The following is a 56028-nucleotide window of genomic DNA, read 5'->3' on the forward strand; positions in this document are numbered from 1 at the left end:
CCAGCATCGGCTGGACGTCGTAGTGCGCGTACAGCAGCACCGTGGGCGCGTCCGCCGGGCCGGGCAGGAAGCCGTACACCGACTGCGAGCCGTCCGGGGTGTCGAGCAGGGCCACGTCCTGGAAGCCCTCGTCGCGCAGCGCCCCGGCCACCCACGTCGCGGCCGCCTCGCACTCGCTCCTCGGCGCCACCGCCTCGTCCGCCACCGACTGGAACGCCACCAGTTCCGTGAGCTCCGCCTGCGCGCGGGGCATCAGTGAGGCGACGGTCTCGGCGATCGGATTCGCGGTCATGGGCACGCTCCTCGTGGGTGCGACGTTGAAGTACGTGTACGCAAAGTGCACGTGAATGTATGACGAAGGTAGGGCCGATCCTCCCACAGGGTGAGCGCGCCCCACCGCGCCGTAGGATGCGGTCGTCAGCTTGACCACGGGTCGGATCAGGAGCAGAAGCACATCGTGAGCAGCGAGAACGCAGATGCCGGGACGCAGCCGGACGAGCCGCAGGCCTCGTCGGTGTGGGATGTCGTCGTGGTCGGCGCCGGACCCGCGGGGGCCTCGGCGGCCTACGCGGCGGCGGTCGCGGGCCGGCGGGTGCTCCTCCTGGAGAAGGCCGAGCTGCCCCGCTACAAGACGTGCGGCGGCGGCATCATCGGACCTTCGCGGGACGCCCTGCCGCCCGGGTTCGAACTGCCCCTGAAGGACCGCGTGCACGCGGTCACCTTCTCCCTCAACGGCCGGCTGACGCGCACCCGCCGCTCCCGGCAGATGCTCTTCGGCCTGATCAACCGGCCGGAGTTCGACGCCGCGCTGGTCGAGACGGCCCAGAAGGCGGGCGCCGAGCTGCGCACCGGGGTGACCGTCCAGCGCGTCGAGCAGCACGGCTCGGCCGTGCCCGACCGGCGCACGGTGGCGGTCGTGCTGGCCGGTGGCGAGACCGTCCTCGCGCGCGCGGTCGTCGGCGCCGACGGCAGCGCCAGCCGCATAGGCGCCCATGTCGGCGTCAAGCTCGACCAGGTGGACCTCGGCCTGGAGGCGGAGATCCCGGTTCCGGCGACGGTGGCCGAGGACTGGGCGGGCCGGGTGCTCATCGACTGGGGCCCGATCCCCGGGAGTTACGGCTGGGTCTTCCCCAAGGGCGACACGCTCACGGTCGGGGTGATCTCGGCCCGGGGCGAGGGCGCCGGGACCAAGCGGTATCTGGAGGACTTCATCGCCCGGCTCGGCCTGGCCGGCTTCGAGCCCTCGATCTCCTCGGGGCATCTGACCCGCTGCCGCAGCGACGACTCGCCACTGTCGCGCGGCCGGGTCCTGGTGTGCGGGGACGCGGCGGGCCTGCTGGAGCCGTGGACCCGGGAGGGCATCTCGTTCGCGCTGCGCTCGGGACGGCTCGCGGGGGAGTGGGCGGTGCGGATCGCGGAGTCCCCGGACGCCGTGGACGCCCGCCGCCAGGCGCTGAACTACGCCTTCGCCATCAAGGCGGGCCTCGGTGTCGAGATGGGCGTCGGCCGCCGGATGCTGACGCTCTTCGAGAAGCGTCCGACGATGTTCCACGCCGCGATCACCGGCTTCCGCCCGGCCTGGCGGGCATTCGGGGACATCACCCGGGGCTCGTCGACCCTGGCGGGCCTGGTGCGCACCCACCCGATGGCGCGGCGCGCCCTGGACGTGGTGGACCGCCGGGCCCAGGGGAAGGCGGGTGCGCCGGGGGCGAAGGCCGACGCGTCCCGGGACCGCGCAGAGGCGTCCGAGGACAAGGCGGGCACCGCCGAGGACAAGGCGTAACGGGGACCGGCGGGCAGGGCGCGATCTGGCGGACATGGTCCGGGCCGCGCCCCGAAGGCCGCGCCCGGGAAGCCGGTCGCGGGAGGCCCGGCCCGGAAGTCTGCCCCGGACCGCCCCCGGACCGCCGCGCCCCGCTCAGGCCTCGACCGTGATGCGGAAGACCGGGTGGTCGGGCGCGGCGGCGAGCAGCTCGTCGTCGCTCGACTTCGCGGTCACCCCCTGGAAGTACTGGTTCACCTCCCACCCCCAGCGCTCCAGATAGGTGCGCAGGACGGCGGTCTTCTCGCTGTCCGACATCTCCACCGCGGTGAACGCGCGCACCTTGCGGCCCACCCGCAGCTCGCCGCCGCCCGCCGCCCGCATGTTGCGCACCCACTGCGAGTGCCCGCGGGCCGAGATGAGGTACTGCTCGCCCTCGTACGTGTGCGGATTGACCGGCACCCGCTGCATCTGGCCACTCTTGCGGCCGCGCACCGAGAGCTCGGCGGTGCCCGCGAGGCTCATGCCGTGCCGGGCGAGCCAGCCGATGGCGCTGTTCATGCGGACGGTGAAGCGCCCGGCCTTGAAGTAGTACGGCTGGGACGGCTGCGGGGACGGCTGCGAGGACATGGAAGGCATGGACGACATCGGGGACTCCCTGGACTGCTGCTCCGTTTCGAGAGCACCGCTCTCGCTTGAGAGCAGTGTGCACGGAATCGGTGCTCCAAAGCAAGAGCAGTGCTCTCAAAATGATTCGGCGATCGCTGTCCGGATCAGTGCTCTCATCCCAGTGCGCCGCTCTCGGCGATGGCACAATGGCCCCATGACCACTGTCCAGGGCGCCCGAGCCCGCGCGCGTACCGAGATCACCGCCGCCATCAAGGACGAGGCGAGGAAACAGCTCGCCGCCGAAGGCGCCGCGAAGCTGTCGCTGCGTGCCGTCGCCCGTGAGCTCGGCATGGTCTCCTCCGCCCTCTACCGCTACTTCCCGAGCCGCGACGACCTGCTCACCGCGCTGATCGTGGACGCCTACGACGCCGTGGGCGAGGCCGCCGAGCGGGCATGCGCGCAGGCCGCGCCCGCCGAGGCCCCCGCCGAGCGCTGGGTCGCCGTCTGCCGGGCCGTGCGCAGCTGGGCGCTGGCCCACCCGCACGAGTACGCGCTCATCTACGGCTCGCCCGTCCCCGGCTACACCGCGCCCCAGGCCACCATCGCCCCCGCCTCGCGCGTCGCGGTGGTGCTCATCGGGATCGTGCGCGACGCCCACCAGGCCCGGGGCATCGCCGTCCCCAGGCTCGCCCCCGCACTGCGCGCCGAGGGCGAGCGGATGGTGGCCGAGTTCGCGCCCGGGCTGCCCCCGGCGGTCGGACCCGCGCTGGTCGCCGCCTGGGCGCAGCTCTTCGGCCTGATCTCGTTCGAGCTGTTCGGCCAGTTCCACCGCGTCGTCGAGGAGCGCGACGCCTTCTTCGCGCACGCGGCCGCGGGGCTCGCCTCCTCGGTCGGCCTGGTACTCCCCGGGGAGTAGCCGTGATCACCACGTCGGGCTGACGCCCGGGCGCCGTGCCCGGGGCTAGCGTGGCCGGTATGGAAGAGCAGCCGGGGCGCCTCGGCCACCGCGAGAGCCGCCCCCGGGCGCGGCACGAGTCGCTGCCGCCATGGGTGCGGACGTGGGTCCAGGGGCCGGGCGGCGGCGCGGACCCGGGCGCCCGCTCGCGGCTGCCGTGGCCGTCCACCCTCGTGCTGACCGCGTTCGTACTGGGCGGCTCCACCTTCGCCGCGCACAACCAGGGCGGGCGTGCCTCCCTCGACCTGTTCGCCCGGCTGCTGCTGGTGGCGAGCTGCGCGGTGCTGCTGCCGCGCCACCGCCGCCCGGTGCTCGCCGTGTTCGGCTCGGCGGGCGCCGCCATGGTCTACCTCGGCGCCGGATACCCGTACGGGCCGATCTTCCTCGCGGTGGCCGTCGGCTGCTTCGCGGCGATCGTCGCCGGACACCGCCGGGCCGCCTGGGCGGCGGTCGGAATGCTCTGGCTCGGCCATGTCCTGGTCGCCCACTGGCTCTACCGCTGGCTGCCCCCGAGCGGCGACCGGCCCGCGCCCTGGGGGCAGGAACTCGCCGTCGCCGCCTGGGTACTGGCGATCGTGGCGATCGCCGAGCTCATCCGCGTACGCCGGGAGCAGTGGGCCAGGGCCGGGGCCGAGCGGGCCGCCGCCGACCGGCGGCGCGCCGACGAGGAGCGGCTGCGGATCGCGCGGGAGCTGCACGACGTGCTGGCGCACAGCATCTCCGTCATCAACGTCCAGGCGGGCGTGGGCCTGGCGCTGCTCGACTCCGACCCGGAGCAGGCGCGTACCGCGCTGAGCACCATCAAGTCCGCCAGCAAGGAGGCGCTGGGCGAGGTGCGCCAGGTCCTCGACACCCTGCGCGCCCCCGGGGACGCGCCCCGCTCGCCCGCGCCGGGGCTGGACCGGCTGCCCGAGCTCGTCGAACAGGCCGCGACCGCCGGGCTCACCGTCGAGACCACGACCACCGGCGAGCCCCGGCCGCTGCCGCCCGGTGCCGACCTCGCCGCCTTCCGTATCGTCCAGGAGGCGCTCACCAACGTGGTGCGCCACTCCGGCTCCCGTACCGCGCGCGTGGCGCTCGACCACGCGCCCGGCCTGCTCGAACTGCGTGTCGACGACGACGGACCGGCCGGCGCCGGGGACGCCGGCGGCAGCGGGAACGGTCTGATCGGCATGCGGGAGCGGGCCGCCGCGCTCGGTGGCACCATCGAGGCGGGCCCGCGCCCCGACGGCGGCTTCCGGGTGGTCGCCCGGCTCCCGCTCACCCGTACCGCACCCGCCGCCCCGAGGGAGACCCCGTGATCCGCGTACTGCTCGCCGACGACCAGCTGCTCGTCCGGGCCGGTTTCCGCGCGCTCCTCGACGCCCAGCCGGACATCGAGGTCGCGGGCGAGGCCGCCGACGGCGAGGAGGCGGTGCGCCTGGTGCGCGAACTGCGGCCGGACGTGGTTCTGATGGACATCCGCATGCCCCTGCTCGACGGGCTCGCCGCCACCCGCCGCATCACCGGCGACGCGGAGCTGGACGGGGTGCGGGTGGTGATGCTCACCACCTTCGAGCTGGACGAGTACGTCTTCGAGGCGATCCGCGCCGGAGCCTGCGGCTTCCTGGTCAAGGACACCGAGCCGGAGGAGCTGCTGCGGGCGGTACGCGCGGTGGTGGACGGGGACGCGCTGCTCTCGCCGGGGGTGACCCGACGGCTGATCGCCGAGTTCGCCGCCCGCTCCAAGGAGCCGGCCGCCGTGGAGAGCCTGGGCGAACTCACCGAGCGGGAGCGGGAGGTGATGGCCCTGGTCGGGATCGGGCTCTCCAACGAGGAGATCGCCCGCCGCCTGGTCGTCAGCCCGCTCACCGCCAAGACCCACGTCAGCCGCACGATGGTCAAGCTGGGCGCCCGCGACCGGGCCCAACTGGTGGTGCTGGCCTATGAGTCGGGCCTGGTCCGGCCCGGCTGGCTGGGCTGACGCCGGGGCTGGTCCCCCGCGTACGAGAAGCGCCACAGGGTGTGTACGCACCGGGCGACGAAGGCGAGCACGGCGGCGGCCGCCCCGCCGAGCAGCAGCAGTCCGCGTGCGGGATGGTGCAGTTCGAAGAGGAAGACGGGGGCGGCGACCGCGCCGAAGGCGAGCAGGGCGGCCAGCGAGGCGGTCACCACGGCGTACACGATCTCCACGGTGATGGCGTCGCGTTCGCCCTGGTTCCGGTTGCCCATGGGAGCAGTCTCCCCACAGATGCGGCCGACGGGCAAGAAGCACCCGTCGGCCGCACCCTCCCCCGTGGCGGCGTCAGTCGCGGACGGCGACCTTCGCGGGCTCCGGTGCGGCGGCCGCGTCCTGGGCCGATCCCGCGACGACCAGCGTCTGCCGGTCGGGCTTGGTGCGCAGTCCGGTCAGGGTGATGAGGAGACCGGCGAGCGCGATGCCGGTGACCACCATCAGACCCGGCCGGAAGCTGTCGAGCAGGTCCTGCGGCGAGTCCCCCCGGTCACCCGCGGTGATCACGGCCGTCACCACGGCCAGGAAGATCGCGCCGCCCACCTGGATCGAGGTGTTGAGCAGACCCGAGACCATGCCCTGCTCGCTGTCGTCCACGCCGTTGGTGGCCTGGATGTTGAGCGAGGGGAAGACCAGCGCGCAGGCCGCGCCGAGCAGCAGCATCGACGGCAGGATGACCGCCGCGTACTGCGGGGTCAGGCTGATGCGCAGGAACAGGGCGTACGACAGGACCAGGGCCGAGAAGCCGACGGCGATGATCCTCGGGGTGCCGAAGCGGTCCACGATCGAGCCGATCCCCACCGAGGAGAGCGCGACGAGCACACCGGCGGGCAGGAACGCCAGCGCGGTCTGGAGCGCGGTCCACTGGAGCACCGACTGCATGTACTGGGTGACCATGAACTGGAAGCCGACGTACGAGCCGAAGAAGGCGGCGGCGCCCAGCTGGGTGCGGACCTGGGTGCCGGAGCGGAGCACACCGAGCCGGATGAGCGGGCTCGCGGTGCGCTGCTCGATCTTCACGAAAGCGGTGAGCAGCACGGCGACCGCGAGGAAGGACAGCAGCGTACGGGCGGAGGCCCAGCCGGCCTCGGGTGCCTGGACGACGGTGTAGACGAGGAGCAGCATCGAGCCGGTTCCGGTGATGGCGCCGGGCACGTCGTAGTGGCGCTTGCCCTCACTGCGGGGGCTGCGCGGGATCAGCTTGAGGCCCGCGACCAGGGCGATTACGGCGACCGGCGCCGGGAGCAGCATGGTCCAGCGCCAGCTGAGCTCGGTGAGCAGACCGGACAGGACCAGGCCCATGGAGAAGCCGGTGGCGGCGCAGGTGGTGTAGATGGAGAGGGCGCGGTTGCGCTGCGGGCCCTCCTTGAAGGTGGTGGTGATGATCGAGAGTCCGGCGGGCGCGGTGAACGCGGCGCTGAGGCCCTTGATGAAGCGGCTGGCGATCAGCAGCGGCCCGGAGTCGACGAGTCCGCCGAGCAGCGAGGCCAGCGCGAAGACGCCGAGCGCGATGAGGAACACCTGGCGGCGGCCGAGCAGGTCGGCCGCGCGGCCGCCCAGGAGCAGCAGCCCGCCGTAGCCGAGGATGTAGCCGCTGACGATCCACTGGAGCGTCGAGGTGGAGAGGTCCAGGTCGGTCGCGATCGAGGGCAGCGCGACGCCGACCATGGAGACGTCGAGCGCGTCCAGGAACATCGCGGCGCAGAGCACCAGCAGGGTGCCCCACAGCCGCGGGCTCCAACGCTCTTGAGTGGACTGGACGTTGAGCGGAGAGGTCATGCGGAGCAGACTACATGCACATGCATCGAGTGCAAGTGCATTTAATTACGGTGCAACAAAGAGCGTCATCTCTGCTAACGTGCGGTCATGGCGGCCAAGAAGTCCGAGCGCATGCTCGTGGACGAGTGGCGCGGCATCCTCGCGGTGCACGCGCGCACGACGTGCGAGCTCGATCGCGAGCTGCACCAGTACGGCATCGGAGCGAGCGACTTCGAGGTGCTCGACGTGCTCGTGGAAGGCTGTGCGGAGGACGGCGGGACGGCGTTCCGCGTCCAGGACCTCGCCTCCCGCGTCCATCTCAGCCAGAGCGCCCTCTCCCGCCTGATCGGCAGGCTGGAGAAGGAGGGCCTGGTCACGCGCGGAATGTGCAGCGAGGACCGGCGGGGCGTGCGGGTCGCGATCACGGACCAGGGCCGGGCGCGCCACGCCGACGTACGCCCGCTCCAGCGCGCGGTGCTCGCCAGGATGCTCGCGGACCGGCCCTCGTGACGTAGGTGGTACGCCGACGGGGTCACGGCGGCCGGCGCCATGACCCCGTACGCCGAGGTGCTATGCCCAGGTGACGGCGGACTTCTCGCGCCACAGCGCGGCGAGCGAGGCGTCGCCCGCGAGGGCGACCGAGTCGAGCGGCAGCCGGTTCCAGAGGGTCAGATACAGCTCGTACGCCGAGCCGCTCAGCTCGCAGTCGGCGGGGCCGTCGTTGTCCCGGACGGTACGCGGGACCCCGTCCGACAGATGCACGGTCCACACCGCGTCCGTGTCCGTCGTCCGTACGCGAAGGGTGCGCGGGGCCGCCGTGCGCACCCGGCTCTTCTCCCGCCCGTGGAAGGCGAGCAGCAGCTCGTCGATGCCGTCGACGGCGAACTCCGGCTCCGCCACGGTGAAGGCGCCGCCCCCGGCCGACTCGGCGTCCGCCCGGTGGACGGCGGTCTCGTGCGCCTGGCGCCGGGCCCAGAACGCCAGCGGCGAGGGCGCGGGCATGAACTGCCAGCACTCCAGGTCCTTCGGCGCCCCGGTCAGGGCGTCGACCAGCGCCCGGTGGCCCTGGCGGAACCAGCCGAGGAGCTCCTCGCCGTCCAGGTCGGGCTCCGCACCGCTGGGCCGGAAGGAGGTGTGGCCCTCGGTGAGGTACGCGGCCGCCCAGCGGTGCACCGTCCCGGTGTGCCGCAGCAGGTCCCGGACCCGCCAGTCGGGGCAGGTGGGAACGGGGGCGCCGGTACCGGCCGCGCCGGCGGCGTCGGCCAGCAACCGGCCCTCGCGGTCAAGGGTGTTGATGAGGTCAGCGGTATCCATGTCGGGATTCTGCCAGGGGGGTGACGGAGGAGGCGGGCGGGTCCGTGGTGCGGTCACACGCGCGTACGGCGCCGCCCTGGTGGCCGTCGTCCAGGGTGAGCGGCGCTCACGCGCCCGCCGTGGCGTGCCGCGAGCCGTACGCGATCAGGGCGGCCGCCGCCGACAGCGCGGCCACCGTCGTCAGGGCGACGGGCAGGGAGGACCACTGGGCCAGGAAACCGATCGCGGGCGGGCCCAGGAGCATGCCGCCGTAGCCCAGCGTGGAGGCGGCGGCAACACCGCCGGGTCCGGCCAGCGCGCCCGCGCGGGCCACCGCGACCGGGAAGATGTTGGCCAGGCCCAGACCCATCACCGCGAAACCGGCGAGCGCGAGCCACACCGTCGGCGCGAGCGCGCCGAGCAGCATCCCGGCCGTGGCCGTCGTACCGCCCGCGACCAGGGCGCGGGTCTGGCCCAAGCGCTCCAGCAGGAACGTTCCGGTGAGCCGGCCGGCCGTCATGGCCAGGGCGAACAGGGAGTAGCCGATGGCCGCGACGCCGGGTGTCGCGTCCAGGTCCTGCTCCAGGTGGAGCGCGCCCCAGTCGGCCATGGCGCCTTCCCCGTACGCCGTGCACAGCGCGATCACGCCGAACAGGAGCACCAGGCGGCGGGCCCGGCCGTCGAGGCGGCGCCCCTGGGCGTGCGGGGTCGCGGTGTGCGCCGGGGCGGGGTGGCGCAGCAGGACGGGGCCCGCGAGGGCGGTCACCAGCAGGCCGAAGCCGGTCAGCGCGAGCAGGTGCGCGGTGGGGGAGAGGCTTCCCGCGACCAGCGCGCCGACGCCCGCGCCGAGCATTCCGCCGAGGCTGAACGCGGCGTGGAAACTGGACATCACCGGGCGCCGCAGAGCCGCGACCAGATCGACGGCCGCGCTGTTCATGGCCACGTTGATCCCGCCGTACGCGGCACCGAAGAGCAGCAGCACCGCGCCCAGCGACAGGGCGGAACGGGTCTGCGGCGGCAGCGCGATGGCCAGCGCCATCAGCGCGGCGCAGGCCACGGTCACGGGGTGGCTGCCGAAGCGCCGGCAGAGCCGGCCGGTGAGCACCATCGTCACCACGGCGCCCGCCGAGACGCCGAGCAGGGCGAGGCCGAGGTCACCGGCCGAGGCGCCGGTCTGCTGCTTGATGGCCGGGATGCGGACCACCCAGCCGGCGAAGAGGAATCCGTCGAGGGCGAAGAACACGGTCAGGGCGGTGCGGAGGCGGAGGAGGGAGGGCGCGGTGGTGTGCGCGCCGGATCCCGCCGGGAGGGCCGTCCGTACTTTGTTTAGTAGCGGCACAAACTCAGGATAGGGGTCGGCGGGCCGTAGGGACAAGCCGCCGCCGACTCCGTTGTCGGCCTTCGCGACGACCGGCGGGTGAGCGCCGAGTGAACGGGGGCGGCCGCCGGAGGGAATGCCTCCGTCCTGGATCATGGGAGACTCGCCCCCATGAACGGCAAGGCGACGCACACCAAGACGAGGCTGGACAGAGGCCGTGGGGCACTCGGCCCCGCGCTCGAACTGGTCCACACGGGCCGCGCCCCGACCCGCGCCGTCCTCACCGCCGAGCTGGGCGTCACCCGGGCCACCGCCGGAGCCGTCGCCGCCGAACTCGAAGCGCTCGGCCTCATCCAGGTCGACTCCCGCCCCGGGGCCGCCGCCGGTTCCCAGGGCCGTCCCTCGCACCGCCTCGCGGTCAACGACTCCGGCCCCGTCGCCCTCGCCGCCCAGGTGCACGCAGACGGCTTCCGCGCCGCGCTGGTGGGCCTCGGCGGCCGTACGGTCGCCACCGCGCCCGGCTGCGTCACCGTCTCCGCCGACCCCGCGCAGGTGCTCGGCGAGGTCGTGGAGGCGGGCGCCGAACTGCTGCGCGGCAGCGGGCTGCGCTGCGTCGGCGCCGGCCTGGCCGTGCCGTCGGCGGTCGCCGAGCCGGACGGCACCGCGCTCAACCCGCTGCACCTGGCCTGGCCCGCGGGCGCCCCGGTGCGCGAGATCTTCGCCGAGCAGGTACGGGCGGCGGGCATCGAGGGCCCCGCCTTCACCGGCAACGACGTCAACCTCGCCGCCCTGGCCGAGCACCGGCACGGCGCCGGGCGCGGCGCCCAGCACCTGCTGTGCGTGGCCACCGGGCACCGGGGCGTCGGTGGCGCGCTCGTCCTCGACGGCCGTCTGCACACCGGGAGTTCGGGCCTCGCCCTGGAGGTCGGCCACCTCACCGTCAACCCCGAGGGGCGTCCCTGCTACTGCGGCGGCCGGGGCTGCCTCGACGTGGAGACCGACCCGCTCGCCTTCCTGGTGGCGGCGGGCCGCGACCCGGGCCCCGAGGTCTCGCTCCTGGAGCAGTCCCGCGAGCTGCTGCGCACCGAGTACGACGACGTGTCCGTGCGCGGCGCCGCCGAGGAGCTCGTCGACCGCCTCGGCCTCGGGCTCGCCGGACTCGTCAACATCCTCAACCCGGACCGGATCATCCTCGGCGGACTGCACAAGGCCCTCCTGGAGGCCGACCCGGACCGGCTGCGGGCCGTCGTGGCCGACCGCAGCCTGTGGGGCCGCAGCGGTGGCGTGCCCATCCTGGCGTGCTCGCTCGACCACAACAGCCTGGTGGGCGCGGCGGAGTTGGCCTGGCAGCCGGTACTGGACGATCCGCTGGGGGCGCTGGGATGAGGCCGCGCTGACTCCACGGCCGTCCGGCCGCGAGCCGCCAGGGGGACCGGTCGCAGCAGTTCGCCCCCGCAGCCATCACGTCCGCAGCGCGAACGCCCCCGCCGGGTTCCCCACCAGCACCCGCTCCACCAGCTCCTCGCCCAGCTCGAGCGCCAGCCGGGGCCGCACCCTGCGCAGCAGATACGGCATCCCCGGAGTGTCCGGGGTCACCGTGTCCCCGCCCAGCAGCAGCCGGTCCCCGAACCCCGCGTCGGCCAGTGCCCTCATCGCCTCCGGCATCCGCCAGTCCGTGGCGTGGTTGGCCCGGGACGGCCCGTCGAAGCCCAGATAGGCGCCCTCGGCGGCGGCCTGCCGGTGGACGGCGGAGTCGGGGGAGCGGTTGAGGTGGCCGAGGATCACCCGGTCCGGCGCCACCCCCGTCTCCCCGCAGAGCAGGTCGAGTACGTCCAGGGCCCCGGTCCCCAGCTCCAGGTGCACGGCGATCGCCGCGCCCGTGCGGTGATGGGCCTCGGCGGCCGCGCGCATGGTGAGCCGGGCGTGCGCGTCGAGCCCGTGGAAGCCGCCCGCGACCTTGATCAGCCCGGCCCGTACGCCCCCGGCGCCCGCCACGCCCTCGGTGATCTCGCGCACGAACAGCTCGGCGAGCGAGTCGCGTACGGAACCGAGCAGTTCGGGCGAGTAGTGGACCGCCTGGTGCAGCCCGGTGGCCGCCACGATCCGGACCCCCGACCGCCGCGAGAGCGCGGCGAGCAGGTCCGCCCGGCGGCCCATCCCGTACGGCGTCCACTGCACCACCGTGCCGCCGCCGAGCTCGCGGAAGGCGGCGAGCCGGGCCGCCGCGTCCTCGGCGTCGTCGAGCTCCTGGCCCGGCAGCAGCGGGCTGCGGATGAAGAGGTGGTCGTGGGCGTCCACCACACCCAGCCGGTCGGCCGGAACGTCGCCGCCGACGGTACGGACGACGGCGCTCACCAGTGCCGTCCCCGGGTGAGCTCGCCGCGCTCGGGCGCCGACAGGTGCAGCACCCGGAAGTGGTCGCCCGGCGCCTGCGGGGCCTCCTGCTCCCAGAGCGTGAAGCGCAGCAGCTCCCAGCGGCGCGGGTCCACCGCGAGCGCGCTCACCACCGTCCCCGGCCCGGACGTCCGCTCCAGCTGCTCGGCCACGAAGTCGGCGGGCCGTATCCCGTGCGGCACCGGCAGCCGCTCGCGCGTCGCGGCGAGCGGCGTGGCCCCGGCCGCCGTCCCTTCCTCGTACGAGAGGCCCATCCAGTGCTGGACCTCCGGGCGGCCGAAGTCGTCGACGATGCCCTGGAAGCCCGCGCCCCAGAGGAAGGCGTTCATGCCCTCGGGCGTGTTCCAGAGGTAGAAGGGCGCATAGGCGTTCACCGGCGACCCGGCGCCGCGCTCGCGGATCAGATACGCCTTGAGGCCGAGGCCCGGGAAGGCGTCCAGGAGGTGGCCCCGGGTGGCGACCCGGGTGCGGATGATGTCCATGTCGTAGTCGGCGGGCAGGGTGATCTCGTACTGCAAGGCGTGCACGGCGTACTCCTCAGGAGGTGGCGGACGGGTAGGCGTCGGCGCCGACATGGCGGTCCCAGTCGACCGAGGTGCCGTCCTGGGCGGCCTCGACGACCGCGAGATGGGTCATGAAGGTGTGCGGCCCGGCGCCGTGCCAGTGCCATTCGTCCGGCTCGATCCAGACGGTGTCGCCCGCCCGGATCGGCTCGACGGGTCCGCCCCGGCGCTGTACCAGGCCCTCGCCCTCGGTCACGTGCAGGACCTGGCCGTGCGGATGGCGGTGCCAGGCGGTGCGGGCGCCGGGGGTGAAGTGGACGCTGAACATCCGCAGTCGGGACGGGGACGGGGGCGCGGCGATCTCGTCGAGCCAGACCGTGCCCGTGAAGTGCTCGGCCGGGCCCCGCACACTGGCGGGCCGCTGACGGGTGACATGCATGGGTGGCGCTCCTCGGGCAGGCTCTCAGGGGTTGCGGGGCGCGAGCAGGGCGAGCAGGCCGCGGACGCCCGCGTCGAAGGCGGCGGGCGAGCCGGCGGCGCGCGCCAGGACATAGCCGCCCTGGACGGTCGCGACCACCGTCGCCGCGATCTCCTCGGGCACCACGGGAGCGCTGAACTCACCCGCGTCCAGGCCCTCTTGGACGATCTCGGCGAGCCGTCCGCGCAGCCAGTCGATCGTCTCGGTGACGGGCGCGCGCAGCTCCTCGCTGGCGATGACGTCCGGGTCCATGGTCAGCCGGCCCACCGGGCAGCCGCGCAGGACGTCGCGCTCGCGCAGCAGATAGCCGCGGAGTCGTTCGTACGCGGTGCCCTCGCCCCCGAAGGAGGCCTCGGCGCTCGCGCGCAGCTCCTCGGCGGTGCGCCGGATGGCGGCGAGCGCCAGGTCCGGCTTGCCCGCGAAGTGGTGGTACATGCTGCCCTGGCCCGCGCCCGCCTGCTGCTGGATCGCCTTGGGGCTGGTGCCGACGTAGCCCCGCTCCCACAGCAGCTCCCGGGTGGCCTCGATCAGACGCTCTGGGGTGCTCATGATCCCTACTGTACATACTAGTAGGTACACAATCCAGAGCAGCCGTGCGCGCCCGGTCTACTCCCCGTGGGGTACGCCGGATGCCGCTGGCCGTACGACGACCCGGGCCACCCCTCGGAGGCAGTCTCGAAAGCACCACGAGACAGCACCACGAGACCACCCTCGACCGAGGAGCTGAGCACCATGAACACGCTGGCCTACGACGGACCCGGACCCTGGATCCTCTTCTTCCCGCTGATCTGGGCGGCCGTGATCCTCACGGTCGTGACCGTGCTGCGCCGCACCGTGTGGCGCGGTCGGCGCGGCCCCTGGCGCCCGCCCTTCGACGAGCCCCGCTCCTACGGTGAGCGCCCCTCGCTGGACGCGCGCTCACCCCTCGCCGTGCTCGGCCGGCGCTTCGCCGCCGGGGAGATCGATGAGGACGAGTACTGGCGCCGGCTCTCCGTCCTGGACGAGGAGTTCGGCCGCCGCAAGGACGGTGCGGCATGACCGCCGCACCGCGTCCCACGGCCACCGCCGCCGGGGTCGTCGACACCGTCGGCCCGCGCGACCGACTGCGCCACCGGCCCGCCGAGTTCTCCGGCGCCCGGCGGCAACGCGTCGCCGCGGCAAGGGCGTTCGCCGCAGAGTGAGGGGCGGTGACCGCCACGAGGGCCCCGCTCCGCCCTCCCGCCCGGTCAGCCCGCCGCGGGCAGCCGGGCGGGCGTGCGCGGATGGCCGCCCCGTGCCTCGGTACGCACCAGGGCGGGCCGCTTGCGCAGACACGGGCCGGTCGCCTTGGACCCGTACGCCGGGCGGGCCGGCAGCGCCACCGGGGTCGGCGCGGGGAGCGTGAACCACACGGTCTTGCCCGAGGCGCCCTGCGGGCGCACCCCCCAGCTCTCGCTGACCGCCGCGATCATCGCGAGGCCGCGGCCGTTGGTGGCGAAGGGGTCGGTGCTGCGCACCGTGGGCATCCGGGGGTCGTGGTCGTGCACCGACACCGTGAGCCGGTCGCGCAGCAGCTCGATCTCCACGGTGCAGAGCTTGTCCGGCTGGGCGTGCCGGTGGACGTTGGTCAGCAACTCGGTGACGCCCAGCGCCGCCTCGTCTATCAGAGGATCGAGATGCCAGTAACGCAACTGTGCTGAAACGATTCTGCGGACCTGTCCGATCCGCGACGGCAGGGCTTGGAGCTCCACCGTGCAATGCCTGCTCGACTGGCTGATCACGGCTGCGACTCCCCGATTGAGGTCCGGAAGAAGCTTGTCTGTCCGACGGGCTGGATCGCAGCGTGACCGCCGGTAAACCCTGAGTGATGTGAGACCAGGGTGGCGCAGGGGTCGGCGCTCCGCAACTCGCGCCCCACCAGCCCCCTCAGCCGCGCGGTTCCCCGGCCGGGCGCACCGCCTGGAGGAAGCGCTGGGCGAGCTCCGCGCCGCGTGGCCGGCCGCTCTGCTGGCCCATGGTGAGCCGGTAGCGGTGGCCGTTGAGCCTGGCCACGGTCCGGTCCGCCTTGGCCGCCCACGGCAGCAGCGGCTTGCCCGCGCTCACCGCGCGCAGCGGCGCGCTGTCGATCTCGCGCCCGCTGCTGGTGAGCAGGGCGAGCCGGCCGTCCTTGATCAGGACTTGTCCCGCCCTGGTCAGTGAACGCGTCCAGCGTTCGATCCGCACACCCCTGGCGCTGAACTCGGGCTCGGTCATGGCCGCTGTGCCCCCTTCGTACCGTTCCTGCTGGGCAGTCTGCACAACGATGGCCGTACGCACCAGGGCGCGCGGAGGATCGGCCGTCACCCGCCGCCGTGCGCCCCTTCACCGGTGTCCCACAAGCCACCCCTATGGATCCCCAAAGGGAATGTTTGTGCAGGTGAGGGCGGTATTGTCAAGTGAGGGAGCCGAGCGTTTCCCGTCAACTTCGACGAACCCGTTTCACGACCTTCCCCGCCCGGGCGCCCCGCCCTCCGGGGGCCGCCAGACTTGGAGGAGTGGCATGGAGACCATCGACGTGGACCGCAGCGACGCGGCCTACCGGGCGTGGCTGAAGGACGCCGTGCGCAAGGTCCAGGCCGACGCCAACCGCTCCGCCGACACACATCTGCTGCGCTTCCCGCTGCCCGAGCGGTGGGGCATCGACCTGTACCTCAAGGACGAGTCCACCCACCCCACCGGCAGCCTCAAGCACCGGCTCGCCCGCTCGCTCTTCCTGTACGGGCTGTGCAACGGCTGGATCCGGCCCGGCAAGCCGGTCATCGAGGCGTCCAGCGGCTCGACCGCGGTGTCCGAGGCGTACTTCGCCGGGCTCGTGGGGGTGCCGTTCATCGCCGTGATGCCCCGCACCACCAGCGCCGAGAAGATCCGGCTGATCGAGTTCCACGGCGGCCAGTGCCACTTCGTGGACGACTCGCGCAAGATGTACGAGGAGGCCGCGGCCCTCGCGCTGGAGACCGGCGGCCACTACATGGACCAGTTCACCTACGCGGAGCGGGCCACCGACTGGCGCGGCAACAACAACATCGCCGAATCGATCTACCAGCAGCTGAGACTGGAGCGCTACCCGGAGCCCGCGTGGATCGTCGCCACCGCCGGGACCGGCGGCACCTCGGCCACCATCGCCCGCTATGTGCACTACATGCAGTACGACACCCGCATCTGCGTCCCGGACCCGGAGAACTCCTGTTTCTTCGACGGCTGGACCCGTGGCGACGCGCTCGCCAGCAGCGACTGCGGCTCGCGCATCGAGGGCATCGGGCGGCCCCGGATGGAGCCGAGCTTCCTGCCCGGCGCCATCGACCGGATGATGAAGGTCCCGGACGCGGCGAGCGTCGCGGCCGTACGCGCCCTGGAAGGAACCATCGGCCGCAAGGCGGGCGGCTCCACCGGCACCGGTCTGTGGTCCGCGCTGAAGATCGTCTCCGAGATGGTGGCCGCCGGGCGCACCGGCAGTGTGGTCACCCTGCTGTGCGACCCGGGCGACCGCTACCTCGACAAGTACTACTCGGATGCCTGGCTGGCCGAACAGGGCCTGGACATCGCGCCGTACACGACGGCGATCACCACCTTCCTGGCCACGGGAGTGTGGCCGGAGTAGGACGGTCGCGGCCGGGCCGCGCGGCCGGAAGCGGCCAGTCGGGGGCGGGACCGGGCCGCTCAGGTGTGTGAGGCCGCCGCCGGCCGGGGCCTCGCCGTTGCGCTCCAGGGCCTGGCCTCGTGGGGCGCGCGGGAAGGCGGCGAAAGGCCCCAGGGCTAGGAGGCCGCTGCCAGTCGGCGGTCGAGGGTCCTCACCGCGTCGCGGAAGGCCCGGCCGAAGCCCGGCCGGCCCAGCCGCAGCGCGAACCGCAGCGGTGCGCCGGCCGAGGCCGCGAAGGTCCACTGCACCCGGGTGCCCCGGCCGGCCGGGGTGAGCCGCCACTCCTCCAACAGGGCGTGCAGGCCGGGCGCGTTGGTGACGTCGACCCGGTAGGCGTAGCGCGCGCCTGGCTCGGCGGCCATCACCGTCTCCTCGAACCGGGTGCCGCCGCGCAGCCGGACCTCCCGGCCGCCTTCGGTGGCCCGCGCGTGGCTCACCGCCGAGAACCACCGGGGCCAGGCCTCCGTCTCGACGGCCAGCGCGCGGTAGAGGGCGTCCGCCGGAGCGGCCGCGTCGGCGGCGAAGACCAGGCGCAGCGGAGCGGTCTCGACGAAGTCGAGCTCCACGGGACGGAGTCGGCGAGCCATCGGGCCGCACCTCCAGTGATCGGTGTGGACGGGCACGAGCGAGCGGCAGCGAGCCCGCACACCTTAACTGGCGGTCCGTCAGATGTCTTCGGCCAAGGCCGCGTCCGCCTCCGAACGCGCCTCGGCGGCCCCGGCCGCGTCGTCGTCGCCCGCCACCAGCAGCCCCGGCAGATGCTCGGCCATCTCCTCGCGGGCCGCGTCGGAGAGCCCCGAGTCCGTCACCAGCGTGTGCACCTCGTCCAGCGAGGCGAACGAACTCAGCCCCACCGTCCCCCACTTGGTGTGGTCCGCGACCACCACGACCCGCCGCGCGGACCGCACGAACCGGCGGTTGGTCTCCGCCTCCGCCAGGTTCGGGGTGGAGAGCCCCGCCTCCACCGAGATGCCGTGCACCCCGAGGAAGAGCACATCGAAGTGGAGCGAGCGGATCGCCTGGTCCGCGACCGGCCCCACCAGCGAGTCCGACGGGGTGCGCACCCCGCCGGTGAGCACCACGGTCGCCGCCCCCGGCCGGTTGCCGGTGGCGCCCGCGGCCCGCTGCGCCGCGTGGAAGACGTCCGCGACCCGCACCGAGTTGGTCACCACCGTCAGATCCGGGACGTCGAGGAGCTGGTGCGCCAGCGCGTACGTCGTCGTACCACCGGAGAGCGCGATGGCGCTGCCCGGCACGGCCATCGCGGCCGCCGCGCGCGCGATGTCCTCCTTGGCGCTCAGCTCCAGGCCCGACTTGGCCTCGAAGCCGGGCTCGTGCGTGGAGGCCTCGACCACCGGCACCGCCCCGCCGTGCACCTTCTCGATCACGCCCTGGCGGGCCAGCGCGTCCAGGTCCCGGCGGACCGTCATGTCCGAGACGTTGAGCTTCCGGGTGAGCTCGTTGACCCGGACCCCGCCGCGCCGTCTGACCTCGTCGAGGATCAGGGCGCGACGCTGCTCCGCGAGCAGGTTCTGGTTGTCGCTCACTGCCGGGTCGGTCCTTCCGCGTCGCCGTACATGTCGTCGCCGTACATCCGAATCCTGTCACGGGGAGATTCCGTGAGGACACCGCACCGGGGCCCCCGATCCGAGATCCTGGAGAACCCGCACGCCACCGCCCCCACGCCGAGGTCCACCGGCCCCCGCACGACGCCCGACCCGCACGGTCCGCGATCCGCACGACGGCCCCCGCCGTCCCCCGCCGCCGATCCTCCCACGAGAGCGAGTCACAGAAGTGCCCCGTGCCACACCTGCCGCCGACGACGCCGGGCCCGCGCTCGAACTGCTCGTCCACGGGGTCGGTGGCGCCACCCCGCAGTCCATGCTCGACGACCCGCGCACGGTCCGGATCACCGGCGACGAGACCGCCGCCGTCTTCCGCCGCACCGAGGACGCCGACGCCGAGGAGCACCCCGAGCGCTACCGCGACAAACCGGTGCCCGAGGCCTACTGCTGGGCCAACCTCACCTCCGGCAACGGCGCCCGCGCCCTGTGGCTGCTGCTCCTGCCGTTCATGGTGGTCAACCTCGCGCACTGGATGCGCCCGCCCGCCCGGGAGTCCGCCCGCGCGGTGCGGCTGTACGGGGTCCTGGTGCGGCTCGTCGCCCTCAGCCTGACCGTGCTGCTCACCGCCACCGCCTGCGAGGTCGCGCTCGATCTGGCCGCCTGGCAGTGCGCGGGCACCGCGGACTGCGCCGCCGGGAAGTCCTGGCTCGGCTTCCTCTCGCCCGAGCGGCACGGCTGGTGGAGCCCGCCCGGGCGCCGTCTGGCACTGGCCGCGCTGGTGCCCGCCGCCCTGACCGGACTGCTCTGGTACCTGTCCAACCGGACCTGGAGCGCGTACGAGTCGCAGCAGCCGCTCGGCGCCGCGGGAGACGACGACGAGCCGGACGCGCCCGCCCTGAGCCGACCCGGCTTCTGGTACGGGCGCCGCCTTGTCGCCCGGCTGCGCGCCGCGCACACGGCCGCCGCCTTCCTCACCGTCGCCGCGGCCGTCACCACTGCCGCCGCCCGGCACGACCGGGCCGCCGCGAACACCGCGCTGGACGTCCTGGGCCGGCTGCTGACGGCGGCTCTCCTCGTCGGCGCGGCCGTCGTGGTGGCTGTGGTGTGCGGCCGCGGCCGCAGCGAGTCGCGCCTGGACGAGCACCTGGACCGGGCCGTCATCGCGCTGCTGCCCGCCGCCGCCCTCGGCCTGCTCGCCCTGTCGATGGTGTACGCCTGCTGGGACCGGCCCGGCTGGGCCTCGCACTCCACGCTCCCGGGCGACCGCACCTTCGGGGTCATCGCCCTCGCCCAGGGCGTCCTGGTCGTCCTGCTCGCCGGGGTCGCGCTCCTGCTGCGGCGCCGCGCGCACGACTCCCGTACCGCTCTGTCGGGCCTCGGCGGCCCCGCCGTCGCGCTCCTCGCGTGCGCGCTCGGCGGAGTGATGACCGGCGGGGTCGCCCAGCGGGTGGCGGACTGGCTGGACGGGCCCGGCACGCCGGGCGCGGCCCGCGACGTCCTCGCGGGCCCGCCGCCGCTGCTCACCTGGCAGGCCTCGGTGATCCCGGCCCTGCTCGCCCTCCTCGTCCCGGCCGTCGTCCACTTCGCGTTGCGCACCTGGCGCACCGCGCGCGCCGAGGAGGCGGGGCTGCTCGCGGACTACCCGGGCGAACTCCCGGACACCGCCCGCTCCCGGCGCATCGCCACCGCCCGCGCGATGGCCTCGCTCACGGACCGCACGCCCACCTTCCTGGGACTCGTCGGAGCCGCCACCCTGCTGCTGGGCGCGGGCGCGCTCGCGGGCTCCTGGGCCACCGGGCAGGTCCCCGGGCGGGCGGCGGACGACGCGCCGGGCGCGGTCGCCTCGGCCGCCGACACCGCCCAGGCACTCGGCTCCTGGCTCACCGGACTCGGCTTCGTGCTCTTCGTCACCTGGGGGCGGCGGGCCTACAAGGACGCCGCCGCCCGGCGCACCATCGGCATCCTGTGGGACGTGGGCACCTTCTGGCCGCGCGCCGCCCACCCGTTCGCGCCGCCCTGCTACGCCGAGCGGGCCGTGCCCGACCTCGCCTGGCGGATGAACACCTGGACCGCGCGCACCGGCGGCCGGCTGGTCATCTCCGGCCACTCCCAGGGCAGCGTCCTCGCGGCCGCCGCCGTCTGGCAGCTCCCGGCCCGCACCCGCCGCAGCGTCGCCCTGCTCACCTACGGCTCGCCCCTGGAGCGCCTGTACGGGCGCTGGTTCCCCGCGTACTTCGGCCGCCCGGAGCTGACCGCCCTCCACCATCAGCTGCACTGCTGGCGCAATCTGTGGCGGCCCACCGACCCGATCGGCGGTCCGGTGCTGCCCGGCACCACCGTGGACCGGGGCCCGCTCCTCGACCCGCTCGCCTTCGGCCGGACGAAACGGCAGCCGCTGCCCGCCCCGATCCTGGGCCACTCCGACTACCAGGCCGACCCGGTCTTCGCCGAGGAGCGCACCGCCCTGCTCGACGAACTGACACCGGCGCTGCCGCAGCAGCGTTGACAGGCAGTCAACAAGCGCTGTCGTCAGGGCAGTTCGGGCAGATCGTCGGCGTAGAGCAGACTCAGGTCGTCCGGGCTCGCGTCGGCGAACTGGGCGACCCGCCCCGCGTGCCGCTCCACCATCGACTCGAACGTCTGGCGCGCGGTGCGGCCGTTGCCGAACGCCGGGCCCTTGGGCAGCGCCGTGAAGTACTTCAGGAGCGCCTCGGCGGTCCCGCCGCCCAGCCGGTACTCGTGCTCCTCCGCCTGCTGCTCCACGATCCGCAGCAACTCGTCCGGGTCGTAGTCGCTGAAGGTGATGGTCCGGGAGAAACGGGACGCCACCCCGGGGTTGACGCGGAGGAAGCGCTCCATCTCCGCCGTGTACCCCGCGACGATCACCACCACCGCCTCGCGGTGGTCCTCCATCAGCTTGACCAGGGTGTCGATCGCCTCCCGGCCGAAGTCCCGGCCGGAGTCCTCGGGCGACAGCGCGTACGCCTCGTCGATGAACAGCACTCCGCCGCGCGCCCGGTCGAACGCCTCCTGGGTGCGGATCGCGGTCGAGCCGATGTGCTCGCCCACCAGGTCCACCCGGGACACCTCCACGAGGTGCCCGCGCTCCAGGACCCCGAGCGAGGCCAGGATCTCCCCGTAGAGCCGGGCCACCGTGGTCTTGCCGGTGCCGGGGGAGCCGGTGAAGACCAGATGGCGGCGGACCGAGGCGGCCTTGAGACCGGCCCGCTGCCGCTTGCGACCCACCTCGATCATGTCGGTGAGCGCCCGCACCTCGCGCTTGACGCTCTCCAGGCCCACCAGCGCGTCGAGTTCCCCCAGCACGTCCTGTGAGGAGCGGGCGGGCTCGACCGCGGGCTCCGGAGCCTTGGGAGGGTGCTGCCCGGGGACCGTGGAGAGCAGGCCCATCGTCTGCGTGGCGGTCTGCACGGCGGGCGGCTCGGCCGGCCCGGGGCGCACCCCGCTCTCGTCGCTGGTGCAGTCCTGCGAGACCGGCCCGTCCTCGCCGAACTCGTACCCCCCGCGCGCGCAGCGCTCCGTACGGCAGCGGGTCAGCGTCGTACGGCAGCCGTCCACCACATGGAAGCCGTAGCCCCCGCTGCCGGTCACCCGGCAGCCGTGGAAGGTGCCCCGGCCCTCCGCCGAGACGTAGAACCCGGCCTCGGCGGGCGCCGTGACCGTACAGCGCTCGATCCGGGGGTCGGCGCCCTTGGTGACGATCACGCCGGTCTGCGCGGCGTCGATGGTGCAGTTGGCGAGGGTCCCGCCGCTGCCGTGGTCGCGGAACCAGGCACCGGTGGAGACCTCCCTGATCCGGCAGTCGTCGAGCTGCGCGGTGGCGCCGTCGCTCACCGACACCGCGGTGTTGCGCACCTGCGAGATGTCGCTGTCGACGACGTCGGCGCGCGAGCCCCGGTCCAGCACGAACAGCGCGTCCGGCACGTCGTGGACCCGGCACCCCTCCAGGACCGCCGTGGCGCCGTCGCTGACCCACACCGCCGGGTAGTCGCCCGTACTGTCGTGGATCTCGCACTGGTTGGCGTCCACCCGGGTGCCCGGGTCCCACACCGACAGGCCGTTGCGGCCGAAGCTGCGCACCGCCGAGCGGGTCAGCGTCAGCACCGACCGGGAGCGCAGGTCCACCGCGTTCTCCGGGATGTCGTGGATGTCGCAGTCCGCGAGGGTGAGCACCGCGTCCGTGTCGAGGGTGACCCCGTCCGCCGAGGTGCGGTGCACCGTGCACTCGGTGAGGTGGGCGGTGGCGCGCGCGGCGATCTGCACCCCGGCGCCCTTGATCTCGTACACCTCGCAGCCCAGCGCCTCCAGGCCGGAGCCCTCGCCGGTGACCGACAGGCCCGCGCCCGAGGCGTGGTGGACCCGGCAGCGCTCCAGACGGGGGTGGGCGCCCGCGCGGACCGAGACGCCCGACTGGCCGGCCGCGACCACCTCGCACTCCTCGAACAGCCCGCCCGCGCCGTCCAGTACGCCGATGCCGACGCCGCCCGGGTTGTCCACCGTGCACCGGCGGACCGTGGGGCGGGCCGCGCCGCGTACCTCGATGCCCACCGCCGACCGCGTCACCACCCGCAGGTCGCACAGCTCGGGGGCGCCGTCCTCGATCAGCAGGGCGGGCGCCGCCGCGTCCTGCCCCTCCAACTGGAGGTCCTGGACGGTGGCCGAGGCGCGCACGGTCAGCGGGACGCCGTCGACCGGGGCGATCCGCACCGAACCGGCCGAACCCTCCGGGCCGCGCAGGGTCACGGCCCGCCGCAGGACCAGGTTCTCGCGGTAGGTGCCGGGCGCGACCGTGAGGACGTCGCCGTCCGCGGCGGCCTCCAGGGCAGCGGCGAGCGAGGCGTACTCACCGGTGCGGCGGCGCCATCTCGAAGTGCCGGTGTGGGTTACCTGGACCGTGCCCTGAGCCATGGCGCTGCTGTGCCCCCACCTCGTGCGTGCGAACGCTGTACGTGCGACTGATGGTCCACCGTAGCGCGCGCGGGGCCGCTGGGTTGACGGGTCAGCTGCCTGCTCCCGCACGGCCCCAGTCCGGACCGTATCCGGCCCAGGCGCGGTCGAGACGGGCATACCGCCGTCGCATCAGACGCCATACGACCAGCCGCCGTATCCCCTCCACGAGAGCGGCCGCCGCGGTGGCCGCGCCGAGACCGGCGAAGACCGCGTGCGCGTGGGCGGTGGTGGAGTCCAGGGGGCGGCTCGTCCGTATGCCCCGGTCGTCCGTCCACATACGGAAGGTGGAGCCCGCCGGGGCGGCTCGCCTGGGGGCGGCGACCGTGCCGGTGTGGAGCGTGCCGTCGTACGCCGTCCAGTGGGCGACCACCCGGATCCGGCCCTCGCGCGCGCCCACGCCCTCGGCGTCACCCACCCGGTTGCGCTCGTGGGTCTGATGGACCACCACGGCCGTCGTCGCGTGGCGCTCGCGCTGCTCCCGGGTCACCGTGCGCTGTAACGCGCGGTCCGTGACGGCCCCGCACACACCCCCCAGGACGGGCGAGGCCAGCACCACCAGCACCAGGGCCACCAGCGTCACCCATGCCTCCACGAGATCCGTACGACGGCGTAAGGAGTTCTGCCGCCAACGCCACACCCCCACTGCGGATCGCACTGGATCGCACCCCCTTCCGCTTGCGTCCTGGCCCCGCGCGGTCCGCCCTACGCGCGAGCGGGCCCAAGAGAGAGCAACGTCACCCGAGCCCCCTCCCGCACAACGCGTCCGTCCTCCCCACGAGTTCCCGCAGAAGGGCGCCTTACGCGAGAACGCGCAGGGGATCACCGGTGCGGATGACGCCGGGGCTCTCGGGGACGACGTTCTGCCCGAACACGAGCTTGGTGCCGAAGCGGCGGTGGCGGCCCAGGGTGCGCAGCGGCTCGCGGCCGCGCTCGGCGCTCGCCTGGTCGGTGGTGGTGATGACACAGCGCCCGCAGGGCTTGGCGACGCGGAAGACGACGTCGCCGACGGCGATCCGCGACCAGTGGTCCTCGGCCCACGCCTCGGTGCCGTCGATGACCACGTTGGGGCGGAACCGGTTCATCGGCAGCGGCCCCTCGTGCGGACGGTCGCCCTGCGCGATCAGTGCGTTCAGCGCGTCCAGCGAGGCGGTGGTGGCGATCAGGAGCGGGAAGCCGTCGGCGAAGCTCACCGTCTCGCCCGGCAGCGCGAAGTCCGGGTCGATCGGCCGCCGGGTCGCGGGGTCGTCGAGGTGGACCAGGCGGACCTCCGCCCCGAGGTGCTCGCTGAACCACGCGTGCGCGGCCTCGTCCGCCGCTATCGCCTCGACCTTCTTGCCGAAGAGCGTCACCGCGACGGGGCCGATCGGCTCGGGCACGGCGACGGTCAGATCCTCGCGGCCGGGCGCGGACAGCCGGACGGAGCCGTCCGGCAGCGCTCGGGCGGCGGCCAACGCGAGCCGCGCCCGCTCGCGTTGGGTCACGGCCTTCCCGGCGGCGTCGACGACCATCCAGCGGCGGTCACCGAGCGGACCCCAGGGCTCGACCGGCACCTCGTCGAGTCGGTACCCCCCGACCGACTTGACGGGGTAGACGTTGAGCTGGCTCACGGCGGGCTGCGAAGGACTCTCCATGAGCCAATCCTGCCAGCCGCCTCGGACAACCGGTCGAACGCGGGGGAGCGGGGGCCCGGAGGCGCCCGGCTCGGTGACCCCTGCTCAGTATCCCGTGTTCTGGTACGGCTGCTGGTAGCCGTCGTAGGGCGCCGGGGCGGGCGCGGGCCGCGGGGCCGCGGGGCGCATCGCCTCGTAGCCCGTCGGGGCCATCGGGCGCTGCTGCTGGACCTGCGGTCCCGGATAGCCGCGCGGGACCCCGGTCTGCTGCGGGATGTAGGGCGCGGGCGCGCTCTGCAGCGGCACCGGCTGCGGCGCCTGCTGGTAGCCGTACGAGGAGGCGTAGGCGGGCTGCTGGGAGGGGCCGGACGGCAGGGCGGGGAGCGCGGCCGGAAGGGCCGGCAGATAGCTGCTGCCGGTGTCGTACATGGCGGGCACTCGGATCGGGGCGATCTGAGGCGTGCCCCGCTCTGCGACCAGGGAGTCGTAGATGGGGGTGTCCGGGAAGGACGGCGCGGAGTAGTAACCGCCGCCATAGGTGGAGCGGGGGGAGGTCATGGCACATAAGTTAAGCCCACGATGTGGTCGTTGGGGAGTCCGACAAGAAGGGTTGTTTTATGGGTTCGGAGTGACCGCACATCCCTAATGCGAGCGAACATGGGAAAATCGGTCGCGCAGGAGCGTAGGGATCGTGTAAAGAGCGAGCTCGGAGGGGGTTACCGGCGGGTGCCGGAACGTCTGGCGGGGCTTAGGTTGACGGTGCGGAAATCCTCCGGCACCCCGACTCGCGATGGGGGCGAGCATGTCCATGCTTAAAGGGTCCAATGTCCCGGTGCCGGCACCGGCCGTACGCGTCGAATTGGCCTGGCGTTCCGGTCCCGGCGTGCCGGACGCCGACGCCTCGGCCCTGCTGATCGCGGCGGGCACCGGGAAGGTCCGCTCCGACGCGGACTTCGTCTTCTACAACCAGCCGGCCCACTCCTCGGGCGCGGTGCGCCACGAGGGCAAGCGGAGCTCGGCCGAGGGCGTCACCGACACGCTCTTCGTCGACCTCGCGCGCGTGGAGCCCGGCATCGAGCGTGTGGTGCTGGCCGCCTCCGCCGATGGCGGAACGTTTGGCCGCGTGCCCGGGCTGTGCATCCGCCTCCTGGACGCCGCCGGTGGCGCGGAGCTCGCCCGCTTCGACAGCGCGGACGCGACCGTGGAGACGGCGTTCATCCTGGGCGAGCTCTACCGGCGCCAGGGCGCCTGGAAGTTCCGCGCGGTGGGCCAGGGCTACGACTCCGGACTCGAAGGGCTGGCAACCGATTTCGGGATCACCGTCGACCGGCCCGGCGCTGCGGCCCCTCAGCAGGCCCCGGCCCCCCAGCAGGCCCCGGTCCCGGCCCCGGTGGCCGTACCGCCGGGGTCCGCGCCGCCCGCCGCCGCGACCACCGCCCCCGCCACCGCGGCCACCGTCCCCGCCTTCCCGGCGGCGGCTCCGCCGCCGCCCGCCGCGCCGCCCGCGCCCACCCCCGTACGCCTGTCCAAGGTGACGCTGACCAAGGCCGCCCCCACCGTCTCGCTGGCCAAGCAGGGCGGCAGCTCGGGGGCGTTGCGGGTCAACCTGAACTGGCAGATGCGCAAGCAGTTCACCGGCTGGGGCGCCAAGCTCGGCAGAGCCGTCGCCAACCACGCCGACCTCGACCTGGACCTGTGCGCCCTCTACGAGCTCGCGGACGGCCGCAAGGGCGTCGTCCAGGCGCTCGGCAACGCCTTCGGCTCCCTCAGCAGGCCCCCGTACATCCACCTGGACGGCGACGACCGCACCGGCGCCGTCAGCTCCGGCGAGAACCTCACGGTCAACCTCGACCACAAGGACCAGCTCCGCCGGGTGCTGATCTTCGTGACGATCTACGAGGGCGCCCGCAGCTTCGCCGACCTGCACGCCACCGTCACCCTCCAGCCGCAGCACGGCGCGGCGATCGACTTCTCCCTCGACGAGTGCACCGTGCCCTCCACGGTCTGCGCGCTGGCGCTGCTCACCAACAACGGAGGCGACCTCGTCGTCCAGCGCGAGGCCCGCTATCTGGTGCCGGCACGGGGCGTGAGCCCGCAGCGCACGATCGACAAGGAGTACGGCTGGGGCATGAACTGGACGCCCGGCCGCAAGTGACGCGCGCGTGGGCGCGGTTCGGGCCGACGGGGGAGCGGCTGGGTTCCGCCGACGACCGGCGGCGCGGCCCCGCCGGCTCGGCCACGCGGCGGCCTGGCCCGGCCCGGCCCGGCTCACTGGTCCGGCGTGGCCTCCGGGCGCGCATAAGTGCGCCCCTTCCATGCCGCTCCGCGCCCCCGGTAGTGCTGGACGGCCGAGTCGACCGTCATCAGCAGGTAGAGCAGCGCCGTGAACGGCAGCAGCGGGGCGAGCAGCAGCGGCTGGCGGTAGTAGCGCAGCATCGGTACGTACGTCCCGGCCATCACCAGCCAGGCGAGCCCGCCCGCCCAGCCCGCCACGGCGTCGTTCCGCGCCATCCCGGCGAAGAACGCGACCGGGGGCGCGAGATAGATGAGCGCGAGCCCCACGACCGTCCCGATCAGCAGGACGGGACTGTGCCGCAGCTGTGCGTAGGCGCTGCGCGCCACCATGCGCCACAGGTCGGCGAGGCGCGGATAGGGGCGCACGCTGTCGACGCGCTCCGCGAGCCCCAGCCAGATCCGCCCGCCCGAGCGGCTCACCGCGCGCGCCACCGACACGTCGTCGATGACCGCCTGGCGCACCGACTCCGGAACGCGCGCCCGCTCGGCGGCCTCCGTCCGCAGCAGTACGCAGCCCCCGGCGGCGGCCGCCGTGCGCGCCCCCGGGGTGTTGATCCAGCGGAAGGGGTACAGCTGCGCGAAGAAGTAGACGAAGGCCGGGACCACCAGCCGCTCCCAGCCGCTCGCCACCCGCAACCGCGCCATCTGCGACACCAGGTCGAGCCGGTTGGAGCGGGCGGCCGCCACCAACTCCCGCAGGCTGTCCGGCTCATGGGCGATGTCGGCGTCGGTGAGCAGCAGATACTCGGGCTCGCGCGCGCGAGCCAGCGCGATGCCCTGGCGCAGGGCCCACAGCTTCCCGGTCCACCCGGGCTCGGGCTCGCCCGGCCGGACCACGGTCAGCGGCAGCGCGCACTCCTCCCGCGCGGCGAGCGCCCGCGCCAGCTCACCCGTGCCGTCCGAACTCCCGTCGTCGACCAGGAAGATCTCCGCCTCCCCGGGGTAGTCCTGGGCGAGCAGGGTCGGCAGGCTGCGCGGCAGCACCTGCGCCTCGTCCCTGGCCGGTACGACGACGGCCACATACGGCCAGTCCCGCGGGGCCGAACGGGCGGGCAGACGCTGGTCGGTGCGCCAGAAGAAACCCTGTCCGAGCAGCAGCCAGAGCCAGCAGGCCAGGGACACCAAGGCGATCCATGCGAGGGCGCTCATCCGCCGCAGTCTGCACCACCTGGGCCGGTGCGCAAGGGCGGTCGACTATGGTGACCGGGTGAAGATCGCGCTCATGGACTCCGGAATCGGCCTGCTGGCGGCGGCCGCCGCCGTGCGCCGGCTGAGGCCGGACGCCGACCTCGTCCTCTCCTCCGCCCCGGACAGCATGCCGTGGGGACCCCGTACGCCCGAGGACGTCACCGAGCGCGCGCTCGCCGTGGCGCGTGCCGCCGCCGAGCTCCGTCCCGACGCCCTGATCGTGGCCTGCAACACCGCCTCGGTGCGTGCGCTCCCGGCGCTGCGCGCGGCGCTGGAGCCGAGCATCCCGGTGATCGGGACCGTCCCGGCGATCAAGCCGGCCGCCGCCAACGGCGGCCCCGTCGCCATCTGGGCCACCCCCTCCACCACCGGCAGCCCCTACCAGCGCGGACTGATCGGCGAGTTCGCCGATGGCGTGGAGGTCACCGAGGTCCCCTGCCCCGGCCTCGCCGACGCGATCGAGCACGGTGACGAGCCCGCCATCGAGCTGGCCATCGCCGCGGCGGCCGAGCTGACCCCCAAGGACGTAAGGGACGTCGTCCTGGGTTGCACCCATTACGAGCTGGTCGCCGAGCGGGTCCGTGAGGCGGTGCGGCAGCCCGGCGCCTCCGCGCCCGGCCTGTACGCCAGTGCCCCGGCCGTCGCCGCCCAGGCGCTGCGCCGGATCGGCGCGGAGGCCGCCCCCGACGCGGCACCCACCGGCGGTCTGACGGTCCTTCTCAGCGGCCGGACCGGCAACCTCAGCGACATCGCGCTCGGGTACCCGGAAGGCCGTCTGCTACAGAAGGTCACCGTTTCTCGCTGAGCATGACGGCATCGCTCACTGAGAGTGGCGTCACTGTCGGTCCTGTGGATTCTGAGTAGTCTGCTAGGCATGAGGGACTTTCCCCCCGAGCCCCCGGCGCACGACCCCGGTGTACCGGCGCTCGTCCCGCAGCCGGCGATCTGGACCGGTCGCGCGACCAACCGCGTCCAGTGGCTGCTGGCCGCCGCGGGCGCGGCCTGCGTGGCCCTCGGCATCGAGCTGGCCGTCGACTCCAACTGGACGTCCGGCGTCGCCCCGCTGCTCATGTCGGTGATCGGCTGCGTCACGGCCGGGCTCCTGGTGCTCTACGGCACACTCGCCTTCGTCCATGTGGCCGTGAAGGTCGACGACGACTGCCTCGAAGTGCGCTGCGGCCACATCGGCCTGCCGCGCCGCCGCATCTCGCTCGACGACGTGGTGGGCGCCGACTTCGCGCCCCGTGTGACCCCCCGCCAGTGGGGCGGCTGGGGCTACCGCTGGCGCCCGGAGAAGGGCACTGCCGTGGTCGTACGCCGAGGTGAGGGCCTGGTGCTGCGGCTCGGCGACGGCCGTGTCTTCACCGTGACGGTGGACGACGCCGAGGCCGCGGTCCGCGTCATCCGCGACCGGCTGCGCCTGCTCGGCACCGCCAAGCACGCCGAGGCCTGACGCTTTCCGGAGGCGCTCCTTTTTCCGAGTCGCTCCCACTTTGGGGGTGCGCTCCCCCTTCGTGCAGACGTACGAACCCGGGGCCTCCGGTCGGGTCGGCCCGCCCAGTCGGCCCAAACACCTTCACCCACGCGCGCGTGGTTCCGTACCTCCGCCGTCACCCGCTCACACGCACGACATCCACGCCCCGGTCCGCCTCCTGCTGCCCCTCCCCGGTCGGCCGCGCGGTCGCCAGGCCCGCCAGCAGGCCCGCGCCCATCGTCACCGGGGTGAAGCTCAGCGCGTTGCCGACGCAGGCGAAGGCGGCCAGCGCGGTGAGCGCGGCCCCCGCCGTCAGGGCGACCGGCGTGGCGCGGGGCGAGCGCCACAGCGCGTACAGGATCCAGCCGTAGGTCGACCCCAGCAGGCCGGCTCCCACCGCGCCCTGCTCGGACGCCTGCTGGAGCAGCGCGGAGTGCGGCTTCCCGGCGGCGCCCGGGGACTGCCGGGCCACCGGGCTGAGGCCGCCGAACCGGTCGGGCCCGGTTCCCCGCAGCGGATGGTCCTCGGCCAGGTCCACCGCGTCCCGCCACAGCAGCACGCGCTCCGTGGTGAGCTGGCCCTCCAGGGAGACGGTGAGTCCGTCGGGCAGCACGTCCTCGGCCACCGCGACCGAACCCACCGCCACCAGGGCGGCGACCGCGGCCAGCCCGGCGAGGCCCACCGTCCGGTGTCGCATCCTGGCCGCGGCCAGGGAGCACAGCAGCACGCCGAGCGCCGCCGCGCAGCCCGCCGCCGAGCCGAGCGCGAGGGCCATGCCCGCGCACCCCACCGCCAGCAGCCGCAGTGCGAGGCGTACGAGGGCCGTACGCGCCGCCCAGGCCCCGCAGCAGGCCGCTCCGGCAGCCAGGGCGGGGAGCGCGGCCGAGACGCCGATATGGCCCGGCAGCGGGTCCACGGTGGCGCCGGGGACACCGTCCCTGGAGGCGTACGCGAGGACCAGGCCCGCGGTCGCGGCGCAGGCCGCCGCCGCCACGGGCACCAGGCTGCCGCTGATCCGCCCCAGCGCGTACCCGGCCGCCACCGCGAGCACCGCCAGCAGGACGCCCTCCGGCCGGGCCTCCCGCCCGGCCGCCGCGATCAACGACCAGCCCGCGCAGGCGCCGAGCACGACGACGCCGACGAGATCGGGCCCGGCCCGGCGCTCGGGTGCGGCGGACCGGCCTGTGGTTGTGCTCATCCGCGCCCCCCGGCCGTCTGACGGACTGCGCACACCGTAGTGGGGTGGGGCACGATCTGGGTACAGATCGTGCGGAAACGTTCCGGCAGGGGGTTCCGTCCGATGTCCGTACGCGTACGGACGTAGGGTTCGGGCGCACAACGGCGGTGATCGTACGCATATGGACGGTTACTGTACGAACCGGTCTGACGCAGGCACAGCCGGCGGCCGTAGACTCCGCCGGGTGAGCACGACCACCACCCCCACAGCCGAGCCAGAGCAGCTCGAACCGCAGCCCGCCACCGCCTCGCGCGGCCGTCGGCTGCTGCACCGGCTCATCAGGCCCGCGGCGGCCGCGCTGTCCGGTGTGCTGCTGTATCTGAGCTTCCCGCCGCGGCCCCTGTGGTGGCTGGCGGTGCCCGCGTTCGCGGTCCTCGGCTGGTGTCTGCGCGGGCGGACCTGGAAGGCCGGATTCGGGCTCGGCTACCTCTTCGGCCTCGGCTTCCTGCTGCCGCTGCTCGTCTGGACGGGCGTGGAGGTCGGCCCCGGCCCGTGGCTGGCCCTCGCGGCCATCGAGGCGATCGGGGTCGCCGCCGCGGGCGCCGCGATGGCGGTCGTCTCTCGGCTGCCCGGCTGGCCGGTGTGGGGCGCCGCCCTGTGGATCGCCTCCGAGGCCGTACGCGCGCGCGTGCCGTTCGGCGGCTTCCCCTGGGGCAAGCTCGCCTTCGGCCAGGCGGACGGCGTGTTCCTGCCGCTCGCCGCCCTGGGCGGCACTCCTGTCCTCGGCTTCGCCGTGGTGCTCTGCGGCTTCGGCCTCTACGCGTGCGTGCGCCAGGCCCTGCGCCTGCGCGCCACCGGCGTCCTGCGCAAGGGGGCCGCGGCTGGCGCCCTGGCCGCCCTGCTCGCCCCGGTCGCCGTCGCCTTCGCCTCGACCCCGCTGGTCAGCGACAAGGCCGAGAAGGGCACCGCCACGGTCGCGGTGATCCAGGGCAATGTGCCGCGCCTCGGGCTGGACTTCAACGAGCAGCGCCGCGCGGTGCTCGACTACCACGTGCGCGAGACCCTGCGGCTGGCCGAGCGGGTCAAGGCCGGCCAGGCGGCCAAGCCCGACTTCGTGCTGTGGCCGGAGAACTCCTCGGACGTCGACCCCTACACCGACGCCCAGGCCTACACCGACATCGACCGGGCGGCCAGGGCGGTCGGCGCGCCGATCTCGGTCGGCGCGGTCGTCGAGCGCCCCGACGGGCGGCTCTTCAACGAGCAGGTGCTGTGGGACCCGAGGACGGGCCCCGGAGCCACCTACGACAAGCGGCAGATCCAGCCCTTCGGCGAGTACATCCCGCTGCGCGGCTTCATCAAGCAGTTCAGCCCCGGCTATGTCTCCATGGTCCGCCAGGACTTCAGCCGCGGCACCAAGGCCGGCGTGTTCGACATGGCGGGCACCCGGGTCGGCATCGCCACCTGCTACGAGGCGGCCTTCGACTGGGCCGTGCGCGACACCGTCACCCATGGCGCCCAGATCATCTCCGTACCCAGCAACAACGCCACCTTCGACCGCAGCGAGATGACCTACCAGCAGCTCGCCATGTCGCGGGTGCGCGCGGTCGAGCACAGCCGGACCGTCACCGTCCCGGTGACCAGCGGCGTCAGCGCGGTGATCATGCCCGACGGCGAAGTCGTCCAGAAGACCCGGATGTTCACCCCGGACTCGCTGGTGGCCAAGGTGCCGCTGCGCTCCTCCCAGACCCCGGCGACCCGGCTCGGCACCGCGCCCGAGTGGACCCTGGTGGCGCTCGCGGCGGCGGGCCTCGGCTGGGCGGTGAGCCGTACCGTACGCGCGCGTCGCGAGCGGCGGACCGGGGCCGTCGAGGCTGGTTAGGGTCGGGGGCATGGCGACACCAGAGTTCATCCGCGAGATCCGGGCCTCGGCCGGCCACCAGCTGCTGTTCCTGCCGGGCGTCAGCGTCGTGGTCTTCGACGACGAGGGCCGGGTGCTGCTCGGCCGGCGCGTCGACACCGGCCAGTGGTCGATCATCGGTGGGATACCCGAGCCCGGCGAGCAGCCTGCCGAGACCGCCGTGCGCGAGGTGTACGAGGAGGCCGCCGTACGGTGCGTCGTGGAGCGGGTCGTCCTGGTGGACGCCCTGAGCCCGGTCACCTACCCCAACGGCGACCACTGCCAGTTCATGGACATCTGCTTCCGCTGCCGGGCGGTCGGCGGCGAGGCGCGCGTCAACGACGACGAGTCCCTGGAGGTGGGCTGGTTCCCCGTCGACGCGCTGCCGGCCCTGGAGGAGTTCTCGCTCTTCCGGATCAAACAGGCGATGACCGATGAACCGACATGGTTCGCGCCTACGACCGACCGCTGAAGTATGGGCCCGGACCACATGGGTGAGGGGCGGGCGCACTGCCTAGGGTCAAGAACATGACCACGCCCACCACCCCTGGTCCCGTCCCCCCGTCCTATGAGCTCGACCTGGGCGGCCGCACCGCCCTGGTCACCGGGGCCGCCGGCGGCATCGGCCGGGCCTGCGCCTTGCGCCTGGTGGCCGCCGGCGCCAAGGTGCGGGCCGTCGACCGGGACGCCGAGGGGCTCGACGCGCTGGCCGCCCAGAGCGCGGGTCTCGCCGGATCCATCGAGCCGCTGGTCCTGGACCTGACCGACCTGGAGGCCGCCGAGCAGGCCGCCACCGGCACCGACATCCTGGTCAACAACGCCGGGCTGCAACTCGTGCGCCCCATCGAGGAGTTCCCGCCCGAGGTGTTCCACACCGTGCTCACGGTGATGCTGGAAGCGCCGTTCCGGCTGATCAGGGGCTCGCTGCCGCATATGTACGGGCAGGGCTGGGGCCGTATCGTCAACATCTCCTCGGTGCACGGGCTGCGCGCCTCCGCGTACAAGTCGGCGTACGTCGCGGCCAAGCACGGCCTCGAAGGGCTCTCCAAGACCGCCGCCCTGGAAGGGGCCCCGCACGGCGTCACCTCCAACTGCGTCAGCCCCGGCTATGTCCGCACCCCGCTCGTCGAGCGGCAGATCGCCGACCAGGCCGCCGCCCACGGCATCCCCGAGGAGCGCGTCCTGACCGAAGTGCTGCTCAAGGACTCCGCGCTGAAACGGCTGGTGGAGCCGTCCGAGGTCGCCGAGGCCGTCGCCTATCTCTGCGCCCCGCAGGCCTCCTTCATCACCGGCACCTCGCTCGCCCTGGACGGCGGCTGGACCGCGCACTGACGCGGCGCGCACGCGCTCCGGCGGCGTCTGCCGCCGCGCCTCCACCGCACCTCCACTCCTTGACCGGCGCCTGCCAACAGTTGTCCACAGGGCTGGCGCGGCCGCCCGTACGGCAGGTATCCCTGTGAACATGTCCCACGATCACCCGCAGTCCACCGAGTTCGCGGAGGCTCCCTACCTGGAGCTTCTGGCGCGCGGCGCGGCGGCCGAGGCGTACGACCGGCCCGCGCTGCTGGCCCGTGCCGACGGCGCCGGACCCGAGGCGCTGACCGCCCTGGAGTCCGCCCGCCGGCTCGCCCTGCGGGTCCGCGCCGACCTGGAGGGCCGACGGCGCCGGGAGGCCGAGCTCTCCGCGCTCTTCGAGACCGCCCACGACCTCGCGGGGCTGCGCGACCTGGACGCGGTGCTGCGCGCGATCGTGCAGCGCGCGCGTTCCCTGCTGGGCACCGAGGTCGCCTACCTGAGCCTCAACGACCCGGTGGCGGGCGACACCTATATGCGCGTCACCGAAGGGTCGGTGGCCGCCCGCTTCCAGCAGCTGCGGCTCGGCATGGGCGAGGGCCTCGGCGGCCTCGTCGCCCAGACCGCCCGGCCCTATGTGACGTCGAGCTACTTCGACGACGAGCGCTTTCGCCACACCAGGACCATCGACACCGGAGTGCGCGACGAGGGCCTGGTCGCGATCCTCGGCGTCCCGCTGACGCTCGGCAGCAGTGTGATCGGCGTGCTGTTCGCCGCCGACCGGCACAGCAGGGTCTTCGCGCGCGAGGAGATCGCCCTGCTCGGCTCCTTCGCGGCGCACGCGGCGGTCGCCATCGACACCGCCAACCTGCTCGCCGAGACCCGTTCCGCGCTGGCCGAGCTGGAGCGGGCCAATGAGATCATCCGGGACCACAGCGCGGTCCTGGAGCGCGCCTCCGAAGTCCACGACCGGCTCACCGAACTGGTGCTGCGCGGCGGCGGGGTGCAGGACGTGGCGAGCGCGGTGTCCGAGGTTTTGGACGGCACGGTCGAGTTCGCCGACGCCGACTCGCCGGCCTTCGCCGCCCTGGAGCTGACGGGCACGGACGGCCATGCGGTACGGAACGGAAGGGACTGGGTGGCCACGGTCGCGGCGGGCGACGAGGTGCTGGGTGCGCTCGTGCTGCGCGGCCACCCGGCGCTCGACCCGGTCGACCGGCGCACCCTGGAGCGGGCCGCCATGGTCACCTCACTGCTGCTGCTCGCCCGGCGCTCGGCGGGCGAGGCCGAACAGCGGGTGCGCGGCGAGCTCCTGGACGACCTCCTCGACGCGCCCGGCCGCGACCCCCGGCTGCTGCGCGACCGGGCCGCCCGGCTGCGGGCCGACCTGGACGCGCCGCACGTGGTCCTCGCCGCCCGCATCGAGAGCCCCGAGGACGGCACCGCGGACCGCCGGACCGCCGACCGGCAGCGGATGGGTTCGGCCGCGGCGCATCTGGCGGCGACCCGGCACGGCCTGGCCGCGGCCCGCGACGGCGGGACGGTGCTGCTGCTGCCGCTGGGCCCGGCCGACACCCCGGCCGAAGTGGCCCGCCAGCTGGCCAGACAGCTCGGCGGCGCCCTGCACGAGCGGGTCACCGTCGGCGCGTCCGCTCCCGTCGAGGCCCCGGCGGCCCGCCCCGGCGAGATATCCGAGGCGTACGCGGAGGCGCGCCGCTGCCTGGAGGCGCTGCGGCTGCTCGGCCGCCCCGGCGAGGGCGCGGCCGCCCAGGACCTCGGCTTCCTCGGGCTGCTCCTCGCGGACACCCGGGACATCGAGGGCTTCGTGGAGCGGACGCTCGGCGCGGTCGTGGCGTACGACGAGCGGCGCGGCACCGATCTGGTGCGCACCCTCGACGCGTACTTCGCGAGCGGGATGAGCCCCGCGCGCACCAAGGACGACCTGCACGTCCATGTGAACACGGTGGCCCAGCGACTGGAGCGGATAGGCAGACTGCTCGGGCCGGACTGGCAGTGTCCGGCCCGAGCGCTGGAGATCCAGCTGGCGCTGCGGCTCCATCTGATGTCGGCGGCCGTCAGACGCTGACGGAGTCCGCAGAGGGGCTCTGGGCGTCGACCTCCGCCAGATCGCGGTGGCGTGTCTCCTGGGCACAGATCAGCGCGATCACCGTGAGGAGCGCCGCCGCGATCACATAGAGGGCGATGGGGGTGGAGCTGTCGTAGTCCTTGAGGAGGGCGGTGGCGATGAGCGGGGCGGGCGCGCCGGCGGCGACCGAGGCGAACTGGGCGCCGATCGAGGCTCCCGAGTAGCGCATCCGGGTCGCGAACATCTCGGTGAAGAAGGCGGCCTGGGGTGCGTACATCGCCCCGTGGAAGACGAGCCCGACGGTCACGGCGAGCACCAGGTTGCCGAAGTCGGCCGTGTCGATCAGCGAGAAGAAGGGGAACATCCAGGCGCCGACCCCCACCGCACCGATCAGATAGACGGGCCGGCGCCCTATCCGGTCGGAGAGCGCGCCCCAGGCGGGGATCACCGCGAAGTGCACGGCGGAGGCGATCAGTACGGCGTTCAGCGCAGTCTGCTTGGCCATCCCGGCCGAGGTCGTCGCGTAGACGAGGATGAACGCGGTGATCACGTAGTAGCTGATGTTCTCCGCCATCCGGGCGCCCATCGCCACCAGCACGTCGCGCCAGTGGTCGCGCAGCACCGCCACGAGCGGCAGCTTCTCCGCCACCCGGTCGGGCTCGGCGGCCCGGCGCTCCTCCGCCCGCGCCAACGCGGCCTTGAACAGGGGGGATTCATCGACCGACAGCCGTATCCAGAGCCCGACGAGCACCAGCACCCCGGACAGCAGGAACGGAATGCGCCACCCCCAGGAGAGGAAGGCGTCGTCGGAGAGGAGCGCGGTGAGCGCCGAGAGCACACCGGTGGCGAGCAACTGCCCGGCGGGCGCCCCGGTCTGCGGCCACGAGGCCCAGAACCCGCGCCGCCGGGCGTCCCCGTGCTCCGACACCAGGAGGACGGCCCCGCCCCACTCACCACCGAGCGCGAACCCCTGCACCAGCCGCAGGGTGGTCAGCAGCACGGGCGCGGCGGACCCGACCGTGGCGTGCGTCGGCAGCAGCCCGATGGAGAAGGTCGCCCCACCCATCATGAGCAGACTCAGCACGAGCAGCTTCTTGCGCCCGACCCGATCCCCGAAGTGCCCGAAGACCAGCGCCCCCAACGGCCGCGCGGCGAACCCGACGGCGTACGTCAGAAACGACAGCAGGGTCCCGACGAGCGGGTCGGACCCGGGAAAGAACAGCTTGTTGAAGACGAGCGCGGCGGCCGACCCGTACAGAAAGAAGTCGTACCACTCGATGGTCGTCCCGATGAGGCTGGCGGCGACGATGCGGGGGAGGTTGGTGGGTCGGGGAGGAGCGGGGGCTGGGGCAGCCATGGTCACCACTTCCGGCGGTTCGGCGGGGACGGTTACGTGTCGCCATACCGTAGGAATGCGCAGGTCAGGGGCGTATGTGGTGGGGCACCATAGTTATGGGGGCGGGGGTGCGTGCGGGCACTATGGGAGGTGCGTCGGCGCTGGTCGTGTGCGAGGGCTGAGAGCGGCGCACGGTCAGGAGGAGTGCGACAGAGCGCTACCTGATCACCATCGTCGGCATGCCGGGATCGGTGCGCGGCGCGAGTTCTCCGATGACGGGATACCCCGGGATCTCTCCGGCGACGAGCAGGCCACCTGACGTCTGCGCATCGGCGAGGAGGAGGAGTTCTTCCTCCCGCACCGGGCCGGCGTCGAGGTGCGGGCGTACCCAGTCCAGGTTTCGGCGTGTTCCGCCGCTGACGAATCCCTCGGACAGGGATTCCCGTACGCCGTCGAGGTAGGGGACGGCCGCCGCGTCGATGATGGCGGTGACCCGGGAGGAGCGGGCGAGTTTGTGGAGGTGTCCGAGCAGCCCGAAACCGGTGATGTCGGTGGCGCACTCGGCGCCTGACCGCAGTGCCAGGGCGCTGGCACGGTCATTGAGGGTGGTCATCGAGTCGATGGCCTGGGGGAACGTCTCACCGGTGACTTTGTGGCGGTTGTTGAGGATGCCGACGCCGAGTGGTTTGGTCAGGGTGAGTGGCTGGCCGGCTCGACCTGTGTTGTTGCGCAGGAGGCGGTCCGGGTGGGCGAGGCCGGTGACCGCCATGCCGAACTTGGGTTCCGGGTCGTCGATGCTGTGTCCGCCGGCCACGTGGCAACCCGCGCCGTGGGCGACGTCGAGGGCGCCGCGCAGGACCTCGGAAGCCAGCTCGAAGGGGAGCACGTCGCGTGGCCAGCCGAGCAGGTTGACGGCCGTGACGGGGCGCCCGCCCATGGCGTAGACGTCCGACAGGGCATTGGCGGCGGCGATGCGTCCCCAGTCGTAGGGATCGTCGACGACCGGGGTGAAGAAGTCCGCGGTGGAGACCACCGCGGTGTCCTGCGAGACGCGGACGACGGCGGCGTCGTCCCCGGTTGCCAGGCCGACGAGCAACTCGCCTCGGGGGTTCTTGACGCCGGCGGACGTCAGTCCTTCGACGACTCGTTCGAGCTCTCCGGGAGGGATCTTGCAGGCACAGCCTCCCCCGTGCGCGTAGGACGTTAATCTGCGTATCGATGACACGTCTTGATCGGTCATGGCAGGATGTTTTCACCCTCGTCGCATTGGTACCAGAGGGAGCGTCACATACCAGCTTGGAGGCGTTAGGGCGGCTGGTGCCCCTCCCGATCTTCAAAATCGGTGTGACCCGGCATCCGGGTCAGGCGGGTTCGATTCCCGTCCGCCTCCGCCGACTTGGGGGTGGACAGCACCGTGGGGGACGCAACACCGGAGAGCTCGGATCCTCGGCGTCACGTCCCGAGCGTGGCCAGGATGCTCGACGATGTCCGACTCCGGGAGAGCATCGGCCGCGTGGGCCGGTCCCTCGTGAAGGACATCGCGCGAGCGGTGCAACAGGCGGCACAGAAAGGCGATGTGGCGCCCGAGGAGTGCGTGGAAGCGATCATCGCCGCGGTACCGGAGCACGCCTCGTCCCTGCGAGCGGTCCGCAACGCGACGGGCGTGATCGTGCACACCAACCTGGGGCGTGCTCCGCTGTCGCGGGCGGCGGTGGACGCGGTGGTGGCCGCTGCCGGACACACCGACGTGGAAATGGACTTGGCCAGTGCACGCCGGGCTCCACGCGGCCGCTCCACGATCGCCGCCCTGCGCCGAGCGGCACCCGGGGCCGAGTCGGTGCACGTCGTGAACAACGGAGCCGCCGCCCTGGTACTCGCCGCGACAGCACTGGCCTCGGGGCGTGAAATCCTGCTGAGCCGCGGCGAGTTCGTGGAGATCGGGGACGGCTTCCGGATCCCGGAGTTGCTCACCTCGACCGGCGCCAGGATCCATGAGGTGGGCACGACCAACCGGACACGGCTGGAGGACTACGCCCGGGCCGTGGGCCCGAGGACCGGCTTCATCCTCAAGATCCATCCGTCCAACTTCACCGTCCGCGGATTCACCTCGGACGTGGGACTCGCCGATCTCGCCACCCTGGGCGTACCGGTCGTCGCGGACATCGGTTCCGGGCTGCTGGTGCCCGATGCGCTCCTGCCCGGCGAACCCGACGTCGGCACGGCTCTGGACGGAGGTGCCAGTCTGGTCATCGCCAGCGCGGACAAGCTGCTCGGCGGTCCACAGGCGGGTCTGATCTTCGGAACCGCAGCCGCGGTCGATGCCCTGCGACGGCATCCGCTGGCCCGCGCGCTGCGCGTCGACAAACTCACCCTCGCGGCCCTGGAGGCCACCCTGACCGGCCCCCAGGCTCCTGTGCGGCAAGCCCTCGAACTGCCGTTGTCCGAACTCCGAGAACGTTCCACGCTCTTGGCCGAGTCCCTGCGCGACGAGGGCATCGACGCGCAGGTGATACCGGCGGAGGCCGTGGTCGGGGGAGGCGGAGCCCCGGGGGTCGCGTTGCCGTCGTGCGCCGTCGCGCTGCCCGCGCGCCTCGCTCTCCCGCTGCGCACAGGGACGCCGCCGGTCGTCGGCCGCGTGGTGCGCGACCGGCTCCTGCTGGATCTGCGCTGTGTTCCGCCCACCGACGACGCACTGGTGCGAAGCGCCGTCGTCACAGCAGCGGTCAACTGATGCACGTCCTTGCCACCGCCGGGCACGTGGACCACGGCAAGAGCACTCTCGTACGCGCTCTGACCGGCCAGAACCCTGACCGGCTCGCCGAGGAGCGGCGCCGGAACATGACCATTGACCTCGGTTTCGCCTGGACCACACTGGACGCCGGTCAGAAGATCGCCTTTGTCGATGTGCCGGGCCACGCGGACTTCGTCCCCAATATGTTGGCCGGCATCGGGCCGGTGCCCGCCGTGTTGTTCGTCGTGGCCGCTGACGAAGGCTGGATGCCGCAGTCCGCCGAGCATCTGGCCGCCCTCGACGCTCTTCAGGTGCGTCACGGCCTGCTGGTCGTCACGCGCAGCGACCTCGCCGACCCCGGCCCGGCAGGCACGCAGGCGCTGGCGAAGATGCGGACGACGTCGCTGCGCCATGTCGACCGCGTGGCCGTCAGCTCGACGACCGGTGCCGGCCTGGAGCAACTGCGGCACCACCTCGCCGAGCTCGTCCGGGACCTGGCCCCGCCAGATGCCTCCGGCCCGGTACGCCTGTGGGTGGACCGGGTTTTCACCGTACGAGGAGCAGGCCTGGTGACCACCGGCACGCTGCCCCAGGGGACCGTCGAGGTGGGTGACGAGCTCGTCGTGGCTCCGCGAGGCATCCGCGTCAAGGTACGCGGAATCCAGACCCTGGGGACGCAGACGTCAACCACCAGAGGAGTGGCGCGTGTTGCGCTGAATCTACGCGGTCTCGGCCGCGACGACATCCGCCGTGGCGATGCGCTCCTCACGCCGCGGCGCTTCCTCGACACCACCGTGTGCGACGTCCGCTTGCACCACACCGGCGACGCCCGGATGCCGAAAACGCTCATGCTCCACATCGGAGCCGCCACGCGCGCGGTACATGTACGCCCGCTCGGCACCGAAGCAGCACGACTGTCCTTCGCTCCGGCGCTTCCTCTCCACATCGGTGACCGTGCTCTGCTGCGCGACCCGGGCCGCCATCGGATCGTGACCGGGGTGACGGTTCTCGACGTCCAGCCGCCTGAGCTGCGCCGTCGGGGAGCCGCCACCCTGCGGGCCCGGCAACTCGCGACCCTGTCCGGAACCCAGGCGGAGGCGCAGGAACTCGCTCACCGGCGCTTGGTCCGCCGCCCCCTCCTCGAAGCCATGGGGGTACGCGTCACCAGCGCGCCCGTGGCCGCGGACTGGCTGGCCGACCCCGGATACTGGCAGGAGATGGCCCAGCGCCTCACCGTCTTGGTGTCCGACCACGCCGCTGCCCAGCCGTACTCGGACGGCCTGCCGCTGGAGACCGCCCGTCAGATGCTCGGCCTGCCCGAGCCCGCCCTGGTCGCGGCCCTCGTCGAGCTCCCCCTCGTCCTTCGCCAAGGGCGCATCGTCCACCAGGGCGAGAAACTGCCGGAACCGCTCGCCACCGCCGTACGACAAGTGCGTGACGTGCTCCAGCGCGCCCCGTTCCGTGCTCCCGAGGCGCAGGACCTGGCCGGACTCCACCTGGGAGCCCGGGAGATACGCAGGGTCGTCCGCGCGGGTCTGCTCCTGTGCTTGGAGGAGAAGGTCGTGCTCATGCCTGACGCGCCGCAGCAGGCTCTCGCTCGACTGGCCCTTCTGGAACAGCCGTTCACGGTATCCGAGGCGACCAGGGCGCTCGACACCACCAGGCGCGTTTCCCTGCCGTTGCTGAGGCATCTGGACGGCCAGGGGCTGACCCTCCGGTTGGACGACAACCGTAGAGAGGTCGTACGGCGACGAGGAGGGTGAGAGGGCCGACCGCGCATTCAGGCGGTCAGCCCCCTCACAGCCCCTCACAACCCCTGTCAGGCCCCTCATGGCCTCCGTCAGACCCCCGTCAGGCCTCCCGCACCGAAGTCACGCCGCGTTCAACAGGATGCGGGCCGTGCTTCCGGTCCCCTTGACGGTCACCTGCCAGCAACCCGGGCCGGGCAGTTCCACGCTCATCGGCAGGGGCCCGGGAATGCCCTCGGACGTGGGCGTCATATGAGCCCGGCCAGTCCCGGCGGTCCCGCGAACTCCCTCCACCGACACCTGGGGGGCGGCATGCTGATCCACCCACAGGGGAAACTTCCCTCGGCGCACGGCGCCCTGCCGCTCCAGAATGTCGCTCCAGCTGTCGGTCCGTGGCGCGATGAACCAGATGCTGCCCGAGCCGACCGCTGTCTGACCGTCCCGCGACAGTTTCGTCGGGGGCCGGGAGTCCGGAACCACGTCGTCGTCGCAGTCGGCCTTGCTGAGCCGCGGGTGGGAGGGCGAGGGTGAATCCGAGTGCGACGGGGCCGCCTTCGGCGCTCCCTGGTGGTCACTACAGGCCGTGGTGACCAGCAGGGCCGATAAGGACAATGGCACCGCGACAGCTCGCCAACGCCTTGCGTCAAGCGACCCCATAGAGACTCCCTATCAACCCGAGCGGCAACAGCGTCAGCACGATGATGCCCGCACTCTGCGTCAGCCGTGTCAGTGAGTACGTACGCGGTCGGCCGATTCCCGCGGGGTCCCCGATCATCGTGGCGATGATCAGCGGAACCCCGAAGAACACGCCGTACACCAGTCCGCCCCACTGAGGTACGACGGTGAGTGCGGCGCTGATCAGCAGCACCCACGAAGCGCTGGACATACGGAACGTCGTCCATATCAGCCCGGTGTCCAGCCCCCACAGCAGCGGCGTGACCCAGGTCGGTGCGGCGCCCGCGTCATCGGACAGCGTCTTGGCGGTCTGCCGACGCAATCCCACGGTGAAGGTGCCCCGCCTGATCGCCCGGGCATCCAGCACGATGCCCGCCACGGCCGCTGCCGCACACGTCGCCGTCCGGACGCCGTGCGGAAGATGGCCGAACGTGACAGTGCCCACCTGGTACAGGAGCGCGACCATGAACCCGGCGGCCGCGATGTGCGCGAGCGCGAGAAGACCGACGAAGCGCAGGTTCCTTCGTCGCACGAAGACGGAATCCCCTTGCACGAAGGGGCGGACGAATCCGATGAAGGACTGGCCTCAAGGGCTGAACAGCTGGGCGAACCCGGCCACCGCTGCCAGGCTCACCGTCCACAGAGCCACCAAAGTCATGGCGCCGGCCGCTCCCTACGGTGTCGGTTGTACGCGATCACATCAAGCCGGGTCGGGGCCGAACCATATGGAGCATGCGAAGGGGCCGTCATAGCAGGTCGACCCCTTCGCGCACTCTCCGCAGTAGTACCGGTTGCTGCCCGTGACGCAGCTCCACGTCCTCCGGTTGTAGCCGCTCGGGCAGGTGTAGCGGTCCTTGTTCACCTGGTAGCTGCACATGTTGCACTTGGCGAGGCTGCAACAGGGCGAGCCCTGGCAGTCGGCCATGGCCTTGCCGCCCAGAAACAGCGTGGCGAGACCGGCGACGATCGCGGTGGACGACGTCCGCAGCACACGGCGGCGTCGTGCCGGCCGGCTGCTCAGTTCGTCAAGCTCCGTCATCACGCCTGTGGACTCGGCGCACACGGTGGCGGTGCTCATACAGGTGCCTTCCCTTCCGCAGCAGATTCGGGCGACAGGGACGCCGGGACGGCGTCCGCGGTGAGCAGGGAGTCGAGCTGGCGGAACGAGGGGATGGTCTGTCCCAGTACCACCTCACCGTTCCGGTAGACGAACGCGGCGGGAGTGACGTCGAGTTCGAGAGCGTCACTGATACGGCCGTCCAGGTCCACGGTCCCCTGGACCCGCGGCAGACCGGTCTCGGCGAACCACGTCTCGGCCCGCTCCTGGAACCCCTCCACGAGAACCACCCACAGTGACGTGGGCGGCCTGCCGTTGAGCTTCCTGGCGATGGTCTTGCAGGTGTCGCAGGTGGTCGACAGGAAGAGGACGACCAGGTACTCGCGAGTGTCGAGCTCCGCCGGCAGGCCGATCGCGGACGGCCGGAGTGCGCGGTCGCCGGGTATCTCGATCGGAGCGGGAGCGTCGTCCAGTTCGAGCCGCCCTCTGATCAGCTGCTGTGTCTGATACTGGTCGACCAAGGCCAGCAGGCAGATCAGAACCAGCACGGACAGGACAGAGACCACAATCCAGAGAAAGATCATTGCGGCACCATCGCTTGCATGTACTCCCGGTTCTTTCGGGTCAGGGGAAGCACCTGGAAAGCCGCGAAGACCGCCAACGCGAGCGTCACGGCAACAGCCGTTTCCGGACCGGCCGGTGAATGGTCGGGCGTCCGTAGGGCCAACGCCGCGACACCGCCCCACAGCGGCAGCATCGCGATCTGGCGCAGCCCGAGATCACCTCCGTCCGCCTGGCCGAAGCAGGCGCATTTCACCTTTGTCCCCCGAGCCAGTGCCAAGGCTCCCGCAGTCGCGAAGGAAAGGCCGAGGACGACCACCAGCACAGCGGTCACGGCAACTCTGGGCACGCTCAACAAGCAGAATCCGGCGGCGAGTTCCGTCAGGGGGACGGCGGCCGAAACGAGAACCGGCCGTTTGACGCGCAATGCCGCGAGAGTCGACCGGAACGAACGTGGCGCCGCCAATTTCTGGGCTGCCGCGTAGATGAGCGACGCGGCCGCGGTGATACGCACGACAGCGTTCAGCGTGTCGTACGCCGTCATCGTCCGGGGGGCCGGACTGCCATGACCTGTGCGGCCTCCAGCTCCGTGTCCAGCAGGCAGACAGCCGTACGGCCGCCCTTCTCGCTGGGGGCTTCGAGCAGCGGTGTCGGCGCCGTACGCCGCCCGCCGACCTGATACCCCCCGCCGGGGAGGGGCTTGGGCACCCCTGTCACCCAGGACACGACCGGAATCGCTGCGACATCCATCCCGTCCCACCAGTCGGTCACCATCACGCGGTCCCCGGGACGAGGAATGACGCCGTTCGGAAAACCGACCAGCGGGACGACTTCCTGCGAGGCCCTGGCGTCGGGCGCCATGAGCTCACGCGTGCGGCTGCCTTCTCGGGGAAAGTCGACGCGCACCCTCCCCCCCTCGACCGAGCGAACTCGGGCCAGATCAGTCCGTGCGTCACTGCCGGGGCTGCCACTTCGTCCATCTGCCGACGCGCTTTCGGTGGCCGAAATGCCGAGGGCCGTAGCGCCCGCCCCGGCTGCTGCGGTCGTGAGTGCGGTTCTCCGCGTAAAGCGCCCACGCCAGTCCATGACGCCTCCTAGGAATCGGAAGCATCAACAGTGTCCGGGCCAAGGCGTAATGTCAGCACCGACCTTCCTTACGCTTGTCCGGAACCTCTCTTCAAAATTCACGCCCCCGTTGTCTCCCCTGGCGACCTGGCAGGTCATCACGGCAGAGGACAAAGTTCCATTTTTTACCAGATGCGAAGGAACGACTCGAACTCGATCAGTTCAGGCGCGTCCCCGGCCGGCCGGCACCCAGGGCCGGTGACCGAGACCAGGTCGACGGTCAGTGCACCGGGAACCCGAACGCGTACCCCTGCTCCTTGAGCCACGGCAGGATGCGGCGCAGGGCCTGGACCGTCTGGGTGCGGTCGCCGCCCGCGTCGTGGAAGAGGAGGGTGGGGCCGTTGTGCAGCTCCCGCTCGACCGTGGCGACGATGGCGTTCGTCCCGGGGCGCTCGAAGTCCTTGCTGTCGACGTTCCAGCCGAGCGGGCGCATGCCACGGGAGGCGGCGAGTTCGCGGCTGTACGGAGTGAACGCCCCGCCGGGAGCCCGGTAGTACATGGGGCGCACGCCGCCGGACGCCTCGGTGATCATGCGTTCGGCGTCGAGGATCTGCTTCGACTGGTAGGCCTGGTCGCGCTTGTCCATGGCGGTGTTGTGCGACACCGAGTGGTCGCACAGCCGGTGGCCGGCCGCGACCACCTTCTTCACGAGGTCCGGGTGCGCCTGCGCCTGGGTGCCCACCATGCAGAACGTGGCCTTCACCCCGTACTCCCGCAGCAGGTCGAGCACTTGCGGGGTCCACCGGGGGTCGGGGCCGTCGTCGATGGTGATGTTGACGCCGCGCGCCCCCGCGTCCGAGGAGTGCGCGATGCTCGTCTCGACCCGCTTGACCTGACCGCCCGGGGTGGCCGGCGAGGTCGCCCTGGGGGCCGCCTCGCCGCTCGCGTCGCCGGCCTGGGCGGTCCACACCGAGGCGCCGGTGGCGAGCACGGTCACCCCGATTGCCGCCCCGATCATCTTGCCGTACCAGCCCCGCCCGCCGTGCCGTGCCATGTCCGCCCCTCTCGCGCAGTTCCTCGCTGATCCCCGGTCGCCTTGCGGCCACCTGGCAGGACGGAGCTTCGGGGCTGAGGGATCCCTCTGTTACGGATCACGGACATTTCCGGGAGAGATCGCGGACATCTGGGCGCGATATGGGGTGAGAATCGGCCTGGTTGGCCTGAACTCGGCTACCGTGCCGCCGGGCTGCTCTCTGCGTACGCTCCCGTCACAGACTGACGCCTACGCTCCCCTCAGAGACTGATGTGCAGGGCGCAGATGTCGTCGCGGCGGGCGTCCGGTGTGACGAGAGCGTCCAGGATGCCGTCCAGGACGCGGGCGCCGCCGGTGGGCGCCGTAGCGGCGGCCACCAGGCGGGCCAGGCCCTCGTCGACGTCCTCGCCCGGCTTCTCGACCAGGCCGTCCGTGTACAGCAGCAGTTGGTCGCCGGGGAGCAGCCGGAGGGCGGAGGCCTCGTAGTGGGGCGCGGTCGTCGCGCCCAGGAGGATGCCCCGGGGGGCGGGCAGATAGTGGGCCCGGCCCTGGCGCAGGAGTAGGGGCGGCGGATGGCCGGCCTGCACCCAGGACAGCTGTGAGGTGTCGGGCTCGTAATGGGCCATGATCATCGTGGCCGTGCTGAAGTTCCGCTCGGAGGTGTGCAGCAGCAGGGTGTTGAGCCGGGTGAGGATCGTCGCCAGGGGTGTGCCGGTGATCGCCATGCCCTTGGCGGTGAAGCGGAGCTGGGCCATGGTGGCCACCGCGTCCAGTCCATGGCCGGCCACGTCACCGATGACCAGCAGGGCGCTGCCGTCGGGCAGTTCGATGGCGCTGTACCAGTCGCCCCCGACGTTCAGCCCTTCCTGGAGGGGCTGGTAGGCCACGTCCACGGTGAGCCCGGCGAGGCGCAGGGACTGCTGGGGCACCGGCAGCAGGGCGTGCTGGAGACGGCCGGCGAGGTCGCGTTCGGCCGCCAGGAGACTCCGGTGGGCCAGGGCGGCCCGCTGGTGTTCCAGCAGCTGCTGTTCGGCCCGCTTCGCGGGGGTGAGGTCCTGGAAGAAGCCGAGGACCTCCACCGGGTTCTCCCGTGCGTCCATCTCGGCTTCCGCGACGATGCGTACATGCCGGACCTCCCCGACGGCCGTGGTGATCCGGAACGTGTGGTCGATGGGCTTGCCCTCGCCCAGCAGCCGCCGCACGGTCCTGACCAGGGCTGGAAGATCCTCGGCGACGACCTGGGAACGCAGCTCCGCGAGCGTCATCGGCTCTTGGGCCCGGTCCCTGCCGAAAATGGCATAGACCTCGTCCGACCAGGTGACCACGTTCCCGGTCAGGTCCCAGTCCGCCCAGCCCATCATCGCCAGCCGCTGCATCACCGTCAGCCTGCGCTGCTCCCGCTCCCCGCTGTCCAGCCGGACCCAGGAGACGATCAGCCCGCCCTGGCACGCCGCCACCCGTACGGCGAACCGGGACAGACGCGGTATACCGGCGAGGACCTCTTCGTACTCGAAAGGGTCACCCTCGTAACGGACCCCGCTCTCCAGCGTGCGGAGGTATCCGCGCCACAGTTCGGTGCCGACGACTGTGGGATAGGTCTCCAGGATGCTGAGCCCGACCAGTTCCTGGCCCCGGCGGGCCGCGATGTCGACCGCGTCGGGCGCCGCCGCCATGATCCGGAAGTCCGCGACCTCGCCGTCGTCCCCGAACACCGGCATCAGGAAGATCGCCGAGCCGGGCAGACCGTCGAGCACCTCCTGCACGGTGGCGATCCGCGCGGCGAGCGCCTGGTCGCCGTCGGCCGCCGGGGGCCGGGGCGCCACACGGCCGCTCGACGCGTATACGGGGCCGCCCCCGGCCATGCCGAAGCCGCCTCTGCCCGATGCCGCCGCCACCGGCTCCTCGCGGTCTGTCATGCCACGAGCATGGCACGCTTCGGGACCGGCCCCCGCCACAATGGATCATCTGTCGGGCGGCCTGGACGGCGGTGACCGCCGCCCGAGCGCCGCGGCGGCGACGAGGGCGGGACCGACTCACCGCGACTCCGGCCCCGCGACCGCCAGGGGCCCCTACCGGTCCTGCGACAACGCGTGCAGCTCGCTGAACAACCCCCCCGACCGCAACAGATCCTCGTACGAGCCCTGTTCGGTGACGCGGCCGCGTTCCATCACCACGATGCGGTCCGCCATGCGGGTGTTCTCGATGCGGTGGGTGACCACGATCGTGATGCGGTCGTGGGCCATGGCCTTGAGGACCGTGAACATGCGGTGTTCGCCGCGGGCGTCCATCTCGGAGGTCGGCTCGTCCAGGATCAGGACCGGTGGGCGGCGGTAGAGGGCGCGGGAGCAGGCGATGCGCTGCCACTGGCCGCCGGAGAGTTCGCTGCCGCCCCACAGCTCGCGGGCCAGCAGGGTGTCGAGGCCGTGGGGGAGCTCCTCCACCGGCGCGCGCATCCCCACCGCGTCCACCGCCTCCCAGACCGGGGTGTCGTGGTGGGTGCGCGGCTGGCCCAGGGTGACGTTCTCCCGTACGGCCAGCGGCCACTGGCCGAAGAACTGCGGGACCAGGCCGGTGCGCCGCCACACCGTGTCCGGGTCGGCGGCCGCCACGTCGACGCCGTCCCAGGCCACCTTGCCCTTGTCGGGCAGATAGAGGCCGATGATCAGACGGGTCAGGGTGGACTTGCCCGAGCCGTTCTCGCCGACCACCGCGACCACCTCGCCCCGGCGCAGGGTGAGAGAGACCCGGTCCACCGCCGGGGCCTCCTTGTTCGGGTACTGGTAGACGACCTCGTCCAGGCGGATCTCCTCCGGTCGCTCGGGGGCGGTCAGGGCGCCGCGCCTGGGGGCGCGTTCGGCCGCGAAGTCGAGGAAGGAGCGCATGTCGGCCAGGTACAGGCTGGTGTGGAACATCGCCGCCCCGTAGCTGACGAGCTGCGACAGGGCGCTCAGTGAGCTCTGCACCGCGACCACCGCCGTCGCCGCCACGCCCAGCCCGACCCGGCCGCTCACCGCCAGCCAGGCCAGGGTCGCCCAGGCGGCGAGGAGGAAGGCGCCGCCGAGCGCCGAGGTGGCCAGGGCGATCCGCAGCAGCCGGGGCGCCATCGCCAGGGTGCGGCGGTCGATGCGCTCCGACAGCGAGCGGTACCAGAACATCAGATAGCCGGTCATACCGTTCGCCCGGACCTCGTCGGCGAGCTTGGGCGTCGTCGCCCACCAGCGCATCATGCCGCGCACATTGCGGTCGCCCACATTGGCGTAGTGCGTCTCGTAGTCGACGCGCGCCGACATCACCGCGCCCACCCCGGCGGGCAGCACGGCCAGCACGAGCAGCGCGAGCATCAGCGGGTGCAGCACCGTGAGGACACCCGCCGCCGCGGCCATACGGATCACCGCCGCCATGAACTGCTGCGCGTCGCGCACCATCATGGTGGTGCGCATCACACCCATCTCGGCCGCCTCCTGGCGGTCCGCGAACCCCTCCTCGCCGTACGCGGACGCCTCCACGCGGCACACCGCCTCGACCATGTCGGCGTCGGCCGCCGTCGTCAGCGGCGGGGTGATCCTGCCCTCCGCGTACGAGGCGAGCGCCGTCGTCACGCGCGCGAGGCCGACCGCGACGGCGATCACGATCAGCGCCGGCAGCGCCGACTCGATCCGGTCGGCCGCCCGGCCCTCGCCCAGGATCGGCGCCATGGCCCGGGAGGTGGCGCCGAGCAGCACCGCCGCCGCGAGCCCGATCACGATCTGGCAGACCAGCAGGAGGAGGACGGACCTCCGGTCGATCCGCCACGCCATCCGGCACGTCTGGCCGAGCACGGACGGCAGCCGTGCGCACATCTGCCGGAACGAGGCCCCGCCGAGCGGGTTCTTGCCGAAGTGCCCCGCGAAGGTGATCTCGGCCGGCGGGGGCGGGGGAACCGGCGTCGCGTCGCTGCTCACACCCGCCTCCCCGGGTGTGGCTGATCGAACACCGGATGAACGTGTAAGGCATGGCTGGGAGAACCCACGGCGACTCCTCGAACGACGGATGCGGACCTGACGTAAACACAACGCTGCTGATCAGCGAGGCGTAACGGCCGAGTCGTCGAGAAAAAGTTCGACTGCCGAGGCGGAACGTTGCGGCAGCCGGATTCGGCGCCTGTGATCCGTAGTTCGAATCACTCGGGAGTGGACCGGCACCCGTCGCGGGGGTCGCGGACCCCCGGGGCTGCCCCGGGGCTCGCTCAGTAACCGCCGCCGGGCGCCGACTGCGCCGGGCTCGTCACCGGGGCGTACGGCGTCGAGTTCCCCGGCTGCGGCTGTGAGGTCGTCGGCAGCGACGTCGGTGCTTCGGACCGCGCGGACTCCGAGGGGGCGCAGGACGCCGGGGAGGAGCCGCTGTACGGCGACGGGCAGGCCGGGGACGGCGAGCCGGCCGGGGTCGAGGTGCCCGGCGGCGGGGTCTTCCTGTCGCCCGCGCCCGTGTCGCCCTTGGGGCGCGAGAACCACTCGTCGTGGTCCGCGTCGAACATGACGAACCTGTCGACCATGTGGGTGGCGGGCGCGACGACGGCCACGTTCGACGGCCGGTACGCGGGCCAGGCGTCGCCCGTCGGCTTGGGCGTGCCCTGCTGGGCGACCGGCGGCAGCAGCGGGTTCCCGCAGGCGCAGCGCACCCTGGGCACGCCCCGGTCGTCCACGAGCACGGCCGTGCCGGCCTGGAGGACGGCCTGGTAGGAGGTCGCCGAACCGTTCTCGTAGCCGTGGTTGGTCACCCGGGTGTCGATGCGGAGCTGTACGGGCGTGAGCGCGCGCAGATAGCCGGGCACGGCGTCGGGCGCGATGTCCTCGACGGACGCGAAGGCCTTGTTCTTCGCCGGGTCGGCCCCCAGTGCGTCGATCTGCTTCTCCACGTCGCAGCTGGCCTTGTTACGCGTACCGCCGTAGAGCCCGGCGGCCGAACCGTCCACGCCGCGCGTCACGTTGGCCGAGGCCGGTGCCGACGCGCTGGGCAGGGACGGCGGCGAAGGCGGCGGTGAGCTGTAGCGCGCGCTCGACGCGGTGAAGGGCCGCGGCCCCTCCTTGCCCGCCGCCTGGAGGTAGACCTCGTTGCCGCCCGCCTTCGTGCCGGAGGAGCCGTCGGAGCGGGTGAAGACGATCACGAGGACCACGGCTGCCACGATCGCGCCGGTGGTGAGGGCGATACGGGGGGCCGAGCGCCACCAGGGGCGGTCGGGACCGCCACCTCGGCCCCCGGCTCCCGCGCCGTGCGGGCCCTCGCCGGAGCCCCGGTCGCCGGGGCCACCGCCGGACGCGGAGGCTCCGCCTCCACCCCCAGAGCCGTCGCCCGGACCCGAGCCGCCACCGGAGCCCGGACCCGAGCCGCCACCTGAACCCGGACCCGAGCCGCCTCCGCCGCCCGTGCTCCCGGGCCCGGACGGCCCACTGCCCCCGCCCGTACCGACCGCGATCGTCTCGTCGTGGCCGCCGCTGCCGCTCCGGCCGCCACCCCCGCTCGTACCGCCGCCGCCCTCGCCGCCGCCGCTGGGCGGGCCCGACGGCGGGCCGGGGCGGGTGGGGCCCGACAGGGGGCCGGACGGGGGGCCGGTGGGGCGGCCGGACGGGGGAGGTTCGACGCTCACGAGCTCTTCTTCCCGGCGTTGGGGTCCCGCGGGAGTGCGGGGCACTCGACCGAGGAGAGCCGGTGCGGCCGCCGGCCGTCGTCCGCGGGCGGCGACGGCATCGGTGGCGGCGCGCGAGCGGCCTCCGGGTGCAACCGGCGTACCGGTTCGTCCGCGTACGGGCGAGTCCGGCGCGTCCTCGACCTGCCCATTGTGTGCCCGGGTCCCGGCGGGCCCGCAAGCTGACGCGGTCGGCCCCCCATGACGGGCGGACCGCTCCGGCGCTGCTTAGCGTGACAGACGTGAGCCAGGACAAACCGCCACAGACGCCCCCGGAGGTGCGACGCGCGCGCCACGGCTGGGCCGAGGCCCTCGTGGCGGTGCTGACCGGACTGGTCGCCATGGCCGTCGTCGCCGCGCTCGGGCTGCTCGCGGCCGGTGCCTCCGACCTGCCCGACAACGCCTTTGTGCAGGTCGTCGCCGCCGTCGTCGTCATGGCGGTCGGCGGTTCGGTCGACGTCGTGGGCGACGCAGGCTTCCTCGGGCAGACCGACGCCGATGTGGCCGTCCTCCCGCTCACCGTCACGCTCGTCGGCGCGCTTCTCGTCGCCGCCGGGTTCCTGCGGCCGCTGAGGCACCGGGCCGTGGCCGGCGCCCGCGAACTCGCCCTCTGGGCCGCCCGGGTGGCCGTCCTGTGGCTGCTCGCGCTGCTCGGCCTCTCCTTCCTCGCCCGCAAGCGGTTCACCGTCGGGCTCGGCGGCGGGGCCATCGGCGACATCGGGGAGCTACTGGACGCCACACCCGAGGTCGGCTTCGAGACCGATGTACCGCTCACCCTGCTCTTCGGGCTGCTCTGGCTCGCCGGGCTGCTCTTCCTCGCCCTGGTGGTCTCCCGCAAGGCCCCGCTGCCCGCCCGGCTGCTGCGCTTCCAGGAGTCGGTGCGCCCGGCCGCCTTCGCGATGGTCGTGCTGCTGCTGGCGTACGTGGCGCTGGGCGTCGTGGTGGGGCTGGTGGTCGCGGTCGTACGGGGGCATACGGCCGAGACGTTCGCGGTGATCCTGCTCGGTCTGCCGAACCTCGTCTGGACAGCCTTCACGGTCGGGCTCGGCGCGTCCTGGGAGGGCCGGGTCGACGGGCCGTTCGGGCTGCCCATGCCGCACGTCCTGGACCAGGTGCTGCGTACGCCCGACCTCTCCACCCTGAACCTGCGCACCCTGGCGGACTACGACGGGCGGGTGTGGTGGCTGCTGGTGATCGCCGCGGTGCTGGTCCTGGCCGCCGCGTTCCTGATGGCGGCCCGCTCCCCGGCCCGGGTACGGGCGTGGCAGCACGCCCTGCACATGGCCGTGGCGCTCGCCCTCACCGTGCTGGCCGTGTCACTGCTGGCCAGTACCTCCGCGCACTACGGTCTCTCGCTGCTCGGCATCGGGGACCTCGGCGGCGGTCTCTCCGGCCAGGTCTCCCTCAAGCCGCGCCTGTGGACGGGCCTGGGCTTCGCGGTGCTGTGGGGCCTGGTCGCGGGCTTCCTCGGCAGCCTGCTCGCCCGGCGGGTGCGGCGGCGCGGAGAGGTGGAGCCGGGGCCCCCGGACGACGGGCTCCAGGAGACGCCCGGCTGACGGTCACAGCGGCTCAGGAGAACGCCGACCGACGCGGACACCGGCTCCGCCAAGAAATGCCTGCTGTCCCTCACCCCGCCCCCGGAAACACCGGCCGGGCCCACTCCGGCGGCCCCGGCGGCGGTGTGGGCGGCTCCGGGGCGCCGATCACCCGTAGGTCCACCTGCGTCGGCGGATGCCCGCCAGGACCCGCGCCGGACGCCGCCGCCCGCAGGGCCGCCACGAACGCCAGGCACGAGTCGTAGCGGTCGTCCGGGATCTTGGCCAGGGCCTTCGCCATCACGGCGTCGACCCCGGCGGCGATGTCGGGCCGCCGCTCGGTGAGCGCGGGCGGCGGGTCGTACTGGTGCGCCCACAGCAGCGCCATGTCGTCGTCGCGCTGGAACGGCGGGGTGCCCGCCATCGTCTCGTAGACCACGCACGCGAGGCTGTACACATCGCAGCGGCCGTCCACCGGGCGGCCCGAGATCTGCTCCGGCGCCACGTAGTCGAGGGTGCCGACGAACTGGCCGACCGTGGTGAAGCCGGTCAGCGACAGCGACTTCTTGGTCAGGCCGAAGTCGGTGAGGTAGACGTGCTCGGGGTGGTCGCTGTCGGTGCCCGGGGCCACCAGGACGTTGCCCGGCTTCACGTCCCGGTGCACCAGGTCGTGCTCATGGGCGGCGTCCAGCGCGGACGCCACCTGGGCCGCGATCCTGGCCGCCGTGGCGACCGGCAGCGGGCCCTCCTGGTCGAGCAGCGCCCGCAGATCGCGCCCGGCGACGTACCGCATGGCGATGTACAGGACGCCGTCGGTCTCCCCGGCCTCGAAGACGGGCACGATGTGCGGGTGGTCGATCGCGGCGGCCACCCGCGACTCGTGGGTGAAGCGCTGCCGGAACGTGTCGTTGCGGGCGAGTTCGGGCGCGAGCAGCTTCAGCGCGACCGTCCGCTCCAGACGCAGATCGCGGGCCCGGTAGACCACGGCCATCCCCCCGCGGCCGATCTCCCGCTCGATCCGGTACCCGGCGATCCGCCGTCCGACGAGATCGGAGGGGCGCCCGGTGTACAGGTCGCTCTCGGGTGCCATCAGGTCTCACCGGGCCAGGGGCCGGTGCTTTCGGGGGAGTGCCCCTCACCGTCGGGGCGGACCACGCGGGTCGCGTCGGCCGGGCCGGAGACGGGGCCCTCGCCCGAAGACGGCTGCGCGGACGGCGCCCCGGACGGCCGTGCGGACGGCTGCCCGGACGCCGCGAAGGTGCTCAGCCGCGTCCCGTCGCAGTACACCCACCGCTCGTGTTCCGCGTCGTAGAGCCACACCGCCTCGCCCTCGACGACCATGCCGGCCCGCAGCCCCTGGGTGCGCTGCCGGAACGCCTCCCCGTCGAGGCGGCCCGCCGCCAGGTCCTCCGCGGCGCTGCGGTAGCGGCTCAGCATGTCCTGGACGCGGGCGAGGAGGGGCCGCGGGTCGGCCGTACGGGCCAGCGGCGCGCCCGGCACCGGCGGTCCCTGCGGGACGGTGACCAGGAGGCGGCCGTCGACCCACGCCGACCAGGAGTTGGCGCACAGGATCCGGGCCCAGTCGCCCCGCCGGTCGATCAGCTGGACCGGCAGCAGCGCGTCCAGCGGCACGGTGGGGCGCCCGGTGTCGGGGCTCTCCCAGGCGGCGAGGCCGCCGGGAGGGACGACATGGGTGGGACGGAAGTCCACGGGAGCGCTCATCGCGGCCGCCTACTTCCGCATCACCGCGGGCTCGTGCCGCCGCAGCAGCCGGGCGACCAGGAAGCCGAACAGCACCGACAGGGCCACCAGCATGCCCATGTTCAGCAGCCACACACCGCTCTCGTGCCGGAACAGCGGGTCGCCGGTCAGCTCGCCCGGCACGATCCGGGAGAGCCCGATGGTGCCCGCCATCCCGCCCAGCGCCCAGCGGGAGGGCACCAGCCAGGCCAGCTGCTCGATGCCCGGGACGCCGTGCAGCTTCAGCAGCGCGCCGCAGAACACCACTTGGACGATGGCGAGCAGCACGAGCAGCGGCATCGTCACCTCTTCCTTGCGCACCAGCGCCGAGACGAGCAGGCCGAGCATCATCGCGGTGAAGGCGAGCAGGGCGACCGCCACCGTGATCTCCACCAGCGGCGGCAGGATGACGCCCTTGCCGCCCGGGGCGTTCAGCTTCACGCCGAAGAGGGCGACGAGGGTGAGCACGACGGCCTGGAGGACCGTGATCGTGCCGAGCACCACCACCTTGGACATCAGATACGCCGATCTGGACAGGCCCACGGCCCGTTCTCGCTGGTAGATGACCCGTTCCTTGACCAGCTCCCGTACGGCGTTGGCCGCGCCCGTGAGCA

General features: G+C 73.0%; 54 protein-coding genes and 1 tRNA gene (2 of these 55 cut by a window edge). 21 read left to right on the forward strand and 34 right to left on the reverse strand.

Annotation, left to right across the window (positions count from 1 at the left end; genetic code table 11):
- Positions 1–292: the start of a dipeptidase gene (locus ABD236_RS04940; RefSeq protein WP_344070514.1), read on the reverse strand. 1073 nt of this gene lie to the left of the window's left edge; only the first 292 of its 1365 coding nucleotides appear in the window; it begins with the start codon at positions 290–292; its stop codon lies off the left edge, out of view.
- Between the two features lie 165 nt (positions 293–457).
- Here ABD236_RS04940 and ABD236_RS04945 point away from each other — a divergent pair, with 165 nt between their 5' ends.
- Positions 458–1783, forward strand: coding sequence for a geranylgeranyl reductase family protein (locus ABD236_RS04945; protein ID WP_344070516.1), 1326 nt, complete (start codon positions 458–460; stop codon positions 1781–1783).
- A 135-nt stretch (positions 1784–1918) separates the two neighbouring features.
- Here ABD236_RS04945 and ABD236_RS04950 read toward each other — a convergent pair whose 3' ends face one another.
- Positions 1919–2410 carry a nitroreductase family deazaflavin-dependent oxidoreductase gene (locus tag ABD236_RS04950; RefSeq protein ID WP_425543816.1) on the reverse strand — a complete coding sequence of 164 codons (492 nt, stop codon included), beginning with the start codon at positions 2408–2410 and terminating at the stop codon, positions 1919–1921.
- Between the two features lie 175 nt (positions 2411–2585).
- Here ABD236_RS04950 and ABD236_RS04955 point away from each other — a divergent pair, with 175 nt between their 5' ends.
- From ABD236_RS04955 to ABD236_RS04965, 3 genes are read left to right on the forward strand one after another with little or no spacing between them, the layout of a single operon-like run.
- Positions 2586–3287 carry a TetR/AcrR family transcriptional regulator gene (locus ABD236_RS04955; protein WP_344070517.1) on the forward strand — a complete coding sequence of 234 codons (702 nt, stop codon included), beginning with the start codon at positions 2586–2588 and terminating at the stop codon, positions 3285–3287.
- A 59-nt stretch (positions 3288–3346) separates the two neighbouring features.
- Entirely contained in the window at positions 3347–4627 is a 1281-nt protein-coding gene (locus ABD236_RS04960; RefSeq protein WP_344070521.1) for a sensor histidine kinase, read from the forward strand.
- Positions 4624–5289 (forward strand): response regulator, encoded by a 666-nt coding sequence (locus ABD236_RS04965; RefSeq protein WP_344070523.1) that lies wholly within the window; start codon positions 4624–4626, stop codon positions 5287–5289. Before ABD236_RS04960 ends, ABD236_RS04965 begins: the two co-directional genes overlap by 4 nt.
- On the opposite strand, the gene ABD236_RS04970 is transcribed toward ABD236_RS04965, so the two are convergent.
- Positions 5250–5537, reverse strand: a complete 288-nt coding sequence (locus tag ABD236_RS04970; protein ID WP_344070525.1) for a DUF6332 family protein — start codon at positions 5535–5537, stop codon at positions 5250–5252. The two genes, ABD236_RS04965 and ABD236_RS04970, sit on opposite strands and share 40 nt — an antisense overlap.
- A 73-nt stretch (positions 5538–5610) precedes the next feature.
- Positions 5611–7098 (reverse strand): MFS transporter, encoded by a 1488-nt coding sequence (locus ABD236_RS04975; protein WP_344070527.1) that lies wholly within the window; start codon positions 7096–7098, stop codon positions 5611–5613.
- 87 nt (positions 7099–7185) lie between these two features.
- Between ABD236_RS04975 and ABD236_RS04980 the strand changes: the two genes are divergently transcribed.
- Entirely contained in the window at positions 7186–7587 is a 402-nt protein-coding gene (locus ABD236_RS04980; RefSeq protein WP_344070529.1) for a MarR family winged helix-turn-helix transcriptional regulator, read from the forward strand.
- Positions 7588–7647: 60 nt separating this feature from the next.
- Here ABD236_RS04980 and ABD236_RS04985 read toward each other — a convergent pair whose 3' ends face one another.
- Positions 7648–8391, reverse strand: coding sequence for a maleylpyruvate isomerase family mycothiol-dependent enzyme (locus tag ABD236_RS04985; protein WP_344070531.1), 744 nt, complete (start codon positions 8389–8391; stop codon positions 7648–7650).
- Positions 8392–8497: 106 nt separating this feature from the next.
- A complete protein-coding gene (locus tag ABD236_RS04990; RefSeq protein WP_344070533.1) occupies positions 8498–9709 on the reverse strand; it encodes an MFS transporter in 1212 nt (403 codons plus the stop codon).
- A gap of 150 nt (positions 9710–9859) precedes the next feature.
- Between ABD236_RS04990 and ABD236_RS04995 the strand changes: the two genes are divergently transcribed.
- Positions 9860–11074, forward strand: a complete 1215-nt coding sequence (locus tag ABD236_RS04995) for an ROK family protein (RefSeq protein ID WP_344070535.1) — start codon at positions 9860–9862, stop codon at positions 11072–11074.
- A 75-nt stretch (positions 11075–11149) separates the two neighbouring features.
- On the opposite strand, the gene ABD236_RS05000 is transcribed toward ABD236_RS04995, so the two are convergent.
- Genes ABD236_RS05000 through ABD236_RS05015 form a run of 4 tightly spaced genes read right to left on the reverse strand, consistent with a single transcriptional unit; the run spans position 11150 to position 13612 of the window.
- Positions 11150–12043, reverse strand: coding sequence for a phosphotriesterase family protein (locus ABD236_RS05000; RefSeq protein WP_344070537.1), 894 nt, complete (start codon positions 12041–12043; stop codon positions 11150–11152).
- Positions 12040–12609 (reverse strand): DUF4865 family protein, encoded by a 570-nt coding sequence (locus ABD236_RS05005; RefSeq protein WP_344070539.1) that lies wholly within the window; start codon positions 12607–12609, stop codon positions 12040–12042. The genes ABD236_RS05000 and ABD236_RS05005 overlap by 4 nt, the downstream gene beginning before the upstream one ends.
- A 10-nt stretch (positions 12610–12619) precedes the next feature.
- Positions 12620–13024 carry a (R)-mandelonitrile lyase gene (locus ABD236_RS05010; RefSeq protein WP_344070541.1) on the reverse strand — a complete coding sequence of 135 codons (405 nt, stop codon included), beginning with the start codon at positions 13022–13024 and terminating at the stop codon, positions 12620–12622.
- A gap of 24 nt (positions 13025–13048) precedes the next feature.
- Entirely contained in the window at positions 13049–13612 is a 564-nt protein-coding gene (locus tag ABD236_RS05015; RefSeq protein ID WP_344070543.1) for a TetR/AcrR family transcriptional regulator, read from the reverse strand.
- A 183-nt stretch (positions 13613–13795) separates the two neighbouring features.
- On the opposite strand from ABD236_RS05015, the gene ABD236_RS05020 reads away from it, so the two are divergent.
- Together ABD236_RS05020 and ABD236_RS05025 are read left to right on the forward strand one after the other, a co-directional pair.
- Positions 13796–14101, forward strand: coding sequence for an SHOCT domain-containing protein (locus ABD236_RS05020; RefSeq protein WP_344070545.1), 306 nt, complete (start codon positions 13796–13798; stop codon positions 14099–14101).
- The gene (locus tag ABD236_RS05025) at positions 14098–14244 is read left to right on the forward strand and encodes a hypothetical protein (protein WP_425543817.1); all 147 of its coding nucleotides are present in this window, start codon (positions 14098–14100) and stop codon (positions 14242–14244) included. Before ABD236_RS05020 ends, ABD236_RS05025 begins: the two co-directional genes overlap by 4 nt.
- Before the next feature lie 45 nt (positions 14245–14289).
- Here ABD236_RS05025 and ABD236_RS05030 read toward each other — a convergent pair whose 3' ends face one another.
- Together ABD236_RS05030 and ABD236_RS05035 are read right to left on the reverse strand one after the other, a co-directional pair.
- The gene (locus ABD236_RS05030) at positions 14290–14823 is read right to left on the reverse strand and encodes an ATP-binding protein (protein ID WP_344070546.1); all 534 of its coding nucleotides are present in this window, start codon (positions 14821–14823) and stop codon (positions 14290–14292) included.
- Between the two features lie 145 nt (positions 14824–14968).
- A complete protein-coding gene (locus tag ABD236_RS05035; RefSeq protein WP_344070548.1) occupies positions 14969–15295 on the reverse strand; it encodes a hypothetical protein in 327 nt (108 codons plus the stop codon).
- A gap of 286 nt (positions 15296–15581) precedes the next feature.
- Here ABD236_RS05035 and ABD236_RS05040 point away from each other — a divergent pair, with 286 nt between their 5' ends.
- On the forward strand, positions 15582–16679 hold the full coding sequence (locus tag ABD236_RS05040) for a PLP-dependent cysteine synthase family protein (RefSeq protein WP_344070550.1): 1098 nt from the start codon (positions 15582–15584) through the stop codon (positions 16677–16679).
- A 155-nt stretch (positions 16680–16834) separates the two neighbouring features.
- Here the strand turns inward: ABD236_RS05040 and ABD236_RS05045 are convergent, their stop codons facing one another.
- Positions 16835–17305 (reverse strand): SRPBCC family protein, encoded by a 471-nt coding sequence (locus ABD236_RS05045; protein ID WP_344070552.1) that lies wholly within the window; start codon positions 17303–17305, stop codon positions 16835–16837.
- 78 nt (positions 17306–17383) lie between these two features.
- Positions 17384–18265, reverse strand: a complete 882-nt coding sequence (locus tag ABD236_RS05050; RefSeq protein ID WP_344070554.1) for a DeoR/GlpR family DNA-binding transcription regulator — start codon at positions 18263–18265, stop codon at positions 17384–17386.
- Between the two features lie 247 nt (positions 18266–18512).
- Between ABD236_RS05050 and ABD236_RS05055 the strand changes: the two genes are divergently transcribed.
- On the forward strand, positions 18513–20789 hold the full coding sequence (locus ABD236_RS05055; protein ID WP_344070556.1) for a hypothetical protein: 2277 nt from the start codon (positions 18513–18515) through the stop codon (positions 20787–20789).
- A 23-nt stretch (positions 20790–20812) separates the two neighbouring features.
- On the opposite strand, the gene ABD236_RS05060 is transcribed toward ABD236_RS05055, so the two are convergent.
- The 4 genes from ABD236_RS05060 to ABD236_RS05075 form a co-directional block, all read right to left on the reverse strand.
- The gene (locus tag ABD236_RS05060) at positions 20813–23209 is read right to left on the reverse strand and encodes a right-handed parallel beta-helix repeat-containing protein (RefSeq protein ID WP_344070558.1); all 2397 of its coding nucleotides are present in this window, start codon (positions 23207–23209) and stop codon (positions 20813–20815) included.
- Between the two features lie 91 nt (positions 23210–23300).
- Positions 23301–23831: an Rv1733c family protein gene (locus ABD236_RS05065; RefSeq protein WP_344070560.1), complete on the reverse strand. Its 531-nt coding sequence runs from the start codon at positions 23829–23831 to the stop codon at positions 23301–23303.
- A gap of 217 nt (positions 23832–24048) precedes the next feature.
- Positions 24049–24882: an MOSC domain-containing protein gene (locus ABD236_RS05070; protein WP_344070562.1), complete on the reverse strand. Its 834-nt coding sequence runs from the start codon at positions 24880–24882 to the stop codon at positions 24049–24051.
- Between the two features lie 84 nt (positions 24883–24966).
- Positions 24967–25419 (reverse strand): DUF6643 family protein, encoded by a 453-nt coding sequence (locus ABD236_RS05075; protein ID WP_344070564.1) that lies wholly within the window; start codon positions 25417–25419, stop codon positions 24967–24969.
- Between the two features lie 232 nt (positions 25420–25651).
- Between ABD236_RS05075 and ABD236_RS05080 the strand changes: the two genes are divergently transcribed.
- Complete coding sequence (locus tag ABD236_RS05080; RefSeq protein ID WP_344070566.1) at positions 25652–27016, forward strand: TerD family protein; 1365 nt, start codon at positions 25652–25654, stop codon at positions 27014–27016.
- 113 nt (positions 27017–27129) lie between these two features.
- Here ABD236_RS05080 and ABD236_RS05085 read toward each other — a convergent pair whose 3' ends face one another.
- Positions 27130–28305: a glycosyltransferase gene (locus ABD236_RS05085; protein WP_344070568.1), complete on the reverse strand. Its 1176-nt coding sequence runs from the start codon at positions 28303–28305 to the stop codon at positions 27130–27132.
- A gap of 58 nt (positions 28306–28363) precedes the next feature.
- On the opposite strand from ABD236_RS05085, the gene ABD236_RS05090 reads away from it, so the two are divergent.
- Positions 28364–29149, forward strand: a complete 786-nt coding sequence (locus tag ABD236_RS05090) for a glutamate racemase (RefSeq protein WP_344070570.1) — start codon at positions 28364–28366, stop codon at positions 29147–29149.
- Positions 29150–29218: 69 nt separating this feature from the next.
- A complete protein-coding gene (locus ABD236_RS05095) occupies positions 29219–29797 on the forward strand; it encodes a hypothetical protein (RefSeq protein WP_344070572.1) in 579 nt (192 codons plus the stop codon).
- A gap of 157 nt (positions 29798–29954) precedes the next feature.
- Here ABD236_RS05095 and ABD236_RS05100 read toward each other — a convergent pair whose 3' ends face one another.
- A complete protein-coding gene (locus ABD236_RS05100; protein ID WP_344070574.1) occupies positions 29955–31016 on the reverse strand; it encodes an O-antigen ligase family protein in 1062 nt (353 codons plus the stop codon).
- Positions 31017–31239: 223 nt separating this feature from the next.
- Between ABD236_RS05100 and lnt the strand changes: the two genes are divergently transcribed.
- The 4 genes from lnt to ABD236_RS05120 all read left to right on the forward strand — a co-directional run bounded on the left by lnt (position 31240) and on the right by ABD236_RS05120 (position 36271).
- A complete protein-coding gene (gene lnt, locus ABD236_RS05105) occupies positions 31240–32874 on the forward strand; it encodes an apolipoprotein N-acyltransferase (protein ID WP_344070576.1) in 1635 nt (544 codons plus the stop codon).
- Between the two features lie 10 nt (positions 32875–32884).
- Complete coding sequence (locus tag ABD236_RS05110; RefSeq protein WP_344070578.1) at positions 32885–33364, forward strand: NUDIX hydrolase; 480 nt, start codon at positions 32885–32887, stop codon at positions 33362–33364.
- Positions 33365–33420: 56 nt separating this feature from the next.
- The gene (locus ABD236_RS05115; RefSeq protein WP_344070580.1) at positions 33421–34224 is read left to right on the forward strand and encodes a 3-hydroxybutyrate dehydrogenase; all 804 of its coding nucleotides are present in this window, start codon (positions 33421–33423) and stop codon (positions 34222–34224) included.
- A gap of 130 nt (positions 34225–34354) precedes the next feature.
- On the forward strand, positions 34355–36271 hold the full coding sequence (locus tag ABD236_RS05120) for a helix-turn-helix domain-containing protein (protein WP_344070582.1): 1917 nt from the start codon (positions 34355–34357) through the stop codon (positions 36269–36271).
- Here the strand turns inward: ABD236_RS05120 and ABD236_RS05125 are convergent.
- Positions 36261–37628, reverse strand: a complete 1368-nt coding sequence (locus ABD236_RS05125; protein WP_344070584.1) for an MFS transporter — start codon at positions 37626–37628, stop codon at positions 36261–36263. The genes ABD236_RS05120 and ABD236_RS05125 overlap by 11 nt on opposite strands.
- A 196-nt stretch (positions 37629–37824) precedes the next feature.
- A complete protein-coding gene (gene selD / locus ABD236_RS05130; RefSeq protein ID WP_344070586.1) occupies positions 37825–38847 on the reverse strand; it encodes a selenide, water dikinase SelD in 1023 nt (340 codons plus the stop codon).
- A gap of 58 nt (positions 38848–38905) precedes the next feature.
- On the opposite strand from selD, the gene ABD236_RS05135 reads away from it, so the two are divergent.
- The 3 genes from ABD236_RS05135 to selB all read left to right on the forward strand — a co-directional run bounded on the left by ABD236_RS05135 (position 38906) and on the right by selB (position 42101).
- Positions 38906–38998, forward strand: a tRNA-Sec gene (locus ABD236_RS05135).
- Positions 38999–39021: 23 nt separating this feature from the next.
- Positions 39022–40338, forward strand: a complete 1317-nt coding sequence (gene selA, locus ABD236_RS05140) for an L-seryl-tRNA(Sec) selenium transferase (RefSeq protein WP_344070588.1) — start codon at positions 39022–39024, stop codon at positions 40336–40338.
- Positions 40338–42101 carry a selenocysteine-specific translation elongation factor gene (selB, locus tag ABD236_RS05145; protein WP_344070590.1) on the forward strand — a complete coding sequence of 588 codons (1764 nt, stop codon included), beginning with the start codon at positions 40338–40340 and terminating at the stop codon, positions 42099–42101. Before selA ends, selB begins: the two co-directional genes overlap by 1 nt.
- 628 nt (positions 42102–42729) lie before the next feature.
- On the opposite strand, the gene ABD236_RS05150 is transcribed toward selB, so the two are convergent.
- From ABD236_RS05150 to ABD236_RS05190, 9 genes are all read right to left on the reverse strand, one after another.
- On the reverse strand, positions 42730–43293 hold the full coding sequence (locus ABD236_RS05150; RefSeq protein ID WP_344070592.1) for a hypothetical protein: 564 nt from the start codon (positions 43291–43293) through the stop codon (positions 42730–42732).
- A gap of 168 nt (positions 43294–43461) precedes the next feature.
- The gene (locus ABD236_RS05155; RefSeq protein WP_344070594.1) at positions 43462–43839 is read right to left on the reverse strand and encodes a hypothetical protein; all 378 of its coding nucleotides are present in this window, start codon (positions 43837–43839) and stop codon (positions 43462–43464) included.
- Positions 43836–44366, reverse strand: coding sequence for a hypothetical protein (locus ABD236_RS05160; protein WP_344070596.1), 531 nt, complete (start codon positions 44364–44366; stop codon positions 43836–43838). Before ABD236_RS05160 ends, ABD236_RS05155 begins: the two co-directional genes overlap by 4 nt.
- Before the next feature lie 32 nt (positions 44367–44398).
- Positions 44399–44923, reverse strand: coding sequence for a MauE/DoxX family redox-associated membrane protein (locus tag ABD236_RS05165; protein WP_344070598.1), 525 nt, complete (start codon positions 44921–44923; stop codon positions 44399–44401).
- Positions 44920–45285: a hypothetical protein gene (locus ABD236_RS05170; protein WP_344070600.1), complete on the reverse strand. Its 366-nt coding sequence runs from the start codon at positions 45283–45285 to the stop codon at positions 44920–44922. The genes ABD236_RS05165 and ABD236_RS05170 overlap by 4 nt, the downstream gene beginning before the upstream one ends.
- A gap of 439 nt (positions 45286–45724) precedes the next feature.
- Entirely contained in the window at positions 45725–46498 is a 774-nt protein-coding gene (locus ABD236_RS05175) for a polysaccharide deacetylase family protein (RefSeq protein ID WP_344070602.1), read from the reverse strand.
- A 239-nt stretch (positions 46499–46737) separates the two neighbouring features.
- The gene (locus ABD236_RS05180; RefSeq protein ID WP_344070604.1) at positions 46738–48393 is read right to left on the reverse strand and encodes a PP2C family protein-serine/threonine phosphatase; all 1656 of its coding nucleotides are present in this window, start codon (positions 48391–48393) and stop codon (positions 46738–46740) included.
- 153 nt (positions 48394–48546) lie between these two features.
- Entirely contained in the window at positions 48547–50418 is a 1872-nt protein-coding gene (locus tag ABD236_RS05185) for an ATP-binding cassette domain-containing protein (protein ID WP_344070606.1), read from the reverse strand.
- 284 nt (positions 50419–50702) lie between these two features.
- Positions 50703–52100, reverse strand: coding sequence for a DUF6777 domain-containing protein (locus ABD236_RS05190; protein WP_344070608.1), 1398 nt, complete (start codon positions 52098–52100; stop codon positions 50703–50705).
- Positions 52101–52480: 380 nt separating this feature from the next.
- Between ABD236_RS05190 and ABD236_RS05195 the strand changes: the two genes are divergently transcribed.
- Positions 52481–53695, forward strand: coding sequence for a streptophobe family protein (locus ABD236_RS05195; RefSeq protein ID WP_344071203.1), 1215 nt, complete (start codon positions 52481–52483; stop codon positions 53693–53695).
- 70 nt (positions 53696–53765) lie between these two features.
- Here ABD236_RS05195 and ABD236_RS05200 read toward each other — a convergent pair whose 3' ends face one another.
- The 3 genes in view from ABD236_RS05200 to ABD236_RS05210 are tightly spaced (at most 9 nt apart) and all read right to left on the reverse strand, a layout consistent with a single transcriptional unit that may run on beyond the window.
- Positions 53766–54764, reverse strand: coding sequence for a serine/threonine-protein kinase (locus ABD236_RS05200; RefSeq protein ID WP_344070610.1), 999 nt, complete (start codon positions 54762–54764; stop codon positions 53766–53768).
- Positions 54764–55396 (reverse strand): SH3 domain-containing protein, encoded by a 633-nt coding sequence (locus ABD236_RS05205; RefSeq protein WP_344070612.1) that lies wholly within the window; start codon positions 55394–55396, stop codon positions 54764–54766. Before ABD236_RS05205 ends, ABD236_RS05200 begins: the two co-directional genes overlap by 1 nt.
- 9 nt (positions 55397–55405) lie before the next feature.
- Positions 55406–56028 carry the 3' portion of an ABC transporter ATP-binding protein/permease gene (locus ABD236_RS05210; protein WP_344070614.1) on the reverse strand. The gene runs 1729 nt beyond the window's last position, so 623 of the gene's 2352 nt are visible here — the last part of the coding sequence; its start codon lies beyond the right edge, outside the window; its stop codon occupies positions 55406–55408.

Origin of the sequence: Streptomyces crystallinus (assembly GCF_039521265.1) — a bacterium.
In the GTDB taxonomy this organism is placed as follows: domain Bacteria; phylum Actinomycetota; class Actinomycetes; order Streptomycetales; family Streptomycetaceae; genus Streptomyces; species Streptomyces crystallinus.

Excerpts from the sequence above, each read along its gene's own strand:
- ABD236_RS04950 (WP_425543816.1), bottom strand. The coding sequence starts at position 2,410 with ATGTCGTCCATGCCTTCCATGTCCTCGCAGCCGTCCCCGCAGCCGTCC.
- ABD236_RS04955 (WP_344070517.1), top strand. The coding sequence starts at position 2,586 with ATGACCACTGTCCAGGGCGCCCGAGCCCGCGCGCGTACCGAGATCACC.
- ABD236_RS04960 (WP_344070521.1), top strand. The coding sequence starts at position 3,347 with ATGGAAGAGCAGCCGGGGCGCCTCGGCCACCGCGAGAGCCGCCCCCGG.
- ABD236_RS04970 (WP_344070525.1), bottom strand. The coding sequence starts at position 5,537 with ATGGGCAACCGGAACCAGGGCGAACGCGACGCCATCACCGTGGAGATC.
- ABD236_RS04975 (WP_344070527.1), bottom strand. The coding sequence starts at position 7,098 with ATGACCTCTCCGCTCAACGTCCAGTCCACTCAAGAGCGTTGGAGCCCG.
- ABD236_RS04980 (WP_344070529.1), top strand. The coding sequence starts at position 7,186 with ATGGCGGCCAAGAAGTCCGAGCGCATGCTCGTGGACGAGTGGCGCGGC.
- ABD236_RS04985 (WP_344070531.1), bottom strand. The coding sequence starts at position 8,391 with ATGGATACCGCTGACCTCATCAACACCCTTGACCGCGAGGGCCGGTTG.
- ABD236_RS04995 (WP_344070535.1), top strand. The coding sequence starts at position 9,860 with ATGAACGGCAAGGCGACGCACACCAAGACGAGGCTGGACAGAGGCCGT.
- ABD236_RS05010 (WP_344070541.1), bottom strand. The coding sequence starts at position 13,024 with ATGCATGTCACCCGTCAGCGGCCCGCCAGTGTGCGGGGCCCGGCCGAG.
- ABD236_RS05015 (WP_344070543.1), bottom strand. The coding sequence starts at position 13,612 with ATGAGCACCCCAGAGCGTCTGATCGAGGCCACCCGGGAGCTGCTGTGG.
- ABD236_RS05020 (WP_344070545.1), top strand. The coding sequence starts at position 13,796 with ATGAACACGCTGGCCTACGACGGACCCGGACCCTGGATCCTCTTCTTC.
- ABD236_RS05025 (WP_425543817.1), top strand. The coding sequence starts at position 14,098 with ATGACCGCCGCACCGCGTCCCACGGCCACCGCCGCCGGGGTCGTCGAC.
- ABD236_RS05035 (WP_344070548.1), bottom strand. The coding sequence starts at position 15,295 with ATGACCGAGCCCGAGTTCAGCGCCAGGGGTGTGCGGATCGAACGCTGG.
- ABD236_RS05040 (WP_344070550.1), top strand. The coding sequence starts at position 15,582 with ATGGAGACCATCGACGTGGACCGCAGCGACGCGGCCTACCGGGCGTGG.
- ABD236_RS05045 (WP_344070552.1), bottom strand. The coding sequence starts at position 17,305 with ATGGCTCGCCGACTCCGTCCCGTGGAGCTCGACTTCGTCGAGACCGCT.
- ABD236_RS05060 (WP_344070558.1), bottom strand. The coding sequence starts at position 23,209 with ATGGCTCAGGGCACGGTCCAGGTAACCCACACCGGCACTTCGAGATGG.
- ABD236_RS05070 (WP_344070562.1), bottom strand. The coding sequence starts at position 24,882 with ATGGAGAGTCCTTCGCAGCCCGCCGTGAGCCAGCTCAACGTCTACCCC.
- ABD236_RS05075 (WP_344070564.1), bottom strand. The coding sequence starts at position 25,419 with ATGACCTCCCCCCGCTCCACCTATGGCGGCGGTTACTACTCCGCGCCG.
- ABD236_RS05080 (WP_344070566.1), top strand. The coding sequence starts at position 25,652 with ATGGGGGCGAGCATGTCCATGCTTAAAGGGTCCAATGTCCCGGTGCCG.
- ABD236_RS05085 (WP_344070568.1), bottom strand. The coding sequence starts at position 28,305 with ATGAGCGCCCTCGCATGGATCGCCTTGGTGTCCCTGGCCTGCTGGCTC.
- ABD236_RS05095 (WP_344070572.1), top strand. The coding sequence starts at position 29,219 with ATGAGGGACTTTCCCCCCGAGCCCCCGGCGCACGACCCCGGTGTACCG.
- ABD236_RS05100 (WP_344070574.1), bottom strand. The coding sequence starts at position 31,016 with ATGAGCACAACCACAGGCCGGTCCGCCGCACCCGAGCGCCGGGCCGGG.
- ABD236_RS05110 (WP_344070578.1), top strand. The coding sequence starts at position 32,885 with ATGGCGACACCAGAGTTCATCCGCGAGATCCGGGCCTCGGCCGGCCAC.
- ABD236_RS05115 (WP_344070580.1), top strand. The coding sequence starts at position 33,421 with ATGACCACGCCCACCACCCCTGGTCCCGTCCCCCCGTCCTATGAGCTC.
- ABD236_RS05120 (WP_344070582.1), top strand. The coding sequence starts at position 34,355 with ATGTCCCACGATCACCCGCAGTCCACCGAGTTCGCGGAGGCTCCCTAC.
- ABD236_RS05125 (WP_344070584.1), bottom strand. The coding sequence starts at position 37,628 with ATGGCTGCCCCAGCCCCCGCTCCTCCCCGACCCACCAACCTCCCCCGC.
- selD (WP_344070586.1), bottom strand. The coding sequence starts at position 38,847 with ATGACCGATCAAGACGTGTCATCGATACGCAGATTAACGTCCTACGCG.
- selB (WP_344070590.1), top strand. The coding sequence starts at position 40,338 with ATGCACGTCCTTGCCACCGCCGGGCACGTGGACCACGGCAAGAGCACT.
- ABD236_RS05155 (WP_344070594.1), bottom strand. The coding sequence starts at position 43,839 with ATGAGCACCGCCACCGTGTGCGCCGAGTCCACAGGCGTGATGACGGAG.
- ABD236_RS05165 (WP_344070598.1), bottom strand. The coding sequence starts at position 44,923 with ATGACGGCGTACGACACGCTGAACGCTGTCGTGCGTATCACCGCGGCC.
- ABD236_RS05175 (WP_344070602.1), bottom strand. The coding sequence starts at position 46,498 with ATGGCACGGCACGGCGGGCGGGGCTGGTACGGCAAGATGATCGGGGCG.
- ABD236_RS05180 (WP_344070604.1), bottom strand. The coding sequence starts at position 48,393 with ATGACAGACCGCGAGGAGCCGGTGGCGGCGGCATCGGGCAGAGGCGGC.
- ABD236_RS05195 (WP_344071203.1), top strand. The coding sequence starts at position 52,481 with ATGGCCGTCGTCGCCGCGCTCGGGCTGCTCGCGGCCGGTGCCTCCGAC.
- ABD236_RS05200 (WP_344070610.1), bottom strand. The coding sequence starts at position 54,764 with ATGGCACCCGAGAGCGACCTGTACACCGGGCGCCCCTCCGATCTCGTC.
- ABD236_RS05205 (WP_344070612.1), bottom strand. The coding sequence starts at position 55,396 with ATGAGCGCTCCCGTGGACTTCCGTCCCACCCATGTCGTCCCTCCCGGC.